General features: G+C 66.1%; 55 protein-coding genes (2 of these 55 cut by a window edge). 39 read left to right on the top strand and 16 right to left on the bottom strand.

The genetic code is table 11. The annotated features are described in order from the left end of the window. On the bottom strand, positions 1 to 2,453 hold the 5' portion of the coding sequence (locus AC6I6X_RS12485; protein WP_497930849.1) for a DNA topoisomerase I. The gene continues 73 nt to the left of window position 1, outside the view; the window shows 2,453 of its 2,526 coding nt (coding positions 1-2,453); the start codon lies at positions 2,451 to 2,453; the stop codon falls past the left edge of the window. A 319-nt stretch (positions 2,454 to 2,772) separates the two neighbouring features. Between AC6I6X_RS12485 and AC6I6X_RS12480 the strand changes: the two genes are divergently transcribed. From AC6I6X_RS12480 to AC6I6X_RS12470, 3 genes are all read left to right on the top strand, one after another. Continuing rightward, a complete protein-coding gene (locus tag AC6I6X_RS12480; protein ID WP_497930848.1) occupies positions 2,773 to 4,677 on the top strand; it encodes a coiled-coil domain-containing protein in 1,905 nt (634 codons plus the stop codon). Positions 4,678 to 4,789: 112 nt separating this feature from the next. After that, positions 4,790 to 4,948 (top strand): hypothetical protein, encoded by a 159-nt coding sequence (locus AC6I6X_RS12475; protein WP_497930847.1) that lies wholly within the window; start codon positions 4,790 to 4,792, stop codon positions 4,946 to 4,948. A 237-nt stretch (positions 4,949 to 5,185) separates the two neighbouring features. Continuing rightward, positions 5,186 to 6,643 carry an MATE family efflux transporter gene (locus AC6I6X_RS12470; protein WP_497931288.1) on the top strand — a complete coding sequence of 486 codons (1,458 nt, stop codon included), beginning with the start codon at positions 5,186 to 5,188 and terminating at the stop codon, positions 6,641 to 6,643. 98 nt (positions 6,644 to 6,741) lie between these two features. On the opposite strand, the gene AC6I6X_RS12465 is transcribed toward AC6I6X_RS12470, so the two are convergent. Both AC6I6X_RS12465 and AC6I6X_RS12460 read right to left on the bottom strand, forming a co-directional pair. Then, the gene (locus AC6I6X_RS12465; RefSeq protein ID WP_497930846.1) at positions 6,742 to 8,262 is read right to left on the bottom strand and encodes a flippase; all 1,521 of its coding nucleotides are present in this window, start codon (positions 8,260 to 8,262) and stop codon (positions 6,742 to 6,744) included. Between the two features lie 197 nt (positions 8,263 to 8,459). After that, positions 8,460 to 8,849, bottom strand: a complete 390-nt coding sequence (locus tag AC6I6X_RS12460; RefSeq protein WP_497930845.1) for an FxLYD domain-containing protein — start codon at positions 8,847 to 8,849, stop codon at positions 8,460 to 8,462. Between the two features lie 207 nt (positions 8,850 to 9,056). Between AC6I6X_RS12460 and AC6I6X_RS12455 the strand changes: the two genes are divergently transcribed. The 7 genes from AC6I6X_RS12455 (at position 9,057) to AC6I6X_RS12425 (ending at position 15,440) form a co-directional block, all read left to right on the top strand. Next, positions 9,057 to 9,986 carry a sulfide-dependent adenosine diphosphate thiazole synthase gene (locus tag AC6I6X_RS12455; RefSeq protein WP_497930844.1) on the top strand — a complete coding sequence of 310 codons (930 nt, stop codon included), beginning with the start codon at positions 9,057 to 9,059 and terminating at the stop codon, positions 9,984 to 9,986. Positions 9,987 to 10,104: 118 nt separating this feature from the next. Next, on the top strand, positions 10,105 to 10,995 hold the full coding sequence (locus tag AC6I6X_RS12450; RefSeq protein WP_497930843.1) for an NAD-dependent epimerase/dehydratase family protein: 891 nt from the start codon (positions 10,105 to 10,107) through the stop codon (positions 10,993 to 10,995). A 114-nt stretch (positions 10,996 to 11,109) separates the two neighbouring features. Then, complete coding sequence (locus AC6I6X_RS12445) at positions 11,110 to 11,877, top strand: DUF7001 family protein (RefSeq protein WP_497930842.1); 768 nt, start codon at positions 11,110 to 11,112, stop codon at positions 11,875 to 11,877. Positions 11,878 to 12,147: 270 nt separating this feature from the next. Continuing rightward, a complete protein-coding gene (locus tag AC6I6X_RS12440) occupies positions 12,148 to 12,384 on the top strand; it encodes a hypothetical protein (RefSeq protein WP_497930841.1) in 237 nt (78 codons plus the stop codon). 195 nt (positions 12,385 to 12,579) lie between these two features. Then, complete coding sequence (locus tag AC6I6X_RS12435; RefSeq protein WP_497930840.1) at positions 12,580 to 13,713, top strand: helix-turn-helix transcriptional regulator; 1,134 nt, start codon at positions 12,580 to 12,582, stop codon at positions 13,711 to 13,713. Between the two features lie 180 nt (positions 13,714 to 13,893). Continuing rightward, positions 13,894 to 14,706, top strand: coding sequence for a hypothetical protein (locus AC6I6X_RS12430; RefSeq protein WP_497930839.1), 813 nt, complete (start codon positions 13,894 to 13,896; stop codon positions 14,704 to 14,706). Between the two features lie 2 nt (positions 14,707 to 14,708). Next, the gene (locus AC6I6X_RS12425; RefSeq protein WP_497930838.1) at positions 14,709 to 15,440 is read left to right on the top strand and encodes a DUF7345 domain-containing protein; all 732 of its coding nucleotides are present in this window, start codon (positions 14,709 to 14,711) and stop codon (positions 15,438 to 15,440) included. An 85-nt stretch (positions 15,441 to 15,525) separates the two neighbouring features. On the opposite strand, the gene AC6I6X_RS12420 is transcribed toward AC6I6X_RS12425, so the two are convergent. After that, positions 15,526 to 16,221, bottom strand: coding sequence for a class I SAM-dependent methyltransferase (locus AC6I6X_RS12420; protein ID WP_497930837.1), 696 nt, complete (start codon positions 16,219 to 16,221; stop codon positions 15,526 to 15,528). Between the two features lie 18 nt (positions 16,222 to 16,239). After that, entirely contained in the window at positions 16,240 to 17,139 is a 900-nt protein-coding gene (locus AC6I6X_RS12415) for a thiamine-phosphate synthase family protein (protein WP_497930836.1), read from the bottom strand. A gap of 183 nt (positions 17,140 to 17,322) precedes the next feature. Here AC6I6X_RS12415 and AC6I6X_RS12410 point away from each other — a divergent pair, with 183 nt between their 5' ends. Next, complete coding sequence (locus tag AC6I6X_RS12410; RefSeq protein WP_497930835.1) at positions 17,323 to 17,703, top strand: DUF8147 domain-containing protein; 381 nt, start codon at positions 17,323 to 17,325, stop codon at positions 17,701 to 17,703. A gap of 32 nt (positions 17,704 to 17,735) precedes the next feature. Here the strand turns inward: AC6I6X_RS12410 and dcd are convergent, their stop codons facing one another. Continuing rightward, the gene (gene dcd / locus AC6I6X_RS12405; RefSeq protein WP_497930834.1) at positions 17,736 to 18,338 is read right to left on the bottom strand and encodes a dCTP deaminase; all 603 of its coding nucleotides are present in this window, start codon (positions 18,336 to 18,338) and stop codon (positions 17,736 to 17,738) included. Between the two features lie 83 nt (positions 18,339 to 18,421). On the opposite strand from dcd, the gene pth2 reads away from it, so the two are divergent. After that, positions 18,422 to 18,760 (top strand): peptidyl-tRNA hydrolase Pth2, encoded by a 339-nt coding sequence (gene pth2 / locus AC6I6X_RS12400; protein ID WP_497930833.1) that lies wholly within the window; start codon positions 18,422 to 18,424, stop codon positions 18,758 to 18,760. Between the two features lie 25 nt (positions 18,761 to 18,785). Here the strand turns inward: pth2 and AC6I6X_RS12395 are convergent, their stop codons facing one another. Then, positions 18,786 to 19,565, bottom strand: a complete 780-nt coding sequence (locus AC6I6X_RS12395; RefSeq protein WP_497930832.1) for an N-acyl homoserine lactonase family protein — start codon at positions 19,563 to 19,565, stop codon at positions 18,786 to 18,788. Between the two features lie 255 nt (positions 19,566 to 19,820). Between AC6I6X_RS12395 and AC6I6X_RS12390 the strand changes: the two genes are divergently transcribed. From AC6I6X_RS12390 to AC6I6X_RS12380, 3 genes are all read left to right on the top strand, one after another. Beyond that, on the top strand, positions 19,821 to 20,510 hold the full coding sequence (locus AC6I6X_RS12390; protein WP_497930831.1) for an alpha/beta hydrolase: 690 nt from the start codon (positions 19,821 to 19,823) through the stop codon (positions 20,508 to 20,510). A 94-nt stretch (positions 20,511 to 20,604) separates the two neighbouring features. Beyond that, entirely contained in the window at positions 20,605 to 21,678 is a 1,074-nt protein-coding gene (locus tag AC6I6X_RS12385) for a 2,3-butanediol dehydrogenase (protein ID WP_497930830.1), read from the top strand. Positions 21,679 to 21,855: 177 nt separating this feature from the next. Beyond that, positions 21,856 to 23,316 carry a carotenoid oxygenase family protein gene (locus AC6I6X_RS12380; RefSeq protein WP_497930829.1) on the top strand — a complete coding sequence of 487 codons (1,461 nt, stop codon included), beginning with the start codon at positions 21,856 to 21,858 and terminating at the stop codon, positions 23,314 to 23,316. Positions 23,317 to 23,409: 93 nt separating this feature from the next. On the opposite strand, the gene AC6I6X_RS12375 is transcribed toward AC6I6X_RS12380, so the two are convergent. Next, positions 23,410 to 24,405 (bottom strand): arsenic resistance protein, encoded by a 996-nt coding sequence (locus tag AC6I6X_RS12375; protein WP_497930828.1) that lies wholly within the window; start codon positions 24,403 to 24,405, stop codon positions 23,410 to 23,412. Between the two features lie 208 nt (positions 24,406 to 24,613). On the opposite strand from AC6I6X_RS12375, the gene truD reads away from it, so the two are divergent. Then, on the top strand, positions 24,614 to 25,981 hold the full coding sequence (gene truD / locus AC6I6X_RS12370; protein WP_497930827.1) for a tRNA pseudouridine(13) synthase TruD: 1,368 nt from the start codon (positions 24,614 to 24,616) through the stop codon (positions 25,979 to 25,981). Positions 25,982 to 26,077: 96 nt separating this feature from the next. Here the strand turns inward: truD and AC6I6X_RS12365 are convergent, their stop codons facing one another. After that, positions 26,078 to 26,596: a DUF8173 domain-containing protein gene (locus tag AC6I6X_RS12365; RefSeq protein ID WP_497930826.1), complete on the bottom strand. Its 519-nt coding sequence runs from the start codon at positions 26,594 to 26,596 to the stop codon at positions 26,078 to 26,080. 163 nt (positions 26,597 to 26,759) lie between these two features. Between AC6I6X_RS12365 and AC6I6X_RS12360 the strand changes: the two genes are divergently transcribed. From AC6I6X_RS12360 to AC6I6X_RS12315, 10 genes are all read left to right on the top strand, one after another. Next, positions 26,760 to 27,032 (top strand): hypothetical protein, encoded by a 273-nt coding sequence (locus AC6I6X_RS12360; protein WP_497930825.1) that lies wholly within the window; start codon positions 26,760 to 26,762, stop codon positions 27,030 to 27,032. Positions 27,033 to 27,144: 112 nt separating this feature from the next. After that, on the top strand, positions 27,145 to 27,603 hold the full coding sequence (locus tag AC6I6X_RS12355) for a zinc ribbon domain-containing protein (protein WP_497930824.1): 459 nt from the start codon (positions 27,145 to 27,147) through the stop codon (positions 27,601 to 27,603). A gap of 145 nt (positions 27,604 to 27,748) precedes the next feature. Then, positions 27,749 to 28,501, top strand: a complete 753-nt coding sequence (locus AC6I6X_RS12350) for a DUF2103 domain-containing protein (RefSeq protein ID WP_497930823.1) — start codon at positions 27,749 to 27,751, stop codon at positions 28,499 to 28,501. A 183-nt stretch (positions 28,502 to 28,684) separates the two neighbouring features. Next, a complete protein-coding gene (locus tag AC6I6X_RS12345; protein WP_497930822.1) occupies positions 28,685 to 28,888 on the top strand; it encodes a hypothetical protein in 204 nt (67 codons plus the stop codon). A 42-nt stretch (positions 28,889 to 28,930) separates the two neighbouring features. Continuing rightward, positions 28,931 to 29,194 (top strand): eL43 family ribosomal protein, encoded by a 264-nt coding sequence (locus AC6I6X_RS12340; protein ID WP_497930821.1) that lies wholly within the window; start codon positions 28,931 to 28,933, stop codon positions 29,192 to 29,194. Between the two features lie 23 nt (positions 29,195 to 29,217). Next, positions 29,218 to 29,352, top strand: a complete 135-nt coding sequence (locus tag AC6I6X_RS12335) for a DNA-directed RNA polymerase subunit P (RefSeq protein WP_250141105.1) — start codon at positions 29,218 to 29,220, stop codon at positions 29,350 to 29,352. 4 nt (positions 29,353 to 29,356) lie between these two features. Beyond that, complete coding sequence (locus AC6I6X_RS12330) at positions 29,357 to 29,629, top strand: KEOPS complex subunit Pcc1 (protein ID WP_497930820.1); 273 nt, start codon at positions 29,357 to 29,359, stop codon at positions 29,627 to 29,629. A gap of 79 nt (positions 29,630 to 29,708) precedes the next feature. Next, complete coding sequence (locus AC6I6X_RS12325) at positions 29,709 to 30,107, top strand: prefoldin subunit beta (RefSeq protein WP_497930819.1); 399 nt, start codon at positions 29,709 to 29,711, stop codon at positions 30,105 to 30,107. After that, on the top strand, positions 30,108 to 30,362 hold the full coding sequence (locus AC6I6X_RS12320) for a DUF3194 domain-containing protein (protein ID WP_497930817.1): 255 nt from the start codon (positions 30,108 to 30,110) through the stop codon (positions 30,360 to 30,362). A gap of 287 nt (positions 30,363 to 30,649) precedes the next feature. Further along, positions 30,650 to 31,993 (top strand): HflX GTPase family protein, encoded by a 1,344-nt coding sequence (locus AC6I6X_RS12315; RefSeq protein ID WP_497930816.1) that lies wholly within the window; start codon positions 30,650 to 30,652, stop codon positions 31,991 to 31,993. 260 nt (positions 31,994 to 32,253) lie between these two features. Here AC6I6X_RS12315 and AC6I6X_RS12310 read toward each other — a convergent pair whose 3' ends face one another. Next, the gene (locus AC6I6X_RS12310) at positions 32,254 to 32,805 is read right to left on the bottom strand and encodes a GMP synthase subunit A (RefSeq protein ID WP_497930815.1); all 552 of its coding nucleotides are present in this window, start codon (positions 32,803 to 32,805) and stop codon (positions 32,254 to 32,256) included. A 154-nt stretch (positions 32,806 to 32,959) separates the two neighbouring features. On the opposite strand from AC6I6X_RS12310, the gene AC6I6X_RS12305 reads away from it, so the two are divergent. Then, on the top strand, positions 32,960 to 33,460 hold the full coding sequence (locus AC6I6X_RS12305) for a hypothetical protein (protein ID WP_497930814.1): 501 nt from the start codon (positions 32,960 to 32,962) through the stop codon (positions 33,458 to 33,460). A 35-nt stretch (positions 33,461 to 33,495) separates the two neighbouring features. Here the strand turns inward: AC6I6X_RS12305 and AC6I6X_RS12300 are convergent, their stop codons facing one another. Further along, a complete protein-coding gene (locus AC6I6X_RS12300; protein ID WP_497930813.1) occupies positions 33,496 to 34,341 on the bottom strand; it encodes a cell surface glycoprotein in 846 nt (281 codons plus the stop codon). A gap of 402 nt (positions 34,342 to 34,743) precedes the next feature. Continuing rightward, the gene (locus tag AC6I6X_RS12295) at positions 34,744 to 36,681 is read right to left on the bottom strand and encodes a carboxypeptidase regulatory-like domain-containing protein (protein WP_497930812.1); all 1,938 of its coding nucleotides are present in this window, start codon (positions 36,679 to 36,681) and stop codon (positions 34,744 to 34,746) included. Between the two features lie 369 nt (positions 36,682 to 37,050). Here AC6I6X_RS12295 and AC6I6X_RS12290 point away from each other — a divergent pair, with 369 nt between their 5' ends. Next, positions 37,051 to 37,188: a hypothetical protein gene (locus AC6I6X_RS12290; RefSeq protein WP_497930811.1), complete on the top strand. Its 138-nt coding sequence runs from the start codon at positions 37,051 to 37,053 to the stop codon at positions 37,186 to 37,188. Between the two features lie 140 nt (positions 37,189 to 37,328). On the opposite strand, the gene pan1 is transcribed toward AC6I6X_RS12290, so the two are convergent. Further along, on the bottom strand, positions 37,329 to 38,546 hold the full coding sequence (pan1, locus tag AC6I6X_RS12285; protein WP_497930810.1) for a proteasome-activating nucleotidase Pan1: 1,218 nt from the start codon (positions 38,544 to 38,546) through the stop codon (positions 37,329 to 37,331). A 125-nt stretch (positions 38,547 to 38,671) separates the two neighbouring features. Here pan1 and AC6I6X_RS12280 point away from each other — a divergent pair, with 125 nt between their 5' ends. The 4 genes from AC6I6X_RS12280 (at position 38,672) to rad50 (ending at position 45,470) form a co-directional block, all read left to right on the top strand. Then, positions 38,672 to 38,935 carry a MarR family transcriptional regulator gene (locus AC6I6X_RS12280; protein WP_250141117.1) on the top strand — a complete coding sequence of 88 codons (264 nt, stop codon included), beginning with the start codon at positions 38,672 to 38,674 and terminating at the stop codon, positions 38,933 to 38,935. Between the two features lie 316 nt (positions 38,936 to 39,251). Continuing rightward, positions 39,252 to 41,357: a hypothetical protein gene (locus AC6I6X_RS12275; RefSeq protein ID WP_497930809.1), complete on the top strand. Its 2,106-nt coding sequence runs from the start codon at positions 39,252 to 39,254 to the stop codon at positions 41,355 to 41,357. A 109-nt stretch (positions 41,358 to 41,466) separates the two neighbouring features. Beyond that, positions 41,467 to 42,795 carry a DNA double-strand break repair protein Mre11 gene (gene mre11 / locus AC6I6X_RS12270; protein WP_497930808.1) on the top strand — a complete coding sequence of 443 codons (1,329 nt, stop codon included), beginning with the start codon at positions 41,467 to 41,469 and terminating at the stop codon, positions 42,793 to 42,795. Continuing rightward, on the top strand, positions 42,792 to 45,470 hold the full coding sequence (gene rad50 / locus AC6I6X_RS12265) for a DNA double-strand break repair ATPase Rad50 (protein WP_497930807.1): 2,679 nt from the start codon (positions 42,792 to 42,794) through the stop codon (positions 45,468 to 45,470). The genes mre11 and rad50 overlap by 4 nt, the downstream gene beginning before the upstream one ends. Here the strand turns inward: rad50 and AC6I6X_RS12260 are convergent. From AC6I6X_RS12260 to AC6I6X_RS12250, 3 genes are all read right to left on the bottom strand, one after another. Beyond that, a complete protein-coding gene (locus tag AC6I6X_RS12260; protein WP_497930806.1) occupies positions 45,467 to 45,925 on the bottom strand; it encodes a DUF7346 family protein in 459 nt (152 codons plus the stop codon). The genes rad50 and AC6I6X_RS12260 overlap by 4 nt on opposite strands. 83 nt (positions 45,926 to 46,008) lie before the next feature. Continuing rightward, a complete protein-coding gene (locus tag AC6I6X_RS12255) occupies positions 46,009 to 46,584 on the bottom strand; it encodes a DUF7322 domain-containing protein (protein ID WP_497930805.1) in 576 nt (191 codons plus the stop codon). Between the two features lie 106 nt (positions 46,585 to 46,690). Then, a complete protein-coding gene (locus AC6I6X_RS12250; protein ID WP_250141123.1) occupies positions 46,691 to 46,879 on the bottom strand; it encodes a DUF7331 family protein in 189 nt (62 codons plus the stop codon). A 138-nt stretch (positions 46,880 to 47,017) separates the two neighbouring features. Here AC6I6X_RS12250 and AC6I6X_RS12245 point away from each other — a divergent pair, with 138 nt between their 5' ends. From AC6I6X_RS12245 to AC6I6X_RS12215, 7 genes are all read left to right on the top strand, one after another. Next, positions 47,018 to 50,980 (top strand): DNA polymerase domain-containing protein, encoded by a 3,963-nt coding sequence (locus tag AC6I6X_RS12245; protein WP_497930804.1) that lies wholly within the window; start codon positions 47,018 to 47,020, stop codon positions 50,978 to 50,980. A gap of 153 nt (positions 50,981 to 51,133) precedes the next feature. Next, entirely contained in the window at positions 51,134 to 52,042 is a 909-nt protein-coding gene (locus tag AC6I6X_RS12240; RefSeq protein WP_497930803.1) for an ABC transporter ATP-binding protein, read from the top strand. Positions 52,043 to 52,103: 61 nt separating this feature from the next. Further along, a complete protein-coding gene (gene sufB, locus AC6I6X_RS12235; protein ID WP_497930802.1) occupies positions 52,104 to 53,534 on the top strand; it encodes a Fe-S cluster assembly protein SufB in 1,431 nt (476 codons plus the stop codon). Between the two features lies 1 nt (position 53,535). Further along, a complete protein-coding gene (gene sufD, locus AC6I6X_RS12230) occupies positions 53,536 to 54,750 on the top strand; it encodes a Fe-S cluster assembly protein SufD (RefSeq protein WP_497930801.1) in 1,215 nt (404 codons plus the stop codon). Positions 54,751 to 54,917: 167 nt separating this feature from the next. Next, positions 54,918 to 55,943, top strand: a complete 1,026-nt coding sequence (locus tag AC6I6X_RS12225; RefSeq protein ID WP_497930800.1) for a hypothetical protein — start codon at positions 54,918 to 54,920, stop codon at positions 55,941 to 55,943. A 164-nt stretch (positions 55,944 to 56,107) separates the two neighbouring features. Next, complete coding sequence (locus AC6I6X_RS12220) at positions 56,108 to 56,602, top strand: ferritin-like domain-containing protein (protein WP_497930799.1); 495 nt, start codon at positions 56,108 to 56,110, stop codon at positions 56,600 to 56,602. 109 nt (positions 56,603 to 56,711) lie between these two features. Continuing rightward, positions 56,712 to 56,764, top strand: the beginning of a protein-coding gene (locus AC6I6X_RS12215) for a metal-dependent transcriptional regulator (protein WP_497930798.1). 382 nt of this gene lie beyond the right edge of the window; 53 of the gene's 435 nt are visible here — the first part of the coding sequence; the start codon lies at positions 56,712 to 56,714; the stop codon falls past the right edge of the window.

The raw sequence follows: 56,764 nt of genomic DNA, 5'->3' as shown, positions 1-56,764 counted from the left end.
TCGCTCTCGGTCAGGTCGTCGATGCTCTCGATCCCCGCGTCGGCGAGTTTCTCGACGGTCTTCGCGCCGATCCCGTCGAGCGCTTCGAGGTCGGAGCCGGTGTCGCTCTCGCGAGCCTGGAACTCCTGGTAGTTACAGATCGGACAGCCCAGTTCCCAGGGCTCGTCCCCGTTGTGGATCACCAGTTCGGGGAGGTCGTGTTCGTCGCAGTACTCGTCGGTGACCTCGATCTCGCCCCGGCGGGGCAGGGGCAGGGAGTACTCGCAGTCGGGGTAGCGCGTACAGCCAACCAGACGGGACCCGCTCTGGAGGGTTTTGATCGCCAGTTCGCCGCCTTCGTCGACGGTTTCACCGTCTCCGTCTCGCGACGTCTCCGACGTCGCGCTCCCACCGCACTCCGGACACTCGCCCAGAATCGGTCCCTCGCCGGCGTCCTCGGCCTTGCAGAGCGGACAGCCGTGGACGAACGTCTGGCGGCCGGCCAGCATCTTGACCTCGTTCAGGCCGTGCTCCTCGCACTCGCTGTCGAGGATCAGCGGTTTGCCCGTCGAGGGCAACGGAAGCGTGAACTCGCAGTCGGGGTAGCCGTCACAGCCGACGAAGTACGACCCGTGGCGACTCTGCCGGACGAGCAGATCTTCGCCGCACTCGGGGCAGGGCCCCAGTCGCTTGTCGTCTTTCAGCGACTTCCGCAGGTGGTCGCCGATCTCCTCGCGCGAGTCCGCGAGGTTGGCGAAGATCTCCTCGAGCATCTCCCGGGACTCGTCGGTCACGTCGTCGAGCGTCGCCTCGCCGCTCGCGATCGCGTCCATGTCCGCCTCGAGTTGCGCGGTCATCCCCTCGCTGACGACCCGATCGGCGTAGTTCTCGGCGGCGTCGACGACGGCCATGGCGAGTTTCGTCGGACGCGGCGGATCGCCCTCGATGTAGCCGCGATCGTACAGTTTCTCGAGCGTGTTGTGACGGGTCGACTTCGTTCCCAGGCCCAGATCCTCCATGGTCTCGATCAGCCGGGACTGGCCGTAGCGCCGCGGTGGCTGGGTCTGTTTCTCCTCGAGTTCGACGTCGTCGATCGCCAGTTCCTCGCCCTCGTCGACGTCGGGGACGAAGTTCTCGCTGGTGTTGAAGTACGGGTAGACGTCGTGGTAGCCGGGTTCGACGAGCCGTTTCCCGTTGGACTTGAGCCGGTAGTCGTCGACCTCGGTGACGACCTTGAGGTGCTCCCAGACGGCGGCGTCGGCGACGGTCGCGAAGAACCGCCGGACGACGAGTTCGAAGATCTCCCACTCGTCGTCGCTCACGTCGCCGCGGGAGGGGATCTCGCCCGTCGGGTGGATCGGCGGGTGGTCGGTCGTCTCCTCGTCGCCTTCCGTGGGGACGATCTCGTCGGCCTCCAGCAGGCTCTCCGCGGACTCGCCCAGGGTCGCGTGGCCGACGAAGTCGTCGAGCAACTCCTCGGGATCGAGGTCGTCGGGGTAGACGGTGTTGTCCGTCCGCGGGTACGTGATGTAGCCCGCGGTGTAGAGGTCCTCGGCGATCGACATCGCCCGCTGGGCGGAGTAGCCGATCGCGCTGGCCGCGCGGATGAACTGGGTCGTGTTGAAGGGGGACGGCGGCGTGTCCGTGCGCGTCCGGCGGTTGACGTCGACGACGGTCGCGGCGTCGCGATCGGCGAGGGTCGCGTAGACCTCGTCGGCGACGGCCTCCTCCCAGACGCGCTCGGCCTCGTTGTCGTCCTCGTCGCGGTAGAAGTACTGCGCCTCGAACGTGGTCCCGTTCTTGGCCAGGTCAGCGAACAGTTCCCAGTAGTCTTCCGGGTCGAACGCCTGGATCTCGCGTTCCCGATCGACGATCAGTTTGAGCGTCGGCGACTGCACGCGGCCGACGGAGATGAAGTCGTTGCCGAGTTGACCGGCCGATAGCGAGAGAAAGCGGGTGAGCGCCGCGCCCCAGACCAGGTCGATGATCTGGCGGGCCTCGCCGGCGGCGGCCAGATCGAAGTCGAGGTCGTCGGGTTCGTCGAACGCGTTCTGGACCTCGTTTTCGGTGATCGAGGAGAATCGCACGCGACGGATGGGGACGTCCTCGTTGACGTCGCGGACGATCTCGTAGGCCTCCTTCCCGATGAGTTCGCCCTCGCGATCGTAGTCCGTCGCGATCGTCACGCGCTCGGCCTTGCGGGCGAGGATCCGGAGCGTGGCGACGATGTTCTCCTTCGTGGGGGTCTTCTGGACGCTCGCGTCGATCAGTTCGACCGGTTCGACGTCGCGCCAGTCCGAGTACTCCGGCGGAAAGTCGACGCCGACGACGTGGCCCGAGAGCCCGACGCAGCGCTTGCCGCCCCACTCGTAGACGTTGACGCCGTTCTCGCGAGTCGAGTCGAACGTGCCGCCGGAAAGGATGTCGGCGATCCGCCGCGCGGCGTTATCCTTCTCCGTGATTATCAGTTCCACGGCGGTTCACCTCCGCTGGTGCGGTGGTCGTCCGATCCGGGACGAGTGTCGATCATCGTCGCTCGCTACGACTGAGCATCTGATAACGCTTTCGCCCAAAACCGCAAGACTGCGCGGGTGTGCGTGCGGTCGCGCGAGCGTCGCGTGCGCGAGGACCAATGCTTCGCTAGCCCATCCACGCCCGCCTCACCACTCCCACGACCGGCGTCACTCCCGGCGATTCGACCGCGGTTCGCTGCGCACGCGAATCGTTCAATTCCGTTCATAGGTCAGTACACCATCAATAAATCCATATACGTCCGCTCGTATTCTATTTAAAATGGCAACTGGAATCAATGCGATCCTGTCGTGGATCGTCGGGATCCGCGGGGTGCGCGATCGACGGCGATCCGTCGACGTCGGTGGTGACGAGTCGTTCCTCGACGCGTCAGGCCGTCGCTCGGCGCGCCACGTCGAGAGGCGCGACTCTGGGGCGGGACGTGAGCGGCCGTGCGCGATCGGTGGCACGCACGGGGCGACCGACGCCGGCTCACGACGCGTGCTGACCGACGGCGGATCCGTGCGGAACATCGACGACGATCGGCAGGCGTCCGGCGACCGGAGCGACGACCTCGAGGCTGCGATCGGCAGGGCCGAACGGACGCTCGAATCGCTCGAGGACGACGTCGAGAGGCTCGACGAACGGCTCTCGTCGCAGGCCAGGCGGGAGTACGTCGACGCGCAACTCGACGCGCTCACCTCGGTGATCGACGAGATGGCGGAGACGACTGACGCCGTCGACGCTGCGACCGTCGAAGCCCTCGAAGCCGACGTCGACGCGCTGGCGGTCGACCTCGAATCGCTGCGGGGCGACGTCGAGGATCAGGCGTCGCGGGAGACGTCGATCGACGACGATCTGGCCGACGTCGAAGATCGACTCGAGTCCCTGGCGGACTCGGTCGCCACGCTCGACGAGCAACTCGCCGATCGCCCGACGCGCGAGTCCGTCGACGAGCGGGCCGCCGATCTCGAGACGTCGATCGACACGGTCGAGGCGTCCGTCGAGGATCTCGAGGCCGAACTGTCGGCGCTCGCGGAGGCCGCGATCGACGAGTCGGACCTGGACGCGGTGACCGACGGACTGGCGGATCGGCTCCGCGATCTCGAGGAGGCGGTCCCGATGATCGCCCACACGATCGAAACCCTCGAGAGCGAGGTCACGGCGCGCCTCGAACGGCTCGACGAACTGGACGGGGCGTCCGCGGGCGCCGATCGCAACGGCGACTGGGCGTCGGACGCCGATCTCGACGCGCTCGCGACCCGCGTCGAGGACCGGTTCGAGGCGATCGACGCCGACCTGTCGACCCTCGAGGGGGAGCTGGCGGCGGTTCGCGAGTCCGTCGACACCCTCCCCGCGCTGGAACGATCGATCGAGTCGACGGACGAGACCGTCGCCACGATCGAAGCGGAGGTCGAAACGGTCAGCGACGAGGTCGACGCGATCAGCGAGACGGTCGGAACTGCCACCGAGGAGGTCGACACGGTCTCCCAGGCGGTCGCGTCGGCACGGGAGCGAATCGACGCCGTCGAATCGCAGGTCGACGATCTTCAGGACGAGATCGAGGAGTCCGCGTCGGCCGACGACCTCGCCGAGACCGTCGCCGACCTCCGGTCGGCGGTCGAGACGATCGATCGCGAGGCCGCGACCGCGGAGTCGGTGTCGTCGCTCCGGGCGGACCTCGAGGGAATGCGCCGGACAACCGCGACCGTCGAATCGACCGTGGCGGATCTCGAGCCGAACGTCGCAGACCTCGAACCGGCCGTCACGGAGCTGCGAACGGATTTCGAAGCCCAGCAGCGCCAGTTAGAGACGATCGCGGCCGATCTCGACGCCCTGGAAGCGGAGATGACGTCGGACGCCGACGTCGAATCGGCCGTCGACGAACTCGAGTCGCGCGTCGACGGGATCAACGGAAAACTCGAGTCGGACCTCAAGACCCTCCACATCGAACTCGAGGAGCTCCGCGAGCAGGTCGATACCGACGATCGGAGTCTCTTAAAGCGGATGGTGACGGACGACGTCTTCGGACTGGTGATGATGGCGTTCGTGACCATCACGGCGATCGGTGCCACGATGGCGTTTTTCGACGGCCAGCACGTGGTCGCCGCGGTGTTCGCCGCCGTGCCGATCGTGACCGTGCTGGGGGCGCATCTCCTCCTCTCCAGGCGATCGGGACGACCCTGAGAGCGCGATCGTGACGGGCCGTCGATGCAGTTCGTCCCGGACGTTCTGTAGTATTTTCAACTAATGTCTGACGCAGATTTATACCATAGTGGTAATTATCGAACGGTCGAACATGGCTACACCAATCCCGTGCCAGGAGCAACTTACCACTGTCGCGGCGGTGGCGTTCATCCTCAGTGTTGGTGTGGTGAGCACCGTTCAGTCCGTCGGCACCCACTCGCTGCTCGCTCTCAGCGCGGTCGCCTTCGTGACGCTGTACGTGCGCGGGTAGCCCGGGGCCGACTCCTCGACGCGCTTGCGTTTTCGACGCCGCGAGTCGACGCTTAGCGACGATCCGAGAGCGGCATGAACGGGAGCGACACGTCGGGCCGACGGTCCCGGACCCGACGATCGGAAAGCCGGCAACGGCGACTGGGAACGGGAGTGCTTTTCCGTCGCCCGGGTGAGACACGGACGAGAACCGATCGTGGCCGAGACGGACGCCTCGACCGATCGCAAACGGGTCGACATGACGACGGGGGCCATCCCCCCGAAACTGCTTGCACTCTCGTGGCCGCTCGTCCTCGGGAACCTCCTCCAGACCGTCTACAACCTGGCGGACATGTTCTGGGTCGGTCGCGTGAGCGCCGAGGCGGTCGCCGCCGTCTCCCTGATGTTTCCGCTCTCGTGGATGTTCGTCTCGACCGCGATGGGGATCACCGCCGCCACCATCGCGCTGGTCTCCCAGTACGTCGGCGCGGGGAACGATCGGATGGCCGACCGGGTCGTCGCCCAGACGATCCTGCTCACGCTAGCGGTCTCGACGGTGCTGGCGGCGATCGGGCTCGCCGCTCGCCGCCCCTTGCTCGCGCTCATCGGCGCACGCGACCAGGTGTTCGTCGAGGCACTGGCCTACATCGAGGTGATCTTCCTCGCCCTTCCGCTTACCTTCCTCTTCTTCGCGTTCCGATCGTCGCTACAGGGCGCGGGCGACACGAAGACGGCGATGTGGCTCGTGTTCATCTCCGCGGGAATCAACGTCGTGCTGGACCCGTTCTTCATCCTGGGCTGGGGGCCGTTCCCGGCGATGGGAACCCGCGGTGCGGCGATCGCGACGTTCATCTCCCGCGGCCTGGCGACGGTGGCGGGGATCTACATCCTGCTGGACGGCGGGTTCGGGGTTCGCCTCCGGATCGCCGATCTCGCGCCGGACCTGGCGATTCAGAAACAGCTCGTCGACGTCGGCTACCCCGCGACGATCGACGGCTGGGCGCGCAGTTTCGCCGCGGTGGCGATGGCCGGCTTCGTCGCACGGTTCGGTGCCGCGCCGACGGCGGCCTACGGGATCGGGGTCCGCCTGATGTCGGTGACGTGGGCGGTCTCGGGTGCGGTCGGGCAGGCGACCGCGACCGGCGTCGGCCAGAACCTCGGCGCGAAGACGCCCGATCGGGCGGCGGCGGTCGCACGCACCGCGACCGCGGCGACGATGGTCTTCATCTTCGCCGTCGCGGCCGTGCTCGTCGCGTTCCCGGCGCAGGCGATCCGCCTGTTCGTCGCCGATCCCGCGGTGATCGCCGAGGGCGTCGTCTTCCTGCGGATCACGGCCCCGTTCTGGGCGCTGTTCGCCGGCGTGATGGTCGTCCAGGGCGCGCTCCGCGGGGCCGGAAACACGAAGGCGGCGATGGCCCTGTCGTTCCTCTCGCGGTGGGTGTTCCGGGTGCCCGTCGCACTCGTCCTCGCGTTCGCGTGGACGCTCACGCTCCCGGGTACCGGCGTCTCGATCGGCGCGCTCGACTGGGGCATCGAGGGGATCTGGTGGGCTTACTCGTTCGGCATGGCCGTCTCGTTCGTCGTCGCCGTCGCCTGGTTCCGACTGGGAACGTGGCGCGAGGGCGTGATCGAGGACGAGTCGGGCGAGGAGGACGGCGACCGGCCGCCCGCGGACGATCGGACGACTGCGGGGAGTGACACGGAGTTCGTCGACTGATACGGGCTGTTGTGATTCTTCACCGGTGATCGCCCCATCGGGGCGGCGATCACCGGTAAAACGTTACAACGATCCGTACGAGTGGCCGGGGGTCCGAGTCAGCGGTTCAGGAGGCTGGCCGGGAGCCACTTCCGGAGGGTCGGGCTGAACTCGGCGACCATCTGGGCGTCCTCGTCGGTGAACGCGTCGGTCGCGATCAGCGAGAGGACGAATGTGATGATCACGACGATCGGGAGGATGGCGACGATCACCAGGTCCGACTCGACCAGGAGGACGATCGGTGCGCCGGCGATCGTCGCGGGAACGCCGGCACCGACGACCTTCGCGAAGTCCCGCGTGAAGGGGTGGATGCCGTCGAGGTGGTACACCTCGCCCAGCGTCAGCGCGCCGACCAGGAACAGCGCGGTGGCGGAGCCGATCGCCGCGCCCTCAATGCCGACGATCGGGATGAGCGTCATCGAGACGAGGAGGTTCGCACCGAACAGCACCAGCGTGTTGACGAAGACCATCCGCGAGTAGCCGAGTCCCTGGAGGAGCGTGCCGTCGGGACCGCCGAACGTGACGTTGAAGAGGAACGCGCCGGCCAGCAGGACGACGACGACGTTCGCCGCGGCGTACTGGGGGGTGTAGAGGACGGCGAGGTAGGAACTCGCGCCGAGCGAGAGGACGATCGCGTACGGCAGGGTGATCCCGACGATCCAGCGGGCCATGATCTGGAACCGTTGTTCGACGAGCGCGGTATCCTCGCGCGTTTCGGCGATCAGCGGTTTGAACACCGGCGACAGGGAGTTGAAGATGATCATCAGACCGGAGCCGAGCATGTAGCCGACGCGGTAGATGCCGACGTTGTCGGACGAGAGGAAGTAGCCGAGCAGGAAGTAGTCGACCTGTCCCATCAGGACGAAGACGACGCTGGTCATCGCGAGCGGAACGGAGTACCGCACGAGCGGGGCCGGTGCGACGAGTTCGATGTCGGCCGTCAGCAGGTCCCACGCCCTGGAGACGAACAGCGCCGTGCCGACGGTGATGGCGACCAGGAGCCCGATCACGTAGCCGGCGATCAGTCCCAGGAGACCGAACCCGGCGAGCAGGAGGCCGGCGGTGACGACAAACCGGACGATCGGCCGGACGATGTCGCGCATGATCACCCGGTACTGGAGCTTCTTGATGCTGTAGTAGGAGGTCAGCAGGACCTTGTAGATCGCCAGCATCGGGATGGTGACCGAGAGTAACAGGAGCGCGATCCGCATCGCGGGCTCCTGGAAGAAGTCCCCGATCCGGGCCGTGCTAACGGCGAGCACGAGCGCGACGAGCGACGAGGTGACGAGGACGGTCGCCGTCACCTGCACGATCACGCCCTTGGCCTTCCCGTGCTCGCCCTCGTCGAGGTACTGTGGGACGAAGTAGTCGATCGCGAGCGGCAACCCGAGATTCGCGAACACTTGCGTGAAGAGGATCACGGACGTCGCCAGGACGAACAGTCCGTAGACCGACGGACTGACGAACCGGGTCATCAGCATGACGATCGCGAACCCGAGCACGCCCTTAACGACGTTCCCGACGAACGTGATGCCGCCCTGTTTCGCGAGCGTCGAGACGCCTTCGTCGTGGTCCGTCATGGCGACTGAATTCCGTTCGTCTGTTTCCCGCGCTCGACGTCGACGTCGTCAGCCGACGTCGGGCGGGGGGTCCGTGGGTGTCTCGTGCGTCCGGCCCGTCGGTACGTCCGGTCGATCGGCTCCCCGCTGTGGGGTCCGATCGGCCCACTGCTTCCGACCGCGATCGTCGATCCGGGCGTGAGCATACTGGTGTCCGATCAGACTCCCGTCGCCGGTTCGAGTTCGTAGCTCTCGACCTCGGCGGCCGCCTCGCCGAACTGTGGGAATTCGACGTCGAACGGCCATTCCCCGCCCGAACTGACGTCTTCTTCGACGTTCTCGATGACCGTCTCGAGTTCCTCGCCCTCGGCGTCGAGAAACGTCGCCCGAATCTCGATGTAGCTCAGTTCGCGGTCGCCGACGTTCCTGACGATTCCCCAGACGTAGACGCGTTCGTCCTCGGTGCCGGGATCGTCCCGCACCAGATCGTCCCAGACGATCTCGACATCGCCCGGTTCGGTGATCTCATCGCCGTTATCCTCGAAGTAGCTGAGACAGCCGGCGATCGGAGTGAGGGCAGCAACGCCGAGAAGCCCGCGACGATCCATCGATCCCGCCTACGTGACCGCGAGGCTTCAGCGTTCGGGACGCGAGGAGGGGTACCGCTGACCGGCCTCCCCGAACCCCGGACGTTCCACGCGGTCGCCCTCGTCGATCGGGCGGATCGATCGGTGTCGCGTCGCTTTCGGGCGGGTCCATCGACGGACGCTCGACCACGATAGTTTTTTCACCACTGGTTGCTACCACCTAGTTGTATGAGCGACTTTGATCAGTTCAGCGACGTCGGCGAAGCGGACGTAACGCGTGCGATCGGCCAGGAGTGGACCGAGGAGTTCATGGACTTCTCGGACAGCGACGTGATCGTCGTCGGCGGCGGCCCGTCGGGGCTGACGGCCGCGAAAGAACTCTCCGAGCGCGGCGTGAAGACGATGGTCGTGGAGAAGAACAACTACCTCGGCGGCGGCTTCTGGCTCGGCGGGTTCCTGATGAACAAGGTCACGGTTCGGGATCCGGCCCAGCAGATTTTAGACGAACTCGAGGTGTCCTACAAGCAGTCCGAGGACAGCGAGGGGCTCTACGTCGCCAACGGGCCGGAGGCCTGTTCCGGCCTTATCAAGGCCGCCTGCGACGCCGGCGCGAAGATGCAGAACATGACCGAGTTCACGGACATCGTCATCCGCGAGGACCACAAGGTCTCGGGAATCGTCATGAACTGGACGCCGGTCCACGCCCTGCCCCGCGAGATCACCTGCGTCGACCCGATCGCCGTTGAGGCCGACCTCGTCATCGACGCGACCGGACACGACGCCATGGCCGTCAAGAAACTCGACGAGCACGGCGTGCTCGACGCTCCCGGGATCGCCGACGCCGAGGCCCGGGCCACCGGCATGGACCAGACCGGCGACGACAGCTACGGCGCGCCCGGCCACGACTCGCCCGGCCACGACTCGATGTGGGTTGGCAAGTCCGAGGACGCCGTCGTCGAGCACACGGGCGTCGCTCACGACGGCCTAATCGTCACCGGGATGGCGACCGCCACGACCTACGGTCTGCCGCGGATGGGGCCCACCTTCGGTGCCATGCTCGTCTCCGGCAAGCGCGCCGCCCAGGAAGCGATCGACGAACTCGGCGTCGACGCCGAACCGGTCGACATCACCAGTCGCGCGACGCTAGCCGACGACTGATACGGAGTCGATCGGCGGTACAGGCGGCCGAACCAGGCGCATCGCCGGAGCGTAGGGTGGCCGAAACGCTCCGGCCGAAACCCACACTGTTTTCGCGACTTGCACACAGCCTTCGAACATGAAACTCGTCGTCACCGGCGCGACCGGCGGTGTCGGAAGCTGGATCGTCGATCACTTCGCGAGCGAGGGCCACGAGGTCGTCGGCATCGACCTCGAGCGGCCGCCCGGCGAACGCGAGAACGCGTCCTTCCTCGCGGCCGATCTCGCCGAACAGGGGCAGGCCTGGGAGGTGATCCTCGCCCAGGATCCGGACGCGGTGGTCCACGCCGCGGGGATTCCGCGCATGGGCGAGACGACCGGTACCGAGACGTTCCTGACGAACGTCGAGAGCACCTACCACGTCTTCGAGGCCGCGGGCCGGGTCGGCGCGGACGTGGTCTGGACCTCGAGCGAGAGCCTCTACGGGATGCCCTTCGCCGCGGAGCCGTTCCTCCCCGACTACCTCCCGATCGACGAAGCCCATCCGCAACGGCCGGAAGACGGCTACGGCGCGTCGAAACTCGTCGGCGAGGAACTCGCCGCGAAGACGGTCCGCAAACACGGCATCTCGATCGCCTCGATCCGGCCGTCGTGGGTCCAGTACCCCGGCGAGTACCAGGCCCGCGAGGTCGCCGCGGCGTTCGATCTCGAGACGGCCGATCGGAGCGGCAACTACTGGTCGTACGTCGACGTCCGCGACGTGGTCTCGATCGTCGACGCCGCCCTCCACACCGACCTCGACGGCCACGAACCGTATCACGCGATGGCCGCGGACAACTATCTCGGTCGACCGACCGCGGACGTGATCGAGACCGTCTTCGGCGCGCTCCCGGAACAGTGTGCCCTCGAGGGCGAGCAGTCGGCGTTCTCCACGGCGAAAGCCGATCGCGAACTCGACTGGCGGCCGGCCCACACCTGGCGCGAGGCCGCGGACGAGACCGTCGAGGGGCCGGCGTTTCTGGACGGGTAGCGTCGATACGATCGCCCGGACCGGCATCGCGACGTCTCTCACCGGAACTGTCACCGGACGGCGAACGGGATACCGACCGCAACAGTTTCACCCGGTGGTACGACTAGGTCATACATGGTCGACAGCGTCATCTGCTATCGCGCTCCGACGACCGTCGTCGACGTCGATGCGATCGCGGACTGGCTCGCGGATCGCGTCGACGCGACGGTGACGGTACGGGACCGGTTCCTCGAGGAGCACCGGACCGACGACCTCCCCGAACGGTTCGCCGAAGCGCGGGTGCGATCGCCGTACGAGCCCGAGACGGGCAACACGATGCTGGGGACGATCCGTTACGAGGAACGGGCACTCGAGGATCCCGATCGGGAAGGTGGCGTCCTCTACGACGGGATCCAGGTCCAGCGGGCGCTCAACACCGCCCTGCCCGACGACGAACGCGGCCTGGAGACGCTCCACGTGCCGGTGCTCGACCGGGCGATCGGGACGTGGGGCGACCACGACGGCCGCTGGCACAAGCGCGTGAACGTGCTCGGACAACCGGCGCTCGTCTCGGTCCCCGGCCTCTACGAGGCCCCGGCGAAGCCCGAGGCGTACTACAGGGAGAAACAGCGCCACTCGTTGCTCTCCGGCGACACGCCGCCCCGCGAGGTCCTCGAGAACCGCGTCGAGGGCGAGTTCCTGATCGAGGACGACCCCCGATCGACCGACGCGCTGAAGGGATACGTCCTCCAGGCCGTCCACTACCTCGAGACGGGGGAATCGTTCTGCGATCGAGTGGAGTGTCGCCTCTTCAACGCCCACTACCACGCGGACCTGATCGAGGCACAGCTTCGCGAGCCAGCGTTCTGCGACGAGCACGCGCGGTTGTACGGGACGAACTGAGTCGCGGGGACGGATCACGACCGGTCGCGAGCCGTCCCACCGCACCGTGACGAGCGCTGGCAACCCGGCGGCGATCCGCGAGCGTGGAGAGTACGAGGGACTCGACGCACCATCCCCCCGAACTGGCGGTCGCGGCGGGGGATCGGGGGTGTTTCGCTCGCCGAAACAACTTATTCGGCGGGTAAATCGACGATATCGGACGAAAACCGGCGCAAAGCGGCGACAAAATGTGACCGGTTGAAGAACGGTCCCGTCGTGTATCCATTCGTCATGAGTCGACACGTACTACTCGCGATCGTGGTCAGCGTCGCCCTGCTCGTCGGGGCGGCCGGAACGGCAACGGCAACGGTGGGCGAGGGCCCGCCGGAGGACCTCCCGGAGCCGGTGCCCGACTTCGTTTCGGATCTGCTCGGCACTATCAGTAACTTCCTCGACGGTGCGATCGACTCGCTCGGGGACGCCGTCTCCGAGGTCACGCCCGGTGCGGTCGCGCCGCCGACGAAGTAATCGGGTCGGGGCCCGAGCAGGTCTCGCGGATTCTTCAGCAGCGTCATATTTTTCGAAAGCGATCAAAAAGCGTATTAGAGTGCCGTAGTATACTGAATTCCGTGATTCGACGGATGCGTCTCCGACGTCGCTTTCCCCGTTTTTCTCCCCTGGATAGATCGCAAACGGATCGACGTCGTCGAGACCCAAACGAGAATGACCGACCGTAACCCTCGATCGATCGGCCGGCTGCTGATCGTCGCCCTCGCGCTCTCGCTGGTCGTTTCAGGACCGATTTCGGTCGCCGGTGCGGCCGCGAGCGAGTCGGGGTATCACGCCGCCGACTCCCCGGACGGCTTCTCGGCGGCGCCCGAAGACGTCGATCCGGACCGGGCCCGGATGAACGTCGCCCTGGCGGCCGACGGCTCGGCAGAGTGGACCGTGGAGTTCTGGGTCGAACTCGACGACAACGAGTCGACCGAGGCCTTCGAGTCGGTCGCGGCCGAGATCGACGAGGATCCGGAGCCGTACCTGACGCGCTTTGCCGATCGGATCGATTCGACGGTCGCCGTGGCGACCAACGCGACCGATCGAGAGATGTCGACCGACGGGTTCGCCGTCGAGACGGAGCGACAGTCGCTCGCCCGCGAGTACGGCGTCATCAGGTACACGTTCGAGTGGAACGGCTTCGCCGTCGTGGACGGCACCGAACTGCGCGCCGGGGACGCGATCGAGGGCTACTATCTCGACGACGGGACTCGATTGCTGATCTCGTGGCCCGAGGAGTACGAACTGACGAGCGCGAGCCCCGAACCTGACGACCGGCGACAGAACGCGGTCATCTGGCGCGGGTCGCAAACGGAGTTCGTCTCCGGCGAACCCCGGATGGTCGTCTCGACCGGGACGACGGGATCTGGACCGTCGCTCTCGACGATCGCGATCGGCGTCGCGGTTCTCGGCGTCGCCGGACTCGGCGTCGCGGCGTGGTATCGCCGGCAGGGATCGAGCGGCGTTCCCGCGCCCGTTCCGGGTGGCGACAGCGATGGCGACGGTGACGACGAAGACGGACCGGCGGCGACGACCGATGGGGATGCGGACGACGAACCCGTTCCCGAGGAGTTCCTGAGTAACGAAGAACGCGTCCTCCGCCTCCTCGAGGAGCGCGGCGGCCGCATGAAACAACAGGACGTCGTCTCGGAACTCGGCTGGACGGACGCGAAGACGAGCAAGGTCGTCAGCGGGTTGCGCGAGGAGGGGAAACTCGAGTCGTTCCGACTGGGCCGCGAGAACGTCCTCTCCCTGCCCGAAGCGGAGGACGCGGTGATCGAATCCGGAGAACGAGGGGATTGAGAGACGCACACTGCGAACGAGGGCCGAACCGACCGTAATCGCACGAGGGCGGCGGACCGTTTCGCCGAATTTACGACCGTTGCCGAGGGTCGCCAACGGTGTCAAACGTCGTTAATAGTCGTTGAACCGGAGTGATAATCGACCCTGTATATGGTGCGAGAGCGCCACGTCCCAATCGCCATGAAGCGACCAACGACGATCGTACTCGCACTGCTACTCGCCGTCTCGATGGCGGCGATGCCCCTCGCGGCTGCCGACGTCGGCGCGGCCGCGAACGCACAGGAACAGGACGCCGAGGACGAGGACGCCGTCGCGCCCGGCGAACAGCTGGCAGCCACCGTCGGCGTCCAGGAGACCGAACTGAACGGTGAAGTCTCGGAACGCGCGTACGGGATCAAGGTCGCCGCCGCGCAGTCCGAGGACGCCAAAGCTGACGTCGTCCTGGAACAGCAGGCCGACGTCGAGGACCGCATCGCGGACCTCGAGAACCGGACCGCGGAACTGAACGCCGCCTACGAGGACGGCGAACTCACCCGCGGCCAGTACGAGGGCGAGATGGCTGCGATCGCGGCGGAACAGCGGACGACCGAACGGCTGGCCAACGGCACGGCAGCGACCGCAAGTGAACTGGAGAACCCCGAAGCGCACGGGATCGACGTCGAAGCGATCCAGACGCTCGCGGAAAACGCGAGCGAACTCACCGGACCCGAGGTCGCCGAAATCGCCCGCTCGATCGCGGGTGAGGGCGTCGGCCAGCCGGTCGACGCGGACCGCGAACCCGGCGCGCCGATCGAACCGCCCGCCGCAGATGGCGACGCGCCCGAGGACGCCGACGATTCGGAGACGACGGACACTGACGACGATCGATCGGACGCGACCGAGGACGACGAGACGGACGATGAAGAGTCGACCTCCGAAGACGGCGAGACGGACGGTGAAGAGTCGACCTCCGAGGAGGACCAGCAGACCGAGAACGACGACGGAAGCCAGTGAGAATGAGACGAGGGATCGTCGCACTCGGCGTGCTCGTCGTGCTATCGGGGCTCCTGGTGTCACCGGTAGCCGGTACCAGTACCGGTGAGTCGATCGCCGCTCCCGCCGACGCCGACGAACCGATGTTGCACGTCGAACTGACGGCCGACGGTGACGCCACCGTGTCGCTCGTCAGCGTCTACGACTTCGCCGACGAGGACGAGCGTGACGCGTTCGAGACGCTCGAAACCGACGACGAAACCCGCACGGAACTGCTCGATCGGTTCGCCGATCGAACGGGGTCGGTCGCCGCAAACGCGAGCGAGGAGGTCGACCGCGAGATGACGGTCACGGCGGATTCGATCGACGTCCGCACGACGGACGACGATCGCGGCGTCGTCGTGCTCTCGGTGACCTGGGAGGGACTCGCGGCGGTCGAGGACGATCGGCTCGTCGTGACCGAACCGTTCGCGAGCGGGTACCAGCCCGATCGAACGGTCGTCCTCGCCGGTCCGGACGGGTCGACGGTCGAGACGACGACACCGACGCCGGACGCCGAGACGGACGGGCAGGCGAGCTGGGACGCCGGCACGTCGCTCGACGGATTCGAAGCGACGTTCTCACTGTCCGGCGAGGAGTCAGCGGCGGACGACCCCGACGCCGACGACTCGCTCCCCGGGTTCGGCGTTCCGGTGACGGCCGCCGCCCTGCTCGCGGTCCTCGGAATCGCGATCGGGCGCCGTCACGACGGCTAACGAGCGGTTGCGGTCTATTCTGGCGTGTTTCGGTCCCCGAACTGACGCCCGGTTCCGTGCCGTTCCGGTCGGGGTCGGATCGCGGTCACTCGATCCGCCCGCCGGTCAGCCGAACGACGCCGAAGACGTGCGTCTCGTCCGCGATCGCGGTCGATCGATCGCGCAGTCGCGCGTGGGCGGCGTCGACCTTCGCGTCGAGTCGCCGGTGGGGGTCGTCCGCGTACCGCAGTTTCGTCGTGGGCGGCGTCGAGAGGACGACGACCGCCCGGAACGCGGCGTTGACCGGCGGGGCGTACCACGCGTCGCTGCTCGCGGCGTTGGCGAGGACGACGTGACCGCCCGGGCCGACGAGGTCACACCAGTCGTCGACCGTGCCGGCCGGATCGGCGAGCATCCCGACGACGAAGGTGGCGAGAATCGCGTCGACACCGCCGTCCGCGATCGGGCCGTCCGCGTTCGCGCGGCCGATCGGCGGCCGCGTCGCGTCCCCGCGGACGACGTGGACGTTGTCGTACTCGGCGGTGAGGTCGCGGGCGCGATCGAGCACCGGCCGAGTGAAGTCGACGCCGACGACGGTTCCCTCGGGACCGACTCGTTCCCGCAGGTACGGCAGGTTCGCACCGGTCCCGCAGCCCATCTCGACGACGGTGTCGCCGCGATCGAGTCGACAGGCGGCGGCCGCACGCCGGCGAAGTCGCGGGATACCCGGCGTTCGACGGGCGATCAGGTCGTAGAGGGACGCCCAGCGACCGTAGAACTCCTGTGCAGTTTCCGAGCCCATGTGTGTGGTCTCAGAGAATTAGAGGAGCGATCGGGTGGTGTCCGCGACCGACTCCGCGTCCGGCCCCAATAGGTAGATGAGCGGTTCGATCCCCATGCCGCCGGTCTGGTAGAGGACGGTCGCGTCCGGTTCGTCCTCGAGGGCCGCGCCGACGCTCGAGGGGACGTCGTCGGCTTCGTCGAACTCGGCGGTGACGTGACCGCGCTCGGTCAGTTCGGCGAGCAGTTTCGGGTCGTATCTGATGTTGATCGCCGCGGCGGCGTCTACATCGTGGCGCCGTGCCGCGAGCAGGACGGTCGCGACGTGCTCGGAGACGCCGAACTCGGGATCGGCCGGTACGGTCGCCTTCCCTTTCACGTCGAAGATCCGACCGGGAACGCCGGCGACGTCGTCGATGTCGTCGGCGTCCGGCGTGCAGGCGACGAGGTTCGAGCCGACGGCGGGGATCAGGCTCGCGAACCCGCTCGCGTTCTCGAGGAGGCGTAGGCCGCGCCGAAGCGAGGAGAGGACGCGTTCGCTGGTCCGGAGGTCGCTCTCGGGGTCGTGGACGCGGAAACTCGCGCCGTGGTCGGCGAGTTCCGGTACGGCCTCCTCGTGCAACTGGGCGAGCAGGTCGCCGCCCTGCTCGAGTTCCCGGATCAGGACCTCGATCTCGATCAGCGCCCGGACCGGCCGGACGTCGCCGGCTGCGAGTCCGTCGGCGAGTTCCTCGACGAGGGCCTCGACGCGCTCGTCCGTCGCGATCCGCTCGTTGACGGTGACGTCGCCGTGGGCGTACTTCGACACTGCGCTCTGGCTGATCCCGAGGACGTCGGCCACCTCGCTCTGGGTCAGCCCGCGATCGCGGAGCGCGCCGGCGAGCAGCGACCGGACGGTCGGGAGAAATTCATCGACGACGATCTCTTCGACGAATCGCATCTGTTAGCCGACCGTACGAGTGCCCGGCGGATAACTGTACTGTCATCGCGAGCGGTCGTGCTCCACGTCGCTCGCCGGTTTCCTCGCCGGGACGACACGTGCGGACTCCGGCCCCGATCGCTCGCCGGCACGGAGACGCGACGCACGATTTATGCGGGTGCCGGGAAAACGTACGGGGAAACGATGACGGGCAACTCTATCGTCCTCGCGATCGCGTCCGGCGTCGCCACGTTCCTGGTCGTCGCGACGCTCGTCTCCGAACTCGCTCACGACTGGGGCGGATTTGCCATCGTCCTCGGCCTCTTCGTCGGCGCGATCGCCGGTGCGATCGCGACGGCCGGCGTCACCACGGATCTCACCGGCGACGCGCCGCCGCGACGCCGTCGCATCACCGGCGCGTTCGCCGGCTTCATGATCGGTCTCGTCGCCGGGATCGCCCTGGCGACGCTGGTCGCGGGACTCACTGCGAACGCGGCGATCGGGGTCGGCGTCGTCGCCGGCCTCCTCCTCGGCGCGTGGATCGCGCTCCGGGGACCGGCGGCGACGGGCGACGGACAGCTATAACGATTCGACGCCGGGTCCGCCGATTCTCCTCGTCAGTCCTCGCGATCGAGTTGATCGCCGCCGAACTCGTCGTCGCTCTGGATGCGGGAGGCCTGCGGTCCGTCCTGGTCCTGGTACTTCGAGCCGCGATCGCTCCCGTACGGGCGATCGGCGGGGGTTTTGAGTTCGGTAAAGGTGAGCTGTGAGATGCGCATCCCCGGCGTGAGCGCGACGGGCGCCGTGCCGAGGTTCGAGAGTTCGAGGGTGATCTGGCCGCGATAACCGGGGTCGCACAGCCCCGCCGTCGCGTGGACGACGACGGCGAGTCGGCCCAGCGACGATCGCCCTTCCACGTGGGCGATCAGGTCGGCCGGGATCTCGACGCGCTCGTAGGTCGTTCCGAGGACGAAGTCGCCGGGGTGGAGGATGAAGTCGTCGCCGTCCTCGACGATCGTCTCGGTGACGTACTCGTCGACCTCCTGTTCGGAGTTCGGATGAATACAGGGGATGTTCGTCCGCTGGAACTCGAGGAACTCCCGTCCCAGTCGGAGGTCGATACTGGCGGGCTGGATCTGCAGGTCCGGATCGTTGAGCGGGTCGACGACGAGGTCGCCGGCCTCGAGGCGATCGAGGATGTCCGCGTCGGAGAGGATCATTACGCAGGCAGTGGAATCGGCAGGTCGTAAAACCGTCGGACTGGATCACCGGGATTATAGACGCCGATCGCGTCGGTAGCGCTATGAAACAGGCCATCGTCGCCCGCACCGACATCGGGATGGGAAAGGGAAAACTCGCCGCGCAGGTCGCTCACGCGTCGCTGTCGGCCTACGAGAAGGCGGACAGTCAGCTACAGCGCCAGTGGAAAGACGGCGGCCAGAAAAAGGTCGTCCTCAAGGGCGAGAGCGAACGCCAGCTGCACGAACTCTCTGAAATCGCGGACAGCCAGGGCGTTCCGAACGCGCTCATCCGCGACGCGGGGCACACGCAACTCGAACCGGGCACCGTCACGGCGCTGGCCGTCGGCCCGGCCGCGGACGATCGGGTCGATCGGGTCACCGGCGACCTCTCGCTGTTCTGAGCGTCGCGTCGGGTACGTGATCCGGCTACCTGACTCGCTTCTCGGCCAGCCGCGCCAGGTCGTCCGAGTCGTGGTGAACGACGACGTCGGCGTCTTCGGCGCGTGCTACGCCCTTCACCTCGCGCAGGGAGTGCAGAGCTTCGTCGGTCGACCAGCTGAAGGGAGCGACGAGCCCCTCCTCGTACCCGACACGGCGGTTCGCGAGGTCGCTGGCGAGGATGACGGTCTCGCCGTCGAGTTCGACTTTGACCGACTGGTGGCCGGGGGAGTGCCCGGGCGTGGGCACGAGTTCGATGCTCCCGTCGCCGAGCAGGTCGGTTCGGCCGGGGACCTCCACCACGTCGGTCTCCGGCCGGCGAAGCGGATCGAGATCGGCGTCGACGTAGAACGCGGCCTGCGGCGGGTCCGGCCACCACGCGTACCGCAGTTCGTCGATGTGGACGTAGAACTCGGCGTCCACGAACTGGTCGAGGTTGCCCGCGTGGTCCGTGTGGAGGTGCGACAGCACGACGTGATCGACCTCGGCGGCGTCGAAGCCGAGATCGGCGAGGTGTTCCTCGGGCGTCGCCTCGGGTTCGATCGCCGGCGCGAAGTCCTCGAGGTGCGGGGCGCCGTACCCGGTCGGGTCCGCGGCGAGGTCGTGGCTGAGTCCGGTGTCGAACAGCACGAGCGCGTCGGGGTGTTCGAGCAGGTACGCCGGACACTTCGCGGTGACCGGGTCGTCGCCGCCCAGTTGCATCATCATCCCCTCGGGCATCGTCCAGTCCGCCGTGTTCAACACGTGAATCGCGTTCACAACTGTCATACATTAGCTGAAACGACGGTTGTTATATTAACTCTTTGCGAGCGGAATTCTGGAGAACGACACCGCCGTTAGACGAGATGCGTCGGGCGACGCAGTTTCGTCGCCCCCTCCTTGCCGGCGGGACCGCGAGTTTCGACCGGCCGCCCGAATTTCGGTCGCACGCCGCAATCGAGGTCCCGCGTTCCAGTCGACTGAAACCGCGTCTCCTTCGCCGCGTCACCAACGTCTTTTCCGCCGGGCACCGTGGCTACGGACATGGTATCCGGTCCACACGGCGACCAGCCGATCGAACGCGCAGGGCCCGACCTCGCGGACGCGGCGGCGGCGATGATCCTCGTTCACGGCCGCGGTGCACGCGCTCGCGGCATGCTCGGCCTGGCGGACGAGACCGACTGCGACGACGTCGCGTACGTCGCACCGCAGGCCCAGCGGGGAAGCTGGTACCCGAACTCCTTTCTCGCGGACCTCGAGACCAACCAGCCCCACCTCGACTCCGCGCTCGAACTGCTCGACGAGACGGTCGCCCGCGTGACAACGGGTACGCTCGACGACGCGGGGACGGACGCCGGCGGCGGCGCGAACGGCGATGGGATCCCGCTCGATCGGGTCGTTCTGCTGGGGTTCTCGCAAGGGGGCTGTCTCGCGACCGAGTACGCGGCCCGGAACGCCGATCGGTACGGCGGCGTGGTCGCGCTCAGCGGGGGGCTGATCGGCCCCGAGGGGACGCCGCGGGAGTACGAGGGATCGATGGACGGCACGCCGGTGTTCATCGGCTGTGGCGACCAGGATCCGCACATCCCGGTCGATCGGGTCGAGGAGTCGGCGCGGGTGTTCGAGGACCTCGACGCCGAGATGGAGTCACGAATCTACGAGGGCGTCGGCCACACGGTACTGGAGGACGAACTCGAGTACGTTCGTAACCTCGTCGCCGACGTCGCGGACTGATCGTCGACAGCGATCGGATCGCTCGCCGCCGGAGAACCAGTTCGATGGCCCCTAGGAGTAGTTATACTGCGAGAGGTGGTACCGTACTTCACCCATGCAAGCAGCAACGTATCACGGTCGAGAGGACATCCGCGTCGAGGACGTAGACGACGGAACCGTCGAGCCGGAGCAGGTTCGGATCGACGTCGAGGCCTGCGGGATCTGTGGCTCGGACCTCCACGAGTACGCCGCCGGGCCGATTTTCGTTCCCGAGGGCGACCCGCACCCGGTTTCGGGAGAGACGGCACCGATCAGGATGGGCCACGAGTACAGCGGCACCGTCACCGAGGTCGGATCGGCGGTCGAGGGCCTGGACGCGGGAGACGCCGTCGCCGTCAATCCGATCCTCTACTGCGGTGAGTGTCGACAGTGCCGGCGAGGGGACTACCACATCTGCGATTCGATCGGGTTCCTCGGGCTCTCGGGCGGCGACGGCGGGTTCGCCGAGAGCGCCGTCATCGACGCCGAACACGCCGTTCCGCTCGGCGACGACGTCCCGGTCGAACACGGCGCGCTGGTCGAGCCGCTGGCCGTCGGTTTGCACGCGGTTCGTCGCTCGGGACTCCAGGCCGGCGACGCGGTCGCGGTGTTCGGGAGCGGCCCGATCGGGCTATCCGTAATCCAGTGCGCCCGGGCGGCCGGCGCGGGCACGATCTACGTCTCCGAGCCACGGGACGCGAGGCGCGAACGTGCGAGCGACTGCGGCGCCGACGAACTCGTCGACCCGTCGAGCACGGACGCCGTCGAGCACATCGTGGCTGGGACCGGCGGCGGCGTCGACGTCGCGTTCGAGGTCGCGGGCGTCGAGGCGTCGTTCAACGCAGCGATCGAGAGCACGGCACCGGGCGGCCGGACGACGATCGTGAGCATCTGGGAGGAGGAAGTGAGCACCCACCCGAACGATCTCGTCCTCGCCGAACGGACGCTGACCGGGACGCTCGCGTACCTCGGCGGGCCGCGGGCCGACGAGGAGTACGGGATGGTGATCGAGATGCTCGGAGACGGACGGCTCGACCCGGACCCGTTCATCACCGGCCGAATCGGGCTCGAAGAGATCGTCGACGAGGGATTCGAGCGGCTTCTCGATCCCGAGAGCGATCACGTGAAGATCCTCGTCAAGCCGAACTGACGAGGCGACTTCGTACTCTCTCCCCCGCTTTCAGTGGCGGCCCGACGTCCCGGATCGACTCAGTGTTGGGAGTACTGTTACCACGATCGTCGACCTATCTGAGCGTGATGTCCGAGTACCCGACAGGAGGCGGTCGAGTACAGGGGTCGGCCGCGACCGCCATGCGAGGGGGTTCCGATGACTAGTCCCGAGGAGGACCGAGCAGGCACCGGAACTGCGCCTCCCGGCGACGAGAACGCGGTCGAGCGACGGCGGGTGGCCTTCCAGACGCTCGACAGGGAGGTTCGCGACCGGCAACTCGGCGTCGAGGGGGAGATTCCGGCGTGGCTGGAGGGATCGCTACTCCGGACGGGACCGGCCAAGTTCGAGGCCGGCGACCGGGACCTGCGACACTGGTTCGACGGACTGGCGATGCTCCACGCCTTCGCCGTCGCGAACGGAGAGGTCCGCTACACGAACAGGTACCTGGAGAGCGAGGCGTACACCCACGTGGCGTCGGAGGGGGAACTCCGGTACCGGGAGTTCGCGACGGACCCCTGCCGCGACATCTTCGAACGGTTCTTCTCACTGTTCTCGCCCGAGGTCACCGACAATGCGAACGTCAATATCTCGAAGCAGGCCGAGGCGTTCGTCTCGATGACCGAGACGCCCATCCCCGTCGAGTTCGACCCCGAGACGCTGGAGACCGTCGGACTCGCCGAGTACGAGGACGACGTCGACGGCCACGTGACGACCGCTCATTCGCACCACGACGACGGCGACACGTACAACTACGTCACGGAGTTCTCCCGGACGAGCACGTACAGCGTCTACCGGATGCCCGACGGCACCCGCGATCGGGAGGTGATCGCGACCGTCGACAGGAAGCGGCCGGCGTACATGCACAGTTTCGGGCTGACCGAGAACTACGTCGTCCTGGTCGAATTCCCCTTCGTGATCGACCCGCTGGAACTGCTGGCACGCGATCGTCCGTTCGTCGAGAACTACCGCTGGCGACCGGAGCGCGGAACGCGATTCCTGCTCGTCGACCGCGAGACCGGCGACGTCGCCGCCGATCCGGTGACCGACGCGTTCTTCGCGTTCCATCACGTCAACGCCTTCGAGACCGACGACGAGGTGGTCGTCGACGTCGTCGCGTACGACGACGCGTCGATCGTCGAAGCGTTCTACCTCGACGAACTGCGATCCCCCGAGTTCGCCGTCGAGGGCGGTACCCTCCGCCGGCACCGCGTCCGGGAGGACGGCATCGACCGCGAGCGCCTGTCCGACGCGCCGATCGAACTCCCGCGGATACACTACGACGAGTGCAACGCGGGGCCGTACCGGTACGTCTACGGCGTCGGCAACCGGCGGAGTCCGCCGGCGGACGTCCCGAACCGGCTCGTCAAGGTCGACGTCACGGACGGCAGGACGACGATCTGGGAGGAAGCGGGTACGTACCCGGGCGAACCCGTCTTCGTCGCGGCACCCGATGCGGCCCGCGAAGACCACGGCGTCGTCCTCTCGGTCGTGCTGGACGCTGAGGCCGAGCGATCGTTCCTCCTGGTGCTGGACGCCGCGGACTTCACCGAGCGCGGGCGGGCGACGATCGAGCACCACATCCCGCTCGGGTTCCACGGCGGGTTCTACGACGTCTGATCCGAAGCGAGATCCGGCGAGATCGCAGAACTGTGGGTCCGTGGGACCACAGGACTCATCGCTCTCTACTCCGGTCCGCAGGACTCATCGCCCCTACTCCGCCTCGCTTCCGACCGCGGAATCCACGTCCCACAGTCCTCGGTTCCGGATCCCCAGGAGCAATTGCGAGACGACGCTCAGGAGCGGCAGTTCGAGCAGCGGACCGATCACCAGCGCCAGCGGGATCAGCGGTTCGTGCGGAAAGGCCACGACAGCGATCGCGAGGGCGGTCGGCGAGTTCCGCGACAGGGTCGTACACTCGAAGCAGACGACGTCCTCGTAACTGAACTCGGCGACGTAGCCGATCCCCAGTCCGAGAACGAAGTTGACGAGGTAGAAGACGATCACGGGCACCGCGAGCAGCGCCAGCACGCCGGGGTTGTCGAGAACGATCTCACCCTGCGATGCGAACATCGCCGCGATCGCCAGGGCGAGAAAGGCGATCTGTACAGGTCCGAGGGCCGGCAGGAGCGTCCGCTGGAAGTAGGTCTCACCCAGCAGCGTCGGCAACGTCGCACGGCCGATCGCGGCGGCAACGAGCGGCACGACGAGAACGAGCAGAACGCTCTCGACGAGCGTTCCGATCGGAACCACGACGAGTTCGCCCGCGAACGCGTAGAGGTAGACCGGCAGGAGTACCAGCTGGAGGACGAGGTTGTAGGGCAACAGCGACGTCGCGAGCGGGACGTTTCCCTTCGCGATATCGGTGAAGATGAGGTACCAGTCTGTACACGGCGTGACCATGAGCATGAGTAGCCCGACCCAGAGGGCCGGCTGATCCCGCAGGAAGACGAAGCCGAGTCCGACGGCGAACAGGGGGTTCCAGACGAAGTTGACCGCGAGACTCGCCCCCACGACGCGGCGGTTGCCGAACGACTGCCGGAGCCGTGGCAGCGGGATCTGGAGGAACGCCCCGAGGAGCATGACCAGCAGGAACGGGAGGATCAGCCGTTCGGAGACGGCGGGAACGCCCGACAGCTGACCCGCTGCGATGCCGCCGACGATCGCGAGGACGACGATCGCCGACTGGTACCTCTCGATGGGGTTCACTGCCGTCCGGTAGTGGTGCCCGGCTGAAAAACGTCCGCAGTTTCCGCGTCCGGATCGGCGGTTCGCCGGTCCACCGTGGGTCCACGGCTGCTCCGTGATCGGGCCCGCGACTGATTCGAACCTGTCAGAGCGATCGAAACGCGGGCGGGTCCGAAGGCGGGAGAGCGAACCGCTTTACCGCGAGCACCCGAAACGAACGGTATCCAGCATGCGTCCGGCCCACCCCACAGAGCAGGCCGTCGGTATGGAGTACTACGTCACCGACGCCGACGGCGTCGGCGGTCACCTGCGCGAGGACGACGAGCACTTCCGGGTGCGCGAACTCGAACGGTTCGACACCGAACCCGTCGAGGCGGGAACGGACGCCTACCCGCACCTCGTGTTCCGGGCGACCCTGCGCGGGTGGGACACCAACGACTTCGCCGCCCGCCTCTCCGACGCGCTCGGCGTCTCGCGGGAACGGGTCAACTGGGCCGGGACGAAGGACAAGTACGCGGTGACGACCCAACTCTTCTCGGTCTACGGCGCCGATCCCGCGGACCTGCCGGACGTCAGCGGGGCCGAGATCGAGGTCCTCGGCCGGGCCGGCCGATCGATCGAGTTCGGCGACCTCGCGGGCAACGCATTCGAACTCGTCGTCAGCGATCCCGATCGGCCCGAGAACGCGGCCGCGATCACCGACGAGTTACGCGCGTTCGGCGGTCTCGACAGCGGAGGCGATAGCGAGAGTGATACAGCGACGGCGACGCCGATCGGCGTCCCCAACTTCTTCGGCCAGCAACGGTTCGGCAGCCGGCGGCCGATCACCCACGAGGTCGGCCTCGAAATCGTCCGCGGCGACTGGGAGGGCGCGGTGATGGCCTACCTCGGGCGACCGACCGAGGCGGAACCGGAGGACACGCAGGAGGCGCGGGCATTCGTCGAGGAGACGAGAAACTGGCAGGACGCCCTCGATCGCGTTCCGAACCGGTTGCGCTACGAGCGATCGATGCTGCACGAACTGGCCGCGTGCGACGGCGACCCCGGGCCCGAGACGTTTCGGGCCGCGCTCGAACGGGTCCCGTCGAACCTCCAGCGGCTGTTCGTCCACGCCGCCCAGTCGTACGCCTTCAACCGGATGCTGAGCGAGCGCCTGGAGCGTGGTCTGCCGTTCGATCGGCCCGTCGCGGGCGACGTGGTCTGTTTCGCGGACACCGACGCCCCCGAGGGACTCGTCCTTCCCGACACGGACCGACTCCAGCGGGTCGACGATCGCCGCGTCGACTCGGTGACGCGCCACTGCGAACGCGGGCGCGCGTTCGTCACCGCGCCGCTGGTCGGCACCGAGACCGACCTCGCCGACGGCGAACAGGGCGAGATCGAACGCGCCGTCCTCGACGACCTCGACCTCGACCCCGGCGACTTCGATCTGCCCGGCGAGTTCTACTCGAGCGGGACGCGGCGCGCGATCCTGGTTCGCACGGATCTCGCAATCGATCGCGACCCCCTGACTCTCTCGTTTTCCCTGCCGAAGGGATCGTACGCGACGGTCGTCCTCCGGGAGTACCTGAAGGTGGATCCGATCGATCTCGGGTAACCACGGCAGTTCCAGGCCGCGAGTCCCGGAGTCCGCGGGAGCAGTTAGAAACGGTTGGTCGCGGATCCCACTGCCGATCGGGTCGGCTGCCGCCGCTCAGGCGAGGGCCGTCCGGAGCACTGCGCCGAACTCGGCAGCGCCGACGGCGAACGCGACCAGGCCGCCGATCCCGGTCAGTGCGAGCGCGCCGTTGAGTCCCGCTCCGACCAGCAACGGTTTCAGCCAGCCGTCGTCGCGGCCGACCAGGCGCTCGCCGATCGCGAGGTACGCGATCGCCGACCCGATCGCCCACATCAGGGAGGCCACCAGCACGAGTGGAATCGCCACGAAGACGCCGATGATCGTGACGACCAGCAGGAGGGCCAGGAGCAAGACGGCGACCAGCGAGAGGACTCCGTACAGCAACGATTCGACGGGGTCTTCGAGCACGACGGTCGTCATCCGGTCCGTGTAGTCCGGGACGACCGCGATCATGATCGCCCCGACGACCAGCGTCGTCAGGAAGGCCCCGACCGCACTGCCGACGAGGCCGTCGGTCACGGCGACGTCGGTACCGATACCGTCGGGTTGTGCGACCAGCGTGACCGCCGCGACGGCCTGCAGGAGTCCGGTCATACTCCTCTCGCGTACTGGAGGATGGTAAGTACACGCGTCGATCGTCGGGCGGGAGGTAGGTACCGAGCGTTCGTCGGCCGATTCGGGGGACGTCAGTCAGCCGATTCGAACTGTCACTCGGGCGCGAAGCTTATCTACTTCCGTCGCTTCCGGACGGCAGTCTATGTCCAACGATGTGTTTACAGCCCCCGAAACGGCCGCTGACGAGTGGGTCGACGTACGAATGACCGGCCCGGAACACGGCGAGTGGGACGTCGACGTCGTCGTGGCCGGCGGTCACGTGGAGTACGTCGACCTCCGGATCAAGCACGGACTCCTCGGCGAGTTCGTCGACTGCCTTCTCGACGACGTCGACGAGGATCGCGCCGCGTCGATCCTGCGTACGGCAGCCTGTCGGCGGGGGATCGACTTCGACGCCGAACCGATCGACGAGTAGTCCCCGGCTATCGTCCCCCGATCGTGACGTACCCCTCACTCCTGTCGTACGGACTGACTGTCACCGCGATCGGTGTGAACAGGTTTTGTTCGTTCGCCTCCTACGAGATCGTATGCGCAGCAAGCGTCTCAAGCGTGAGATCGACGATCTCGTGGCACAGGGCTGGCGGATCGAGGACGAAGGCCCCGATCGGGTCGTGATGGTCGATCGCGAGTTCGGTTCGATCGCCTCCCACGTCATCGTCGCGATCCTGACGTTCTGGTGGACGCTGGGGCTGGGGAACGTCGTCTGGGGCGCGTACAACTACGTCTCGAACTCCCGGCGACAGGTGCTCTGGGAGCGACGGCGACCCTGCCCGGAGTGCGGGACGCGCGTCGTCGAGGACGCGACGTACTGCCCGTCCTGCGGAACGGATCTCGAGAGCGAGTCGGAGACTGCGCCCGACGAGAGCGGAGAGGGCGTCGTCTGTCCCGAGTGCGAGGCGATCGTTTCCGAGGGGGCGCGGTACTGCCAAGCCTGCGGGGCGAACCTCGCCGACGCGAGGGGACCGGCGGGCTATAGTAGCGACTGAAACGTTGTACACACGGATCGCGACGCTGACCTGCGATCCGGTACGCATTGACTTTCAGTTGCTACTAGCGTAGCCGTCGATTCCACGCGGTCGATCGACGGCGGAAAAACACGCCCGTTTTACTACCGTAGACAGAACGTCCGCTATGGAGTGTCGTCACTGCGCCTCGCCGCTCGAGAAACCCGGGGACTTCTGTCTGGTCTGCCGGAAGGCGAACACCGAGGCCGTGGTGCTCGACGCGACGCGCGATCGGGCGACGCTGACGATGCTGGCGGGAGACGATTCGGACCGCGATCCCGCCGCCGACGCGACCGACGACGTCCTCGGGGAGACGACGGTGACGACGATGCCGGAGGACGGCGAGAACGAGGTCGTCGAACTGCGGAACTTCGCGGGCCTGATCGGCGACGAGATCCGGCGCAAGCGACCCGAAGAGGTCTACGCAGGCGGCTCGCGCGCGGTGATACGGGCCGTTCGCGAGGACATTCACCACCAGTTCTACCGCGTCGACGACGAGGACCCGGTCCAGGCGGTCCTCGAACGGCGCGGGAATCGCGCGCTCGACGTGGTCGAGACCCCGCCGGCGGAGAAGATCGGCGGGAGTCACTCGACGCTCATCGGCGGCCGGACCGGTATGCGGGCCATCCAGACGGTCGCCGGCCACCCGCACGTCAAGAAGGTGATCCCCGGACCGATCGACGCCGGCGGGAAGGGCTCCCAGTCGGGGCTCCGGGCGAAGGTGACCCGCGCCGACGACGGCGGCAACGTCCGGATGCTCCTGCGCGACGGGTCGAGCGTCCAGGAGAACCGCGTCGTGACGACGGCCCGCGATCGGGAGATGGGCGAGCGGATCCGGGCGGATCTCAACGACGTCCTCGCCGAGGCGGAGTTCCAGTAGTTCGACCGCGCCGACGCGACGTTCCGGAACCGGGTGGCGTTTCAGGACGTCGACCTCGCGACGGTGGCGTCGCGGAAATCCCTCCCGTAACCCCCGCAGACATTGTCACGGACCGATGGAGGTGACACTGTCTGCCCCTTCTCCGGCCCTTATCCGACCGGGCGTAATTAGATATAATTAGCCATGCTCGATCGTCCCGATCTCGTCCTGGCCGCGATCCCGCTCCTCAGCGTGAGTGGTCTCGCCCTCCAGTCGGTCGTCGTGGCGGGACTCGGCACGGGACTCCTCACGGGCCCGCTGGCGGTGGCCGGCTATCTCGCGGCGCTCACGCTGATCTTCCGGGAGTTGCTCACGGGACCGCTCGCAGACCGATCGGGGGAGTCGTAACTCAACAGGTTTAAGAATCCGCTAGCGATAGACAGCAGTACTATGGCCAAGAAAGGAACAGTCGGCAGCGCGGGCCGGTTCGGCGCTCGCTACGGTCGCGTTGCTCGACGGCGTGTCAGCGAAATCGAAGACGACATGGAGAGCGCGCAGGTCGACGGCGACGACGTGACGCGCGTCGGTACCGGTATCTGGAAGAACGAGGAGACCGGCGAGGTCTTCACCGGCGGCGCGTTCCGCCCGGAGACGCCTGCCGGCCGAACCGTCAAGCGATCGATCCGCGCCGCCCTGGCCGAAGACGAGGAGTAACTCCCCGCTACCCACACTCACGCATGAGCTACAAGTGTTCTCGCTGTAAGCGCGACGTCAAGCTCGACGAGTACGGCGGAGTCCGCTGTCCCTACTGCGGCCACCGCGTGCTCCTGAAAGAACGCAGCCGCGACGTCAAGGAAGTCGACGTCGAGTAAGCCGGTGTCTTCTCACGACGCGACCCTCGAGTTCGAGTACGAGACCGCGTCTCGCGCACGGATCGTCGCCGAGAGCGTCGCTCGCGAGATCGGCGAGATCGACGACGATCGCTCCCGGACGACGATCGATCGGGACGGTGCGATCGTCCGGATCGAGATCGACGCGACCGACGTCGTCGCCCTGCGAGCGGCCCTGAACACCTGGTTCTCGCTGATCGACGTGGCGGAACGGATGGCGGACGTGGGGATCGCGGTGACGACGGAGAGCGATCGATAGCGATCGGACCCGAGTTTCCGCCTGGTGCTCGTAATCGCCAAAGCTTGCCTTTATCAGTGCGGAGGGCGACGGTCGAAACATGCAAGGTAATCTGCCGCCGGAAGCACAGGAGAAAATCGAAGAGCTGCAGGGTCTACAGGAGACCGCACAGGAGGTCGCCATCCAGAAGCAGGAGGCCGAATCGAGCCTCACCGAGGCCCAGAACGCGCTCGACGAACTCGAGAACATCGACGCGGACACGACGATGTACCGCAACGTCGGCGAACTCCTCGTCGAAACCGAGTACGACGAGGCCGAGGAGGACCTCGAGGACAAGGTCGACACGCTCGAGATCCGCCTCGAGACGCTCGAAAAGCAGGAAGACCGCGTTCAGCAGCAGTTCGAGAGTCTCCAGGAGGACCTCGAGGACCTGCTCGGCGGCGGTGCGATGGGCGGCGGCCCGGCCGGCCCCGGCGGCCCCGGTGCCGGCGGCGCGTAAATGGCGGAAGACGAACCCTCCGACGAGACCGTCGTCCAGACGGCCGCCGACGCTGCGGAGGGGCTCATCTTCTCGCGGTACAAGCAGTCCGCGGTGCGTGACTTCGACGTCACCGTGACCTTCGAGGACGGCGTCCTCGAGGTCGACGTCTACCTGAACGCACCCGACGGTGAAGACGCCCCGGATCCCGATCGGGTCGCCGACGACGCCGCCCTCGCCGCACGGGAGGCCGTCGACGACCTGTTCGACGAGTAGCGGTCGTCGAACGACCGCGACTTCTCCACTACTATCGACGATCAGTCACCGGTCCGGTGTTCTCCCGGGCCACGGAGCGATCTGACACAAGTCATTAATACGACTTCCTCGAAACGGAATACGAGGACGATGGAGACCTCTTCTCAGTAACTCGGCGCTCCCGATCGTCGCGTCGCGATAGGCGCGCGTAGCGAGGGAGAGTTGATTCCACTCCCGGCGATCTGCGCGGAGCCATCGCGCCGGACCCAGCACAGACGAACGACAGCCATGAGACCACCATCGACAACATGTCACGAAAGCGGATTCGAAGCGAGCGGAGACGAACAGTCGTCGCGAATCGATCGCAGACCGCCCCCGACGAGACGAGCGAGATTCGTGCACTCGTCCGGGCGGCGGGCGACGCGGTCGTCGCCGACGTAACACAGTCCGGCCCGGACGACTCCGGTACGTACTTCGGTCGCGGCACGGTCGCGGAACTCGCCGAAACCGTCGCCGGAACCGACGCTCAGCGGGTCGTCGTCGACGACGAACTCGATCCGGGTCAGCACCACGCCCTCGAGTCGGCGATGCCCGACGGGACGACGGTCCTCGATCGGCACCGGCTCGTACTCGAAATCTTCGAGGCGGGCGCGGGGTCGCAACGGGCGAAACTCCAGGTCGAACTGGCGCGGCTCCAATACGAATTGCCGCGCTTGATCGAGTCGGCGGACGAGGGAGTGCTCAACGACGTGACCGAGAAGGGGTCGCCAGTCTACGACGTGCGCGACCGAATCGATCGACTCGAGCGGAAACTCGCCGAACTGCCAGATCCGGCCGAACAGTTCCGCCGGCGTCGCCGCGAGGAGGGGTTCGACCTCGTCACGATCGCGGGCTACACGAACGCCGGCAAGTCGACGACGCTCCACCGGCTCGCCGACGACATGTCACTCGCCGATTCGGAGCCGTCGGCGGGGACGAACACGATCGAGGAACCGACGGATACGACCGGCCCGATCAAAGATGGTACCGCGGCCGTCGGGGATCGGCTGTTCGAGACCCTCGAGACGACGACCCGACGGGCGACGCTCGCGGGCCGACCGGTGCTCGCGACGGACACGGTCGGGTTCGTCGACGACCTGCCACACGATCTGGTCGAGTCGTTCAGTTCGACGCTCTCGGAGGCGGGCGCAGCCGACGTCGTCGTGCTCGTGGTCGACGCGAGCGACCCCGAGTCGCGATTCCGGGATCGCCTCGACGTCTCGCTCGCGGTGCTCGGGGGACAGGGCGTCGACGACGATCGAATCGTGACCGCGCTGAACAAGGTCGATCGCCTCTCGGCAGCGGAGCGAACGCGACGCCGCGAGATCGCCGCGGCGCGACTACCCGCGGCCGCGGCCCCTCCGATACCGGTGAGCGTGCTCGAGGGGACGAACCTCGGGACGGTACGGGACGCGATCGTCGATCGACTGCCGACGGAACGCACGATCCTCCGTCTCCCGAACTGCGACGAGGCGATGGCGCTCGTCTCCCGAGCGTACGATCGGACCAGCGTGGAGACGGTCGATTACGACGGGACCGACGTGACGGTCGTCTGTCGCGGTCGACCAGCCGTTATCGAGCAGTTACGGGGAGCGGCCGAGCGACTCGAGTGACCCGGACGTGAGGGGCCGCTGGACCCGGCGGTTACTGCCTCGACTTGACCCGACCCGGCACCGGTGCCATCCTACCCTTGTCCTCCCGGCCGTTCTCGCGGAGGGACGCCCGTTAACGGGACGAATGCCAGTTCGAACCCGAGCACCCGTGGGTGATGCGATCGGTTCCGACTGCGAGAGCGGGCACGAACCGGCTGTCGCCCGGAACCGAGCCGACTTCCCCGCGCGTCAGAAAAAGAGCGCGAGCCGGCGGGGACAGGTTACGACTCGCAGATTTCGATAAAGTTCTCGAAGACTTCCTCGCCTTCTTCGGTGTGGGCGACCTCCGGGTGCCACTGGACGCCGTAGAGATCGCGATCGGTGTCGCTCATCGCCTCGACGTCGCAGACGTCGCTCCTGGCGGTCAACTCGAATCCCTCGGGGAGTTCCTTCACCTCGTCGGCGTGGCTGGCCCAGACGCGGGTTTCCGGGTGGAGCGACCCGGTGAGCGGATCGTCCTCGTCGACGATATCGACGGAGACGTCGGCGTAGCCGCCGTAGTCCCCGTTCCCGACGCGGCCGCCGAGCTCCGCGGCGATCAACTGCATCCCCAGGCAGATGCCGAGCACCGGCACGTCCGCTTCGAGATACTCGGCCGATCGGCCGATCCGGTCCATGTCCGGGCCGCCCGAGAGCACGACCCCGTCGGCATCGACGTCGGTCGGCGGCGTGTCGTTGTCGATTAACTCCGTGTCGACGCCGAGATCGCGAAGCGCTCGGCGTTCGAGGTGCGTAAACTGCCCGTGGTTGTCCACCACGACGATTCTCGTCATTGCGTGTTCGTAGCCGATCGACCGGTAAAAACCGTCCGAAAACCGCGCTCACATCGGGGGCACGGAAATTCGACCGCGACCGATCGGCGACACCGTGGCAACTTTCACGTTCTTCAGAAAAACTTAACAATTAATAGGTGGGAGTTCCGTTCAAATGGTAGTCGATACCTTTCGCGCCGTGACCCGGTGGATGGTTCTGCTGTCCGTCGCGGGGATCACGCTGGGGATCGTAGGATACGCGGCGATCGAGTGGACGATCCAGTCGATCGAGGCCGGCGGTGTCGCCGCCGACTTCGCGCCACTGGTCGCCATCTTCGTCACCCTGCTGGTCGCGCCTGTACTCACCGCAATGATCGGTCTTAGCGAGGGCCGTCGGGCCACGGACAGGCGCGTTTTCGTCGAGACGGCGGTCGGATCGCTGATCGGGTCGGTCCTCTACGTCATCATCGCGGTCACGCTGACCAGCCAGATCATGGCCGCCGGTGCCGGACCGGGGCTGTTCGACATCGTCTCGATCGCCGGACTGGTCGCCATCACCGGCGTTCTCACCGCCATCGTCGGCGGTGCCGTCGTCTTCGACGCGGACGACGAGGTGGACGGGCCGGACCAGACACAGAGGACACCCCTGCCGAAGAAAACCGACTCGACGAACTGAGTCGCCGAACGCGTCTCGAATCAGTCCGTGTGGCGCTACTCGTCGCCGTTCTCGGTCGCCTCCTCGAAGCCCTCGAGGTCGAACCAGAGTTCGATATCGAACGTGTTGTCGCCCGATTCCTCCGCGGGCAGGCCGAACGAGTCGGCCGCGGAGCCACAGACGGGGCCCGCACCGTCGACCGTGTCGAAGCCGGGAACGGCGAAGGTGTCGTCGACGAGCGTCGCCGTGGCGGTTCCGCTCTCGGAATCGACCTCGAACGGCGTTCCTTCGAGGCCGTTGTCGCTGGTTCCGGTCGTCAACTCGAGTTCGGTCTGGGTCACGCAGGTCGAGTCGGGCGCGAGGCCGCGAAGCGGCCCGACGACTTCGGCTTCGATCTCGAAATCCGCTTCGGCGGTCATCTCGCCCGTCTCGGGATCGATCGTTCCCTCGAATCCGTTCGGCGCGCTCATCTGGACGTCGGCGTACTCCGCGTCGACGTTGAACGAGGTGATCAGCGGGACGACGACGTCCTCGGCGTCGGCCTCCCACGTCCCCTCCTCGAGGTCGACGTCGGCGTCGATCGTGAACGACTCGTCCTCCCACTCGACGCCTTCTGGTGCGTTCTCGGGCTGGGGTTCGTCCTCGTCGCTCTCCGGGAAGACGACCTCCCGATCTCCGCCGAGGATGATCGTCCCCTCCTGGCCGTAGACGGTGAACGATGCATCGCCGTTCGTATCGTTCTGTACGTGGGCGGCCATCGACGCGTCGGCGTCGGTCGTGCCGTCTCCGTCGGTGGCATCCGCTGTCGGGATCGCTGGCCCAGCAGCAGCGAGGCCGACCCCGAGGATCGAAACCAGCACGAGGCACGCCAGGGTACCCGCGAGGACGTTCGTTCCTCTCATCGGGTCCTCGACTCCGTGCTGTAACTCGTGTTCGGCAGCAATCCGGTACCGCTCGTTCTCTCGGGCCCGCCGTCGAACGACCGCGGAAGCGAATCCTCCTCGCGTGCGGTCGTCGTGGGTTTTCGGTCCGCGCTCATGACTCCTGACTCCCTGATCACGACCGGCGACTTATACCCTGTTCACGGTAAAATACTAGTCACGACCGGAAATTACGAACGTTTGGTCCGCCGTATCGTGTCGTCCAGCCGAGAGGAAGGCTGTTCAGCCGCCCGGTCGACGCGTATCGGTGACGTATCGATCGTCAGGACGAGCGAGGTGCGCAACGGGGAGGAGCCCGGTGATCAGCGGGACGGGGGACAGGAGCGGTCTCCGTAGCAGCTTTCGATTCCCGACCCCGGCGGTTCACAGGTCGAACCGTCGTCCGATCGGGCCGGTAGTGACGATCGTCCCGACGCCGATCAGGGACCCGACGCCGATCGAGAGCAGTCCCGTCGCGAGGCCAGCGGTCGCCAGTCCGGCGGACAACGCGCCGGACGAACTGTCGTCCGTCTCATCGACGGTTTCGCCGTCGGACCCGGGTTTCTCGTCGTCGGCTTCGCCGTCGGACCCGGAGTCCCCATTCGCGTCCGCGTTCGTTTCCGGTTCCTGTGACTGGGCGTCGTCGGCTTCCGCGACGGACACCGTCGTGGCGACCGTGTCAGTCTCGCCGGCGTCGTTGGCGACCGTGAGTTCGACGGCGTACTCGCCGGGGTCGTCGAACGAGGTCGTCACGGTCTCGCCGTCGAACGAGTCGCCGTCGATCGTCCATTCGTAGCTGATGACGTCGAACTCCTCGCTGGTCGATCCCGCGCCGGAGAGCGTGACCTCCTGGCCGGCAACCGCGTCGTCGACGTCGATCACGGCCGTCGGTTCGGGATGATCGGGTTCGAGTTCGTAATCGGCGTTCGTCGGTTCGGCTCCGGACACGGTTAGCTCGTCGGTGACGCCGTCGTGGTCCGGAGCGGTGACGGAGAGCGCGTAGTCACCATCGGACTCGAGGGCGAGCCAGTAGGTTCCGTCCGCGTCGGTCTCCGTCGTCCGTCCGCTCCCCTCGAGTTCGATCGTTGCGCCCTCGATCGGGGTGCCGTCGTCGTCGGTGACGGTCCCGGTGACCGTTCTGTCGACGTCGAATTCCAGTTCGAGTTCGAGGAAGTTCTCGCCCGCTCCCGGATCGGTATCCAGGCCGAGTTCCTCGTTCGTGCTATCGCACGTGAACAGTTCGAACTCGTCGCTCTCGGCGTCATCGTCGACGGCGTACTCGTTGTCCACCAGGGCCGCAGTCGGGGCGTCGCTGTCGAGATCGAGCCGTTCACCGGATAGCTCGTTACTGTCTCCGGTCGTCGCGTCGAACTCGAAGCCGAACTCACAGGGGACCTGGTGCCAGCCGTAGGAGACTTCGGCTTCGACGTCGAGCTCACCGCCGAGGGTCATCTCGCCCGTCTCGAGGTCGACGTCACCGCCGAGATCGTCCGGTTCGATGTCGACGACCGCGTCCGCCCCGAATATCCCCGCGTCCTCGATCGTGATCTCGGGGATCGACGCCGACGTCGCCTCCCACGTGCCCGCGTTCGGATCGATCTCGCCCTCGAATTCGACGGCCTCGATCGGGACCCCGTCGTCGGCTGGATCGGCCGCGTCCTCGGCGGCGAAGGCTGCGTACCCGGTCCCGCCGGTTGCGTCGAACGAGACGACCTCGATATCGCCATCGTCGCCATCGTCACCCTCGTTGCCATCGTCGCCGTCGTTGCCATCGTCGCCGTCGTCACCCTCGTTGCCATCGTCGCCGCCACCATCGCCGAGGCCTGCAAGCGCGTCGGCCGCGTCGTTCAGGGGTGGCTGGAGGTCCGCCTCGACGAGATCGGCAGCGTCCCGGAGTGAATCAGCGGCCTTGTCTTTGAGGACTCCGCCTCCCTCGAGCCGATCGGCCTCCTCGCGGGCGTCTTCGGGCGTCCGGACGTCTTCGTGATCCATGTCGTCGACGTCGCCTTCGTCGATCACGGTGACGACGCGGTTGAAGATAGCCGCCTGCCGATCGTCCGCGTCGGCGCGGAGCCGATCGGCTTCGGCCTCCGCGGCGGCGTCGTCGTCGGCCGCAACCTCGTCGACGTGGTCGACGTCGTCGACGTCGACGCCGAGCAGACCGGCGCTGTCCTGCAGTTCCGCGTTGAAGTCGTCGATCGCAGCGTTGGCATCGGCGATCTCGTTCTCGTTGACGCTCTCGACGGTCCCGTCGAGGTCGCTCTCGGCTGTCACTGTTCCGCCGCCCGTGGCTACGACCGACGCGGCCACGAGTATCGTCACGAAAATCGCCACGAAACGTTCTCCTTTCATAATTCGTATCGACGGCCTACATGATCACGATCGGCGACTTATATTCTTCTTACACTACAGTAGTATTTAACCAATGAAAAATGTAAACTCTGTTCTATGAAAAATGGTTTTATACGATATGTACACAATCGGTATCGCCAGCACGTACTGCCGGTCACCGCGACGCGACGGATTCGCCGTGCGACCGCTCTTCCGGTGTTTACGACCCCGTGGACTGCTCGGGACCGTACCTCCCGGTTGGTTTGGACGATCGGAAGCAACGGAGCGAAAACGATGAACTGGTTGGGTGTCAGTTGCCGTTCCGGTACGTTTATACTCCGTTCGCCGGACGATCCACGTATGACAGTCGATCTCAGCGAATTCGACCACCCGGCGTGGGCCGCTGCCGCGGGAACCGGTGTCGCCTATCTGCTGATCCTCGCGGTCTTGACGGTCGCCCTGTTCGTCGTTCCGTGGCTCATCTTTTCGGCCCTGTAACCGGTCGTTCGGACGTGGTGCACCGGGAGGAACCGCTCGACGGTTTTCACGCAATCGATCGGGAGCGCAGGCTCAACCCTGAACGTCGTCCGTGAGGGGCCGCTCTCGAAATCGCTCGGGCGAAAACGTACCGGTCGGGATCAGGCGAACGTCTTCGAGACGTCCTCGGTGTCGTCGGAGTCGGCCTGCACTTTCTCCCAGGCGTTCCGGAAGTCCTCCATCCGGATCTCGGTCCGTTCGTCACGGATGGCGAACATCCCGGCTTCCGTACAGACGGCCTTGATGTCCGCACCGGAGGCCTCCGCGGCGTCTTCGGCCAGTTCCGCGAAGTCGACGTCGTCGGAGACGTTCATGCCGCGCGTGTGGATCTCGAAGATGATTTCGCGACCCTCCTGGTTCGGCTTGGGCACCTCGATGAGGCGATCGAACCGGCCGGGTCGGAGGATGGCCCGATCGAGCATGTCGAAGCGGTTGGTGGCGGCGATGATGCGGATCTCGCCGCGGTCCTCGAAGCCGTCCATCTCGGAGAGCAGTTGCATCATCGTCCGCTGGACCTCGGCGTCGCCGGAGGTCTTCGATTCGGTCCGCTTGGCCGCGATCGCGTCGATCTCGTCGATGAAGATGACGGCGGGTTCGTGTTCGCGGGCGACCTCGAACAGGTCGCGGACCAGTTTCGCGCCCTCGCCGATGAACTTGTGGACCAGTTCCGACCCGGCCATCTTGATGAAGGTGGCGTCGGTCTGGTTGGCGACGGCTTTCGCGAGCATCGTCTTCCCGGTGCCCGGAGGCCCGTGGAGCAGGACGCCGCTCGGCGGGTCGATGCCGACGTCCTCGAACATGTCGGGCTTCTCGAGGGGCATCTCAACGGTCTCGCGGACCTCCTGCATCTGTTCTTCGAGGCCGCCGATGTCCGCGTAGCTGACGTCGGGACTCTCGGTGACTTCCATCACGCGGGCACGCACGTCGGTCTCGCTGGAGAGACTCTTGACGATAGAGAGGGAGTTGTTGACCGCGACGCGCGCGTCGGGTTCGAGGTCCTCGCGCATCTCGTCGGTGACTTCCGTCAGCGCCTCCTGGTTGTTCCCGTGCTGTTTGATGATGACGCCCTCGTCCGTCATCTCCTGGACGGTGGCGACGAACAGCGGCGACTGCTTGAGCTTCTTGTTCTCGTGGGTCAGTCGCTCGAGTTTCTGCTGGTACTTGTTGTTCTCGGCGTTCGCGTCGAGGAGTTTGTCGCGCATCTCCTCGTTCTGGGTCTCGAGGATCTCCAGCCGTTCCTCGAGCGCCTGGATTTTCTCCTGTTGGGACGCCTCGTCCTCGTCGTATGGGAGGTCGACGTCGTCCACAGTGTCACTCATCACCCGTGGTTTGGGTGTTGGTTCATAAGAGGCTTCGGGTCGGTGCACCGAACGGGTTCGATAACTGTGATGAATAAAATGAAACAGAAAATATTATCACCCCGTATTCGGTATGTGGTTGTACGATGAGTGCATCAGTACAGCAAGAGACCAGCCAGCGGGGGACGTGGGACGACGTGCGCGATCTCCCACCGAGCGCCAAACTCGTCGCGAAGGTGCTCGAGTACAACGACACGATGACCCAGCAACAGATCGCCGACGAGACGCTGCTGCCGGCCCGGACGGTACGCTACGCGCTCAACCGGCTCGACGAGCAGAACGTCGTCGACTCCCGGTTCTCGTTCTCCGACGCCCGCAAGCGCCTCTACAGCCTCGACATCGAGGCGTAATCGGCTGTCTGTCGCGGCGACGCGGATCTCGAAGCATCGACGGTCGATCTTCTCCCTCGGGTTTTTGCTCGGCTGCTCGGATCGACGGGTACCGACGGGACCGCAGAGCGACCGAATCCAAGGAGCCGACGCGGCCGGTTCTCGTCGCGAGGACAGTCCCAGTGCGTAATTGAGGCCGCCGTGTTCGGGCGAACACCGGACGGTACGACGGGTACAGAAAGTTCATTGCGCACCCGTTCGCTATCCAGGGTATGTCCAGCACGAAAACGGTCGTGCGTGTTTCGACGGCGCTCTCTCGGATGGATCGTGATCCCTCGTGAGCGAGGACTCGAGAATCGATCGCCGAACCGTCCTCGGCGCACTCGCCGGTGTCGGTGGCGCCGCGATGGCCGGTTGCTCGGCGTTCGAACGCGACGCTGACGGAGAGACGAGTCGGCTAAACGACGACGCGGCTCGAGAGTTGGCGACGCGGTTCGCCCCGACGCTGTACTTCGACGTTCACGAGCGGTGGTTTCCGACGGACCCGCGGCCCTACACCAGCGAACGCAACGACGAGACGATCGTCGCCGGATTCGACGCCCTCGACGGCTACCACGAGCGGTACAGCGAGGGGGACCCGCCGAACCCGACGGTGTTCTACCACGCCGTCGAGTACGAGGGGGCGCCACTCGCCGTGATCCAGTTCTGGTTCTACTCGGTGTTCGACCAGTTCACGACCAACTTCCACTGGCACGACTGGGAAGTGCTTCACGTCTTCGTCGACACCGAAACCGGCGACCCGCAACTGTACGTCGCCAGTTCTCACTCCCGGACGGTCCCGAACAACGAGTTTCTGGACCCGGACCCGGAACTGGTTCCGCGCATCCTCTCGGAACTCGGCTCCCACTCGAGTGCGCTCTCGGTCAACGACGTCCCCGATCGCTTCCAGCGGATCACTATCGACGACCTGATGGCGGACATCACGAACACGGCGCTCGAGGGCGTCGAGGACCTCGCAGACCTCGAACTCCCGCTCGCGTACGGACTGCCGCGAGACGAGGGATCGCGGCTCCCCTACGTCGTCCCGGAGTACGACGGCGGTCCGATATACGACCACGAGCGGTTACCCTCCGTCACCCGCGACTCGCTGGTCGACGACGCGCTGACCGTCCGATCCTACGACGCAATGACGTCGCCGCCGACGGAACTGCCGACGCGCGAGACGGGGCTCGTCTTCGGGCACCGCGAGCGACGGGGCGACGCCGATATCGACGTCGAGTACGACCTCGTCCCGAGCGACGAACTCGAGCACATCTCGTCGTTCACCGGCCCGCAGTTGAGTTTCGAGTTCGCCGTTCCGGACGTGGTCGAGGACGCCATCGCGGGCCACATCACGACGACCGGGACGCCGTGGGGCCAGCCCCGGTACGAGAATCCGGCGGAGGATATCTCCGTTCCGAACCACCGGGTGGCGCTGGCCGACCGCTACGACGCCATCGGCGACGCGGCACCGATAAACACCGTGTTCGCCCGTCTCACGGAGACGATCACCGACGACGACGCGCCGGAGAACGAAGGGCTGACCACGACGGAGACGACCCTCGAGTCGGTCGTCTTGCTCGAGAGCGATCCGGAAGCCGTCCCGACGTTCGGCGGCGTCGCGGTCGTCCAGGACGTCCCGGCCGGCGACCATCGACTGACGGTCAACGGTGCCGGTCGAGCGCCACACAGCGAACGTCTCAGCGTCCCGGACGACGGGACGCCGACGGCGGCCGGCGTCGACGGCGAGATTCCACTGGTCGACCGCGAGGAGGCAACCAAGCTGGAAGTGCTGGGCGAGAACGCGTCGAGCGACCTTTCGGCGGTAGCCGTCGAAGACGACTTCGCCGGGCGACTGTACGAGTCGCCGGTCGACGGCAACGACGCCATCTACGTCCACACGGGCGGGGCCTACACGACCGAGGTTCGGGACAGCGAGAACGCCATCGGCGCCTACCGGATCAACCCGTCCCCCGAGGCCGAGGCACCGGTCCGCATCGAACGACCCGAGACCGGCAAAGCCCCGCTTGCCGCGTTCGTAGCAGACATTGCCGACGAGACGCGGGCTGCGGTCGCAGCGGCCGGCGACGACGATGACGCCGACGAAGAGGATGACGACGACGGGGACGGAGACGCCGGTGCGTCGAACGCCGTCGCAGGTCTCGAGCGCGCCCTCGCCGCCGTTGCCGAGGCCGCGCGGGCAGCCGCCGAAGGGGCACGCGGCGGCGAACGAGCGGCTACCGACCGCCGGCTCGAGACCGTCGCCGAACGACTCCGACGGGTAGAAGAGCGCCTCGAGGAGGCGAGCGACGACCTCCCGAGATCGCTCTCGAACGCGACCCGACACAGACTGGCGCAGGCCGATCGGCGCACGGAACAGGCCCGAGCCGCCGAAAAACTGTAACCCGATGTTCGGGCCCTCCGCTCGGTCGTCGGGTCGCCGCGGTCCGTTCGAATTAACTTTCACTCCGGTCACGGAATCCCTTTAGGATAGGCACTCGAACGGACGGTCAATGACGCGGGTGATACACACGGGCGACACCCACATCGGGTACCAGCAGTACAACTCGCCCGATCGACGCCGGGATTTTCTCGAGGCATTTCGACAGGTCGTCGACGACGCGGTCGCCGAGAACGTCGACGCGGTGATCCACGCCGGGGACCTGTTTCACGATCGCCGACCCAGTCTGATCGATCTGCAGGGGACCGTCGAGATCCTCCGGACGCTCGCCGACGCCGACATCCCGTTTCTCGCCGTCGTCGGCAACCACGAGGGCAAACGCGACGCCCAGTGGCTCGATCTCTTCGCCGATCTCGGACTCGCGACCCGACTCGACGCCAGCCCGCACGTGATCGACGACGTGGCACTGTACGGACTGGACTTCGTCCCCCGATCGCGCCGGGACGACCTCGAGTACGGATTCGAACCGGTACCGGACGAGGCCGACCACGCCGCCCTCGTGAGCCACGGCCTGTTCGAACCGTTCGCCCACGCCGACTGGGACACCGAGAAACTGCTCGCGGAATCGACGGTCGACTTCGACGCCGTTCTGCTCGGTGACAACCACGACCCCGGGACCGCCGAGGTACGGGACGCGTGGGTCACCTATTGCGGTTCGACCGAGCGTGCGAGCGCGAGCGAACGCGAGGCCCGCGGCTACAACCTCCTCGAATTCGACGACGAGGTCTCGATCCGCCGCCGCGGGCTCGACGCGACCCGCGAGTTCGTCTTCGTCGACCTCGATCTCGCCGGAGACGAAGGGCTCGATCGCGTTCAAGAGCGCGTCCGGCAACACGACCTGGAGGGCGCGGTCGTCATCGTGACGATCGAGGGCGAGGGCAAGCCGATCACGCCCGCGACGATCGAGGAGGTCGCCCTCGATCGGGGCGCGCTCGTCGCCCGGGTGAACGATCGCCGGGACCTCCCCGACGACGCGGGCGAGGTGTCGGTGAGTTTCGCCGATCCCGACGCGGCGGTTCGCGAGCGGGTCCGGGACCTGGGGCTGAGCGACGCCGCCCGCGACATCGACGAGACCGTCCGGAACGACGACCTGCCGGACTCGAACGTCCGCGAAACGGTCGAACGGCGCGTCCGCGACCTGCTCGAGGACGACGAAGCGGCGTTCGACCCCGCTGCCGACGGGGATTCCGAGACCGACGAGGCCGAGGCGACGACGGTCGCCGACGCGATCGCGGAGGACGGCGGCGAACCGACGGCCGGCGCGGAGTCGGCCGGCGACGGCGAGAGCGACCCGGCGGTCGAGAGCGAAGCATCCGGGGACGCGAAACCGGACGACGACCCCGCCGACGCCGACACCGCCTCCCTGGGTGATTTCGCGTGAGGGTCGATCGCGTTCGGCTCCGGAACTTCAAGTGCTACGGCGAGGCCGACCTCTCGCTCGATCGGGGCGTCACCGTCGTCCACGGCGTCAACGGGAGCGGGAAATCGACGCTGCTCGAGGCCGTGTTCTTCGCCCTCTACGGCTCGAAGGCGCTCGACGATCGCACGCTCGACGACGTCGTCACGATCGGCGAGGAGGAGGCTGAGGTCGAACTCCACTTCACTCACGACGGGCGCTCCTACAGCGTCGAACGCCACCTCAAACTGCGCGGCGACCGCGCGGTGACGACGAAGTGCGTCCTCGAAACGCCGTCGGAGACGATCGAGGGGGCACGCGACGTCCGCGGGGAGGTAACCCGCCTCCTGCGGATGGACGCCGACGCGTTCGTCAACTGCGCGTACGTTCGGCAGGGCGAGGTGAACAAGCTCATCCACGCCTCGCCGGGCGACCGCCAGGACATGATCGACGACCTGCTGCAGCTCGGCGCGCTCGAAGAGTACCGCGAACGGGCGAGCGACGCCCGGCTCGGCGTCGACGACGTGCTTCGCGAGGTCCGTGGCGAACTGAAGAACATTGAGGAGCAGATCGAGCAGAAGGAAGCGAAGGACCTCCACGAGCGGCTGAACGGGCTGGAGTCCCGGCGCCAGGAGACGATCGACGAGATCGACCACTACGAGCGCCAGCGCGAGCAGGCCGAGTCGACGCTCGAAGCCGCGACCGACGTCCTCGAACGCCACGAGGAGACGCGCGAGGAGATCGAGACGCTCGACGAGGAAATCGAGGAACTCCGATCGAAGATTTCCGAGACCGAGAGCGAGCGCGAGGTGGCCAGAGCCGAGATCCGAGACCTCGAGGATCGGCGGGCGGAACTCGCGGCCGAACGCGACGAACTGCTGGCCGAAATCGATCTCGACGAGACGGACGAGGAGGCGATCGAGAGCCGCATCGACGACCTCGAAGCACGAGACGACGCCCTCCGGGACGACCTCGAGGACGTCCGGGTGACGATCACCGAGAAAAGCGGGACCGTCGAGCGCCTTCGCGAGGAGGCCGCGGAGCTCGAATCGCAGGCCGACGAGGCCCGCGAGGAGGCGGACGCGCTCGAGGGGCAACTCGACGACGACGAGGCGACGATCACCGATCGGGAGGGGAAACTGGAAGAACTCGACGAGGCGATCGGCTCGGCGCGCGAGGAATTCGAGGACGGGCCGATCGCGTTCGGCGAGGCGGCCGATCACGTCGCGGAACTCGAGCGCGAACGCGAGGGGCTGACCGACGAGATCGGCGACGTGACGGCCGACATCAGGGCCGCCGAGAACGCGATCGAGGAGGCCGAAGCGCTGCTCGAGGAGGGGAACTGTCCCACCTGTGGCCAGCCGGTCGAGGACTCCCCTCACGTCGACGTGCTGGACGAGAAACGCGAGGAACTCGTGACGCTCGAAGAGCGGCGTGCGGAACTCGAGGCCGAACGCGACGACGTCGACGAGCGACTCGATCGCGCCGAGGATTTGCGCGAGGCCGAACGGGAGGTCGAGCGACTCGAGACGAAGCGCGACGACGTCGACCGACTGCTGTCGGAGAAACGCGAGACGGTCGCTGAGCGCCGCGAGAAGTGCGAGCAACTGCGCGAGTCGGCCGCGGAATCCGAGCGCGAGGCCGCGGCGAAACGGGCCGAAGCGGACGACCTCGAGGACGAGGTCGCCACCGCGCGGGCGGAACTCGGCGAGATCAACACCGAGCGCGGGGCGCTCAAAACGACGCTGGAGACGCTCGAGCGGATCGCCGAGATCGACGACGAGCGGGCCGAACTCGCGACCCGGATCGAGTCCCTGCGGGACCGCCGATCGGACTGGGAGACGATGAACGACGAGCGCCGGGAGACCCTCTCGGCGAAACGCGAGCGCAAGCGCGACCTCGAGTCGGAGTTCGACGAGGACCGCGTCGAGGAGGCACGGACCGACCGACAGAACGCGGCGAACTACATCGAGAAGGTCGACGAGAAAATCGCCGAACTCGAGGAGCGACGCGACGAACTCGGGAACGCGATCGGCGCGGTCGAGAACGAGATCGAGGAACTCGAGGCTCGACGCGAGGAGCTAGAGACGGTCGAAAAACGGTGTGCGAAGCTGGAATCGCTCTACGAGGAGGCCGAGACCCTCCAGGGGACGTACGGCGAACTCCGATCGGAACTGCGCCAGCAGAACGTCGAGACGCTCGAACGGCTGTTGAACGAGACGTTCGATCTCGTCTACCAGAACGACTCCTACGCGGGGATCGACCTCGACGGCGACTACCGGCTGACGGTCTACCAGAAGGACGGCGAACCCCTCGACCCGGAACAGCTGTCGGGCGGCGAACGGGCGCTGTTCAACCTGAGCCTGCGGTGTGCGATCTATCGTTTGCTCGCCGAAGGCGTCGAGGGGACGGCACCCATGCCGCCGCTCATCCTGGACGAGCCGACCGTCTTCCTCGACTCCGGACACGTCACGCAACTCGTCTCGCTGGTCGAATCGATGCGGGATCTGGGCGTCGAACAGATCGTCGTGGTCAGTCACGACGAAGAACTCGTCGGCGCGGCGGATGCGCTGGTCCAGGTGGAAAAAGACGCGACGTCGAACCGCTCCCAGATCGATCGCGGGGAACCGCCGGAGTCGGCCCTGCTCGCGTCCGACTAGGCGGAGTCTTCGGAGGACGCGGCGTCTCCCGCGTCCGTGGTGCGGATCGCGTCGAGGGCGCGCTCGCACGTCTCGGTGAGTTCGTAGCCGCGTTCGCCCGCGACGTCGGTCTCCGCGACGAGTCCCGCAGCCGAGAGCACCGTGAGCCGACCGTGGAGGTCGCTCTCACAGACGTCGTACCGATCGAGGAGCGTTCGAACGCCGAGCGGGCCGCGCTCGTCGAGTTCGACCAGCAGCCCGAGCGTTTCGTCGTCGTGGACGGCCGTCAGGAGCGTCCGAACTGGCGTGGTGACCGTCTTGGCAGCGGTCTCGAGCGCGGATTCGTCGACGGACTCGAGGCGATCGTTCTGGACGTAACATTCGTTCCCGGTATCCGGGTCGCGAACGAGGCTCGCGCTGTCGGACTGCTTGAGAACCAGGTAGCGCTTCCCGGTGTCGTCGCGTACGGTTTTCATGGTGGGACGATCGTCCGGTAGCACTCATTCGTGGACGATCGTTCAATTAGGTTTCGCTCGACCGGGAACGGATCCCCGCCAGGTCAACTCGCGTCGTCGCTGTCGTCCGCGTCCGTGGTATCGGCCGACCCCCGATTGCCACGTTCGGCTTTCGACGCTCCGGGTTTCGTCTCGGGTTCGGATTCGGGACTGGCGTCGGATTCGGGCCCGTCGTCGGGGACCGCCCCATCGGCGGGATCCGTCCCGTCGTCCTCCTCTGTGGCGGTCTCGCCGGTCCCGGACTGCCCGTCACCGGCAGCCGACGCCTCGTAGACCTGGTACCGGCGGTACGCGAACACGGCCAGGACCGCGCCAGCGGCGAGCAGTGCGAGGCTCCGGGTCGTCCGTCCCTCGAAGAGCAAGAAGAGGAGGCCGAGCGACGCGACCAGGATCGTCGCGTTGAGCACGAGCACCAGCCCCCAGAAGTGCTCGAGGAGTTCGCCCGGAACGTCCGTCTCACTGGTCGAGACCTCGGGAATCGGTACCGACGTCGACTCGTCGGTCGACTCCTCGCGCTCTCTGGTAACGTCGGGAATGGTCAACGAGTCGCTGTCCGGATCCCTGAATTCCTCCTCCGGATCGTACTCCTCCGGTTCGTGCTCGGTCCGATCGAACAGCACAGCTAACCGGACGAGAAGCGGCCGCAAAAGGGTTCGCGTTCGGGTCGACCGTGGTGGCCTGCCCCGTTTTGGTCGGGGACCGGACCTGGCGCCGGCACGCGTGCACTCAGGCGATATCGTCGAGTGCGAGCGTCCGGGACGTTTCCACCCAGGCCAGCGGGTTCTCCGCGTCGTAGAAGACCACCCCGTCTTCGGTCTCGTAGGATTCGATCGTCGCGGTGCCCTCGAGTTCGCCACGTGGTTCGCTACTGTCCGTCGTCTCGTCGTCGTTCACACGGGTGGACACTTCGATCACCTGATCGTATGCTAGGTGTTACCACATTATATGTCTTGTTGCCCTCACAAAATCACGTCGTACCTGCGGCGTCGGTGAGCCGCGGTCGCGGAATCGGAGTGCCGGGGTTTTTATTCGACGACTTCGAACCTCGAGACCATGACTGAGGCGGGCCAGGCCGGACTCGCGGAGTTCGCGGAGGCGTCCGACGACCGGCCGGACGAAGAGGCAGTTGCCGTCGCCGGCAACGGCGGAACCGACGCCGCGGACGTGATCGACGTCGTCGAGGAGACCCTCCCGGAACCGGACGGCGATCTCGAACTCGCGGTCATGCAGGTTGATTATACGGTCGCCGGCTACGGGGACGAGGAACGGCCGATCATGCACGTCTTCGGGCGGACCCCCGACGGGGAACTGGAACACGTCCAGGTCGTCGGCTTCCGGCCGTACTTCTACGCGCCGACGGCGACGCTCGATCGGCCACCGGAGGAGGAGTACGATCGGCTCACAGGCAGCCGCGAGGTCGACCGGAACGACGAGCCATACGAGAGCATCCGCGGGGAGAACCTGACCAAGATCTTCGGCCAGACGCCCCGCGACGTCGGGCAAGTGCGCGACGACTTCGAGCACTACGAGGCGGACATCCTCTTCCCGAACCGGTTCCTCATCGACAAGGACGTCCGCAGCGGCATTCGCGTGCCGGAACGTCGCGCGGAGGACGACTCCCTCGTCGTCCCCCACGAGGAAGTCGAGGCCGTCGACGTCGACGCCGAGCCCCGCGTCCAGACGTTCGACATCGAGGTCGACGACCGCTCGGGGTTCCCGGAGGACGGCGAGGAGCCGATCGTCTGTCTCACCAGCCACGACTCCTACCGCGACGAGTACGTCATGTGGCTCTACGAGGCCCCGATCGGCGACGGGGAGATTCCGGACGCCATCGAGGAGTACGACCCGATCGAGGGGCCACTCGATCACGAGATCCGAAGCTTCGACGAGGAGGAGGCGATGCTCGAGGCGTTTATCGAGTACATCGAGCGGACCGATCCCGACGTCCTCACCGGGTGGAACTTCGAAGATTTCGACGCGCCGTACCTCCTCGATCGGCTGGAGGAACTCCAGGGCGGCCACGAGTACGACCTCTCGATCGATCGGCTCTCGCGGGTCGACGAGGTTTGGCGGAGCAACTGGGGCGGCCCGGACATCAAGGGGCGGGTCGTCTTCGACCTGCTCTACGGTTACCAGCGGATGGTCTTCTCCGAACTGGACTCGTACCGGCTGGACGCCGTCGGCGAGGCGGAACTGGGCGTCGGCAAGGAGCGCTACGCCGGCGACATCGGCGACCTCTGGGAGGACGACCCCACACAACTGCTCGCGTACAACCTGCGGGACGTCGAGATCTGCGTCGAACTCGATCGCCAGCAGGAGATCATCCCGTTCTGGGACGAGGTGCGATCGTTCGTCGGGTGTAAACTCGAGGACGCGCCGACGCCGGGAGACGCGGTCGACATGTACGTCCTCCACCAGGCCCACGGCCAGTTCGCGCTCCCCTCGAAGGGCCAGCAGGAGGCCGGCGAAGAGTACGAGGGCGGCGCGGTGTTCGAACCGATCACGGGCGTCAAGGAGAACGTCACCGTGCTCGACCTGAAGTCGCTGTACCCGATGTGCATGACGACGATCAACGCGTCGCCGGAGACGAAGGTCGATCCCGACGAGTACGACGGGGAAACCTATATCGCCCCGACCGACCCCGAGCCGATCCACTTCCGGAAGGAACCCGACGGCGTGATGCGCGAGATGATCACCGAACTGCTCGCCGAGCGCGAGGAGAAGAAGGACCGGCGGAACGAGTACGAGCCCGGCACCCCCGAGTACGAGCAGTACGATCGCCAGCAGGGCGCCGTGAAGGTCATCATGAACTGCTTCACTCCTGATACGGAGGTGTTGACTCCTGACGGTGTTCGTGGCATTACCGATCTCGAGGTCGGTAACGAGGTGTATTCGCTCGATCCGGAGACGGAAACGCTGCAGGTCAAGCCGGTTGTCGAAACCCATGCCTATCCCGACTACGACGGCGATCTGATCGATATCGAGACGAACAAAATTGACTTCCGTGTCACGCCAAATCATCGAATGCTCGTTCGCAAGAACGAGACCAACGGGATCAGTGAAGACGAGTACAGTTTTGTCGAGGCCGGGAATCTCGACCGAGCGACGAACTACGAATTGCCTCACGACTGGGAGGGCCCCGACGGAGACGAACTCGGCGAAGTCGATCTCACGGAACTGATCGATGGTGAGTACGAGGTCTGGGTCCGACCGTCCGTTCACGGTCACACGTTCACTGCGGAACTAGGGTGGACGCCGCGTCGCGTTCCGAAAGCCGACGTCGGGGAAACGGGTTACGTCTTTACCGCTGAGGAGTTCGAGGAACACCGCAAGTACATCGAGGAGTTCGGTGACAAGAGCTTCATCCATCGCGAATCCGGCCGGAAGTGGATTCCACGAACATACGATGCAGACAACTTCCTCGACCTGCTCGCGTGGTTTGTGACAGAAGGGAACGTGTACACCTCCAAAGACAAGCAATTCGGTGAGAACTTTCGCGGGTCTGCGACGACAGTGAAACTGGCTCAGGACAAACTGCCGATCGCTGACGGCGGCGTCGACCACCACACGACGATCGGCGAACTGCTCGACGATATGGGATTCGACTACCACGTGGACGATCGCTCCTATACAGTCACGTCGAAACTCCTCGGAAACCTTCTGACTTCACTCTGTGGGGAGGGAAGCTTCGGGAAGCGAATCCCCGAATTCGTCTTCGAGTGCAGCCGTCGACAGAAGCGGCGGTTCCTCGAGGTTCTGATCGACGGAGACGGCGATCGACAGGTGAACTCGTGGCGGTACTCCACCTCGAGTAACCGTCTTCGAGACGACGTTCTGCGGCTCTGTGCCCATCTCGGTCTCACGGCAAACTACAACCACGATAGCGGTTCGTGGCGGATCTACGTCACTGAGGATTCGAAGAATACGCTCCGGATGCATCGGAGTTCATCCCGAAATACTGCTGACGATGGTGTCTACTGCGTAACTGTCGAAGATAATCACACGCTTCTTGCGGGACGAAACGGTAAATTCCAGTTCGTTGGCCAGTCGCTGTACGGTGTTTCGGGCTGGGAACAGTTCCGCCTGTACGACAAGGAGGCAGCATCAGCGATCACTGCCACTGGTCGTGAAGTCATCGAGTTCACGCAGACCGCTGCCAACGAGGAGGGCTACGTAGTTACCTACGGTGACACCGATAGCGTGATGCTCGAACTCGGGCCCGACGTATCGAAAGAGGAGGCCATCGAGACTTCCTTCGAGATCGAAGAGCACATCAACGCCCGCTACGACGACTTCGCGCGCGAAGAACTCAGCGCGGAGTTCCATCGCTTCCAGATCGAGTTCGAGAAACTCTACCGGCGGTTCTTCCAGGCGGGCACGAAGAAACGCTACGCCGGCCACATCGTCTGGAAGGAGGGCAAAGACGTCGACGACGTCGACATCACCGGCTTCGAGTATAAGCGATCGGACATCGCGCCGATCACCAAGGAGGTCCAGCACCGGGTCATCGAGATGATCGTCAAGGAGGGCGACGTCGAGGGTGCGAAGGAGTACGTCAACGGGATCATCGAGGACGTGCTCGCGGGCGAGGTCTCCCTCGAAGAGATCGGTATTCCCGGCGGCATCGGCAAGCGCCTGGACAACTACGACACCGACACGGCCCAGGTCCGGGGGGCGAAGTACGCGAACCTGTTACTCGGGACCAACTTCCAGCGCGGGAGCAAGCCCAAGCGCCTCTACCTCGATCGGGTCGACCCCGCGTTCTTCCGCCGGATGGAGGCCGAGGAAGGGTTCGATCCCCAGCGCGATCCCCTCTACGGCGCGTTCAAACGCGATCCCGACGTCATCTGCTTCGAGTACGACGACCAGATCCCCGACGAGTTCGAGGTCGACTACGAGAAGATGCTCGAGAAGACGCTGAAGGGACCGATCGAGCGCATCCTCGAGGCGCTGGACGTCTCCTGGGAGGAGGTCAAGAGCGGCCAGGAGCAGACCGGGCTCGACAGTTTCATGTGACGGCGCGGATCGATCGGGCGCTCGCTCGAGCGGTCGGTGACGTCGAGTCGGAGTTTCTATTTCAATAAATAATCTTCGCCAATCGAAACCGTATGCAATCGGATACGAAACCGTTATCAGTCATACGACCCACCGTTCACACGACAGAGTACTATGGCACGTCTCGAACTACGCAACCTGCACGCGGAAGTAGCGGAGGGCGACGAGAAGATTCTCGACGGGGTCGACCTCGAGGTCGAGTCCGGCGAGATTCACGCCCTCATGGGACCGAACGGCTCCGGGAAGTCGACGACCGCGAAGGTCGTCGCCGGCCATCCGGCCTACGAGGTCACCGAAGGTGACGTCCTGATTCACCTCGAGGAGGGCGAGTTCGGCGACGACATCGAGATCGACGAGGACCAGCGCACCTGGGACCTGCTCGACCTCGAGCCAAACGAGCGCGCGGCGCTCGGCGTCTTCCTCGGTTTCCAGTACCCGGCCGAGATCGAGGGCGTCACGATGACCAACTTCCTCCGGACGGCGCTCAACGCCAAGATCGAAGAGCGCGAGGAACTCTTCGAGGACGAGGGGGCCGAGGAGGAGGAGGACGAAGACGAAGGCTTCGAGACCTCGCCGATGGAAGGCCCCGCGGACGAGGGCGAGATCGGCGTCGCCGAGTTCCAGGAGATCCTCCAGGAGAAGATGGAGCAACTGGACATGGACGAGAAGTTCGCCCAGCGCTACCTCAACGCCGGCTTCTCCGGCGGCGAGAAGAAGCAGAACGAAGTGCTGCAGGCCGCGATCCTCGAGCCCTCGATCGCCGTCCTCGACGAGATCGACTCGGGGCTCGACATCGATCGCCTCCAGGACGTCTCGAACGGGATCAACGCCCTGCGCGACGAGCAGGGCACCGGGATCCTCCAGATCACCCACTACCAGCGCATCCTCGACTACGTCGAACCCGATCACGTCCACGTGATGCTCGACGGTCGGATCGCCAAGAGCGGCGGTCCCGAACTCGCCGAGGAACTCGAGGACAAGGGGTACGACTGGGTCCGCGAAGAGGTCTACGGCACCGCGTAACCGAATTCGGCTAGAACAACGGTAATAACCCTACAGCCGTAACCATATACACAATCACATTATGAGTTCCGAACAAGATCACCTCAAAGAAACTGACACTGAAGCGCGGTTCGAGTTCAAGAAAGAACAGAACGCCGCGGTGAAATCCGACAAGGGGCTGACCGAGGAGGTCATCCGCATGATCTCCGAGGACAAGGACGAACCCGACTGGATGCTCGAGCGCCGCCTGCGCGCGCTCAAGCAGTACCAGAACATGCCGATGCCGTCGGGCTGGCCCGGCATGCCCGATCTCTCCGGGCTGGACGTCGAAGAGATCGTGCCGTACATCCGCCCGGACGTCGACAAGCGCGAAGGCGTCGACGACTGGACGGAACTGCCCGACGAGATCAAGGACACCTTCGACAAGCTCGGCATCCCGGAGGCGGAGAAGAACGCCCTCTCCGGCGTCGGCGCCCAGTACGAGTCGGAGGTCGTCTACCAGAACATGCAAGAGCAGTGGGAGGAGAAGGGTGTCGTCTTCATGAACATGGACCGCGCGGTCCAGGAGCACCCCGACCTCGTCAAGGAACACTTCATGACGACTTGCGTGCCGCCGAGCGACAACAAGTTCGCTGCGCTGCACGGGGCCGTCTGGTCCGGCGGGTCGTTCGTCTACGTCCCCGAGGGCGTCACCGTCGAGATGCCCGTCCAGGCCTACTTCCGGATGAACTCCGAGGGGATGGGCCAGTTCGAACACACGCTCATCATCGCCGAGGAGGGCTCGGAGGTCCACTACATCGAGGGCTGTTCCGCGCCGAAGTACGGTACCCACAACCTGCACTCCGGCGGCGTCGAAGTCTTCGTCGGCGAGGACGCCCACGTCCAGTACTCGACCGTCCAGAACTGGTCGAAGAACACCTTCAACCTCAACACCAAGCGTGCCATCGTCGAAGCGAACGGCACGATGGAGTGGGTCTCGGGCTCGATGGGCTCGAAGGCGACCATGCTCTACCCGTGCTCGATCCTCAAGGGTCGCGGCGCGACCGACACCCACATCACGATCGCCTTCGCGGGCGAAGGTCAGGACATCGACACCGGCGCGAAGGTCTACCACAACGCGCCGAACACGAAGTCGACGATCGAGTCCAAGTCGATCTCGAAGGACGGCGGCCGCACCAACTACCGCGGCCTCGTCCACATCGCCGACGGCGCCGAGAACTCCTCCACTGCGGTGGAGTGTGACGCGCTGATGTTCGACAACGAGTCCACGTCGGACACCATGCCGTACATGGAGATCGAGGAGTCGAAGGTCGACGTCGCCCACGAGGCGACCGTCGGCAAGATCGGCGACGAGGACATCTTCTACCTCCAGAGCCGCGGGCTGGACGACGACGACGCCAAGAAGATGATCGTCGCCGGCTTCATCGAGCCGATCACGGAGGAACTGCCGATCGAGTACGCGGTCGAACTCAACCGCCTCATCGAACTCGAGATGGAAGGGAGCCTCGGATAATATGAGCACGCAGGTACATGCCAATCTGACGGAGGAACAGGTCCGCGAAATCAGCGGAGGACTGGACGAGCCCGAGTGGCTCCTCGAAACCCGCCTCGAAGCACTCGAGGCGCTCGAGGAACTGGACATGCCCGACGTCATCCGGACGCCGGGTCGCGACTGGACGAACCTCCACGAACTGGACTTCGAGTCGCTCGTCGATCCGCTGAACGCCGCCGAAGACAAAGACCAGGTCGGTCCCGCCGACGTCGAGGTCCTTCCGTGGGCCGAGGCGATCGCCGAGCACGAAGGGCTCGTCCGAGAGCACTTCGGTAGCGTCGTCGACCCGCAGGAGAACTACCTCACTGCGCTCTCGACGGCCCTGTTCAGCACTGGGACCGTCGTCTACGTCCCAGAGGGCGTCGACGCCGAGGACGTCACCGTCCGGACCGAGCAGAACTCCCGCTCGCTGTTCAACTACACGCTCGTCGTCACCGAGGAGTCGTCGTCGGTCACGATCCTCGAACGCCAGTCGACGGGCGAACAGCAGGACGAGCAGTACTACAGCGGTATCGTCGAGGTCGTCGCGGGCGAGAACAGTTCGGTCCAGTACGGAAGCCTCCAGAACCTCTCGGAGGAGGCCTACAACTTCGCGCTCAAGCGCGGTGACGCCGACACGTATGCGACGATCGACTGGATCGAGGTCAACCTCGGGACGCAGCTGACGAAATCCGGCGTCTCGACGGTTCTCAACGGCGACTCCTCGGAGACCCAGATCGTCGGGGCCTTCTACGGTCACGACGACCAGCACTTCGACCTCGACGCGAAGGTCTGGCACCGTGCCGAGCACACGACGGCGGACCTCGTCACGCGCGGCGTCACCGACGATGTCGCCCGATCGGTCTACGAGGGCGTCCAGGACGTCGGTCCGGACGCGTGGGACACCAGCTCCTACCAGCGCGAGAACACGCTGATGCTGTCCGACGAGTCCGAAGCAGACGCCTCGCCGAAGCTGATCATCAACAACCACGACACCGAGGCCAGCCACTCGGCGACGGTCGGCCAGATCGACCAGGAGGACCTGCTGTACATGACCTCCCGCGGCATCGACCCGCGTTCCGCGCGCAACATGCTCGTCGAGGGCTTCTTCGTGCCGGTACTCGAGGAGATCGCGGTCGACGAACTGCGCGACGACCTCGAAGAGCTGATTCAGACGCGCCTTCGCCAGCGCGAGTAAGCCGACGACGCCGAGTCACGGCCTCTCTCTGCGATCGGCTCTCGCTCGTTTCGGCGATCCCGCCCCGATCGCAACGGCGCTCGATCGCAGGGGTTTTCTCCCGTCGAAAGCGAACGAGTAAATCGTCTGACGACCATTTTAGTGCGCCAGCGTAGTACCGGGTCTCGATGCGGTCCCTGCCAGTCGAACTCGACGAGGAGACGTTCGAGGCGCTCGAGATGGAACGGCGGCTGATCGGGTTCGACAGCCGTGCCGCGTACGTCGAGTGGGTCGTCGAGCACCGCGCCTCGATTACCGAGGAAGCCGACGGGGCGGAACGACTCCTCGAGGCGTACCGCGACCGGATCGCCCGGCTCGAGGCGCGTCTCGCGGAGCAGACCGATCGAGACGGACGGCGCGCTCGATCGACCGATCCGGACCCGGAATCGGCCCCCGACGCGGATCGCGACGGCTCCGTGCGGCCCGACGGGTCGACAGACGCCGCGCCGGTGGCCGATGCCGACCCGGACCCGACCGAGTCGAGACCGCGAGCGGACGCCGACGGCGGGTGGAGTCGTTCGAAGAGCCACCCGTCGATCGAGGTCCGGGGCTCTCCGCGGACCACGATTTCGCGCGATCGGACCGGCGACGCCGTCGATGCCACCGGCACCGCGGACAGCGAGACGAGGTCGACCGGCGACGGCGGGAACGGCGGATCCGCCGGGGCGAACGCGTCCGGACTCACGCCGGAACGCGTCGTGCGCATCTCGGAGGATCCGGTCGCGGAAGACGCGGACATCCTCGAGACGGTCGCGTTCGATCGGCTGGACGAACTCTCGCGGCGCGCGGTCGCCAAGACGCGCTCCCGGCTGAACCGGTCGGTCGAAACTGGGCTCGAGTACCGATCGTCGACGGCCCTGGTCGACGACTCCGTCCGGCCGGGCGAAGACGTGGTCGACCTCGACTCGCTGTCCGTTCCCGGCCACGACGACGAGGTGATCGCGGCCCGCCGGGAGGTCGCCGGGCGAGCGATCGCGTTCCTCCGGGACGAGGGACGGGCGCGGAAATCCGACTTCGTGGACGCGCTCTACGAGCGCCACCCCGCGGGCTACGAGACGGCCGATAGCTGGTGGGCCTGTCTGAAGCGCGCACTCAAACAGGTCGATGCGATCGAGGGCGGCGACGGAAGCCGGGTCTGGCGGTTCGCCGGCTGATACGGATTGCTGTAACGATTTACCGGCGCAACCGCGATCCGGGCGGCGGTTGCGCCGGAAATGACTACCAGTAAACCGTATGAGACTGCGCTCCAAGCGCCGACGGCGATCGTGACGACCCTCGGATGCCGGAAGTTAAGTACCATGCCCACCGAAGGCAATCTATGAGTCTGGGACAGCGCGTCTCGAGCGATCACCAGCTCGCCCGACTCCTCCAGATCGGGGTCGTGCTGGAAGAGGTCGTCGAGTCACGCGCCGCCCACCACCTCGAGTCGCTGCCCGAGGACGAACGGGAGGCGGTCGACGAGGCGGTGCGGGAGTTGCTCGCCGAGGCCGCCGACGAATCGGCGGAACATCGCGAGCGGCTCGAGGCGCTGATCGACGACCTGGACGCCGAGACGGTCGCCTACGAGGAGATCAACGCATTGGTCGACGCCCAGTACGGCCCGCCGGAGGACACCGACGGCGTCCTCTACGATCAACTGGCCAACGAGGAGACGGCCTACAAGTTCTACGACGACCTGATCGAGGCGATCGAGGCCTCCGAAGCCACGTTCGCGATCGATCGCGATCGGCTCCTCGAGACGCTCTCGGACATTCGCGAAGAGGAGAAAGAGGGAGTCCAGGACGTGACCGAGATCATGGAGCACAGAGCATGATCGGGGCGACGACCTCGCGGACCCACGCCGTCGGCCCGCGTTCGTCCCGGTGGAACCACCGACGCGCAACGACCACGGACAGCGACCTCGCGACCGACGGAGGGACGCAATGAACACTGCAGACCAGTATCTCAAAGCGATCTATCTCGCCCAGCGCATCGA

This window comes from Halosolutus sp. YCN4, from assembly GCF_059736495.1.
Note: the sequence above shows the minus strand (reverse complement) of the source record. Positions and strands in the feature narration are given on the sequence as shown.

Bases quoted from the DNA above. Each gene is read 5' to 3' on its own strand.
- AC6I6X_RS12365 (WP_497930826.1), bottom strand. From the start codon at position 26,596: ATGACCGGACTCCTGCAGGCCGTCGCGGCGGTCACGCTGGTCGCACAA.
- AC6I6X_RS12455 (WP_497930844.1), top strand. From the start codon at position 9,057: ATGAGCGACTTTGATCAGTTCAGCGACGTCGGCGAAGCGGACGTAACG.
- AC6I6X_RS12420 (WP_497930837.1), bottom strand. From the start codon at position 16,221: ATGGGCTCGGAAACTGCACAGGAGTTCTACGGTCGCTGGGCGTCCCTC.
- AC6I6X_RS12305 (WP_497930814.1), top strand. From the start codon at position 32,960: ATGGTAGTCGATACCTTTCGCGCCGTGACCCGGTGGATGGTTCTGCTG.
- AC6I6X_RS12300 (WP_497930813.1), bottom strand. From the start codon at position 34,341: ATGAGAGGAACGAACGTCCTCGCGGGTACCCTGGCGTGCCTCGTGCTG.
- AC6I6X_RS12425 (WP_497930838.1), top strand. From the start codon at position 14,709: ATGAGACGAGGGATCGTCGCACTCGGCGTGCTCGTCGTGCTATCGGGG.
- AC6I6X_RS12290 (WP_497930811.1), top strand. From the start codon at position 37,051: ATGACAGTCGATCTCAGCGAATTCGACCACCCGGCGTGGGCCGCTGCC.
- AC6I6X_RS12350 (WP_497930823.1), top strand. From the start codon at position 27,749: ATGGAGTGTCGTCACTGCGCCTCGCCGCTCGAGAAACCCGGGGACTTC.
- AC6I6X_RS12240 (WP_497930803.1), top strand. From the start codon at position 51,134: ATGGCACGTCTCGAACTACGCAACCTGCACGCGGAAGTAGCGGAGGGC.
- AC6I6X_RS12435 (WP_497930840.1), top strand. From the start codon at position 12,580: ATGACCGACCGTAACCCTCGATCGATCGGCCGGCTGCTGATCGTCGCC.
- truD (WP_497930827.1), top strand. From the start codon at position 24,614: ATGCGTCCGGCCCACCCCACAGAGCAGGCCGTCGGTATGGAGTACTAC.
- AC6I6X_RS12465 (WP_497930846.1), bottom strand. From the start codon at position 8,262: ATGACGGACCACGACGAAGGCGTCTCGACGCTCGCGAAACAGGGCGGC.
- AC6I6X_RS12315 (WP_497930816.1), top strand. From the start codon at position 30,650: ATGTCACGAAAGCGGATTCGAAGCGAGCGGAGACGAACAGTCGTCGCG.
- AC6I6X_RS12245 (WP_497930804.1), top strand. From the start codon at position 47,018: ATGACTGAGGCGGGCCAGGCCGGACTCGCGGAGTTCGCGGAGGCGTCC.
- AC6I6X_RS12345 (WP_497930822.1), top strand. From the start codon at position 28,685: ATGCTCGATCGTCCCGATCTCGTCCTGGCCGCGATCCCGCTCCTCAGC.
- pth2 (WP_497930833.1), top strand. From the start codon at position 18,422: ATGAAACAGGCCATCGTCGCCCGCACCGACATCGGGATGGGAAAGGGA.
- AC6I6X_RS12445 (WP_497930842.1), top strand. From the start codon at position 11,110: ATGGTCGACAGCGTCATCTGCTATCGCGCTCCGACGACCGTCGTCGAC.
- AC6I6X_RS12410 (WP_497930835.1), top strand. From the start codon at position 17,323: ATGACGGGCAACTCTATCGTCCTCGCGATCGCGTCCGGCGTCGCCACG.
- AC6I6X_RS12325 (WP_497930819.1), top strand. From the start codon at position 29,709: ATGCAAGGTAATCTGCCGCCGGAAGCACAGGAGAAAATCGAAGAGCTG.
- AC6I6X_RS12310 (WP_497930815.1), bottom strand. From the start codon at position 32,805: ATGACGAGAATCGTCGTGGTGGACAACCACGGGCAGTTTACGCACCTC.
- pan1 (WP_497930810.1), bottom strand. From the start codon at position 38,546: ATGAGTGACACTGTGGACGACGTCGACCTCCCATACGACGAGGACGAG.
- AC6I6X_RS12470 (WP_497931288.1), top strand. From the start codon at position 5,186: ATGACGACGGGGGCCATCCCCCCGAAACTGCTTGCACTCTCGTGGCCG.
- AC6I6X_RS12260 (WP_497930806.1), bottom strand. From the start codon at position 45,925: ATGAAAACCGTACGCGACGACACCGGGAAGCGCTACCTGGTTCTCAAG.
- AC6I6X_RS12415 (WP_497930836.1), bottom strand. From the start codon at position 17,139: ATGCGATTCGTCGAAGAGATCGTCGTCGATGAATTTCTCCCGACCGTC.
- sufD (WP_497930801.1), top strand. From the start codon at position 53,536: ATGAGCACGCAGGTACATGCCAATCTGACGGAGGAACAGGTCCGCGAA.
- AC6I6X_RS12355 (WP_497930824.1), top strand. From the start codon at position 27,145: ATGCGCAGCAAGCGTCTCAAGCGTGAGATCGACGATCTCGTGGCACAG.
- AC6I6X_RS12430 (WP_497930839.1), top strand. From the start codon at position 13,894: ATGAAGCGACCAACGACGATCGTACTCGCACTGCTACTCGCCGTCTCG.
- AC6I6X_RS12280 (WP_250141117.1), top strand. From the start codon at position 38,672: ATGAGTGCATCAGTACAGCAAGAGACCAGCCAGCGGGGGACGTGGGAC.
- AC6I6X_RS12220 (WP_497930799.1), top strand. From the start codon at position 56,108: ATGAGTCTGGGACAGCGCGTCTCGAGCGATCACCAGCTCGCCCGACTC.
- AC6I6X_RS12385 (WP_497930830.1), top strand. From the start codon at position 20,605: ATGCAAGCAGCAACGTATCACGGTCGAGAGGACATCCGCGTCGAGGAC.
- AC6I6X_RS12480 (WP_497930848.1), top strand. From the start codon at position 2,773: ATGGCAACTGGAATCAATGCGATCCTGTCGTGGATCGTCGGGATCCGC.
- AC6I6X_RS12225 (WP_497930800.1), top strand. From the start codon at position 54,918: ATGCGGTCCCTGCCAGTCGAACTCGACGAGGAGACGTTCGAGGCGCTC.
- AC6I6X_RS12320 (WP_497930817.1), top strand. From the start codon at position 30,108: ATGGCGGAAGACGAACCCTCCGACGAGACCGTCGTCCAGACGGCCGCC.
- AC6I6X_RS12380 (WP_497930829.1), top strand. From the start codon at position 21,856: ATGACTAGTCCCGAGGAGGACCGAGCAGGCACCGGAACTGCGCCTCCC.
- AC6I6X_RS12390 (WP_497930831.1), top strand. From the start codon at position 19,821: ATGGTATCCGGTCCACACGGCGACCAGCCGATCGAACGCGCAGGGCCC.
- AC6I6X_RS12450 (WP_497930843.1), top strand. From the start codon at position 10,105: ATGAAACTCGTCGTCACCGGCGCGACCGGCGGTGTCGGAAGCTGGATC.
- sufB (WP_497930802.1), top strand. From the start codon at position 52,104: ATGAGTTCCGAACAAGATCACCTCAAAGAAACTGACACTGAAGCGCGG.
- AC6I6X_RS12340 (WP_497930821.1), top strand. From the start codon at position 28,931: ATGGCCAAGAAAGGAACAGTCGGCAGCGCGGGCCGGTTCGGCGCTCGC.
- mre11 (WP_497930808.1), top strand. From the start codon at position 41,467: ATGACGCGGGTGATACACACGGGCGACACCCACATCGGGTACCAGCAG.
- AC6I6X_RS12335 (WP_250141105.1), top strand. From the start codon at position 29,218: ATGAGCTACAAGTGTTCTCGCTGTAAGCGCGACGTCAAGCTCGACGAG.
- AC6I6X_RS12360 (WP_497930825.1), top strand. From the start codon at position 26,760: ATGTCCAACGATGTGTTTACAGCCCCCGAAACGGCCGCTGACGAGTGG.
- dcd (WP_497930834.1), bottom strand. From the start codon at position 18,338: ATGATCCTCTCCGACGCGGACATCCTCGATCGCCTCGAGGCCGGCGAC.
- AC6I6X_RS12460 (WP_497930845.1), bottom strand. From the start codon at position 8,849: ATGGATCGTCGCGGGCTTCTCGGCGTTGCTGCCCTCACTCCGATCGCC.
- AC6I6X_RS12395 (WP_497930832.1), bottom strand. From the start codon at position 19,565: ATGACAGTTGTGAACGCGATTCACGTGTTGAACACGGCGGACTGGACG.
- AC6I6X_RS12440 (WP_497930841.1), top strand. From the start codon at position 12,148: ATGAGTCGACACGTACTACTCGCGATCGTGGTCAGCGTCGCCCTGCTC.
- AC6I6X_RS12475 (WP_497930847.1), top strand. From the start codon at position 4,790: ATGGCTACACCAATCCCGTGCCAGGAGCAACTTACCACTGTCGCGGCG.